Origin of the sequence: Spirochaeta cellobiosiphila DSM 17781 (assembly GCF_000426705.1) — a bacterium.
GTDB classification, from domain to species: Bacteria; Spirochaetota; Spirochaetia; order DSM-17781; family DSM-17781; genus Spirochaeta_E; species Spirochaeta_E cellobiosiphila.
Genome location: NZ_AUFW01000017.1, coordinates 1 through 57671, shown reverse-complemented (window position 1 = coordinate 57671; position 57671 = coordinate 1). Strand labels below are relative to the sequence as shown.

The window sequence follows — 57671 nt, the reverse complement described above, 5'->3', positions numbered from 1 at the left end:
AGGCGAGCTTGATTCTTATGGTCTTGTTTCTGAAGGTTCCTATCCAACAGTAACGACCTCAAAGAATGGTGATCCTGTCTATATCGTTCAAGCTTGGGAATATGGTAAAATGTTAGGAGCTCTTGATGTGACTTTTGAAGGTGACATTGTAACTTCTGCTTCTGGTCATCCTTATATACCAGTCAGTGCTGAATTAAAGGTTGATTCTGGTAATAATGATGATAAAGGGAACCCTCAATTCGTAGAGGTAAATGGTGATGAACTGGCGAAATTACAGGAAACAGTAGAGGCTTCAGGTATATTCACCATTGTATCTCCTGATCCTAGTATTGAAGGTATTATCAAAGGATACAATGATATGAAAGGGGAAGCTGAAATGGAAGTGATAGCTTCAGTTAGTGAGAACCTTGGTCATAATCGTATACCTGGCGATGGACGAGATGGTTATGTCTTACCTTTGGGATCTGATATTGCTCCTATCGTAGCCAAAGCTTTCTATGAGATAGACCCCAAAGCAGATCTGTCCATTCAGAATGGTGGTGGTGTACGGATCAGTATTCCTGCTGGTGATTTAACGATGAAGGAAGCATATGAATTACTACCTTTCTCTAATACTATGTATGAGATAAATATGACCGGTGCCGAAATCGTTCAAGTCATGGAAGATGCTCTATCCAATGCTTTGGATAATGGGTCAACAGGAAGTTTCCCTTATGCTTATGGTATTCGCTATGATGTTGATGCTACTAAGGACGCGTATAGTCGAATCAATAATATGGAAATCTTGGACAGAAAAACTGGCGTTTGGAGTCCTATAGAAATGGACAGCTTTTATGTTGTTTTGACAAATGATTATATCGCAAGTGGTAAAGACGGTTATGTTACATTCAAGACTGTTCAAGATGAACGTGGTAATGGATACGATACTATGACTGATTATGCTTTAAGCTTTATCAAATATGCCAGGGAACTAGAAAGTGCAGGTAATGATTTATCTAAGCTATCCAAGGAGGAGTTCCCTATGAAGTCTTATATTCCTAATAAGTAATTAAGTGGAATAAAATCCTTAAAATAAAAACCCATTAGGTAGCAGCCTAATGGGTTTTCCTTATATAAAATTAAGAATATTAAGTCAGTTTATTCATCCTACCCACTTATAGTAGACAGAATCCTTCTCATCGCAAGAAGATCCACAATTACAGCTTTTACAGGGAAGGGGAACTTTATATTCCTCAACAAGATGGCGTTGTTGTAGTAAATGAAGGGATAATCTAACCATCTCTTTATCTTCTTTCAGCATTCCCACGATTTGTAATAGAGAGGCTTCTTTATGATCTCTTAGGAAACTTCTTACTTCTTTCACTAACATAATTATTCTCCTTATTGGACTAAGGCTTTGTTCTCTTTTCTTCCTAGAATATACAAACCAACTATGATGAAGGCCAATAGCAGCATGGCAACGCCAATCATTATAAGATTATGTCCTACTGTGACTTGGTAGTATGTGACTGAGACTATCCAACCTAATAGGGTTAAATATGCAGCGTTTAACGAACCAAGGAAGGGGCCTGCTTCTTTCCATACAGCACCAAAGGCCGCAACACAAGGGAAGTAGAGTAAAATAAACAAAAGGTAAGCATAAGCTTGATTTGGACCTTTTGAAAAATACTTTTGCATTTGCTGGAATAACCCAGAATCTGCACCAATCTCATTAGCAAGCGCTGTTTCGTCTGATTCTGAAAGAACACCTAATCCTAGAGGATCTGCAATGGCTGTCCATATACCGGATAGTGCATCAGGTATGGACAAGAAGGCATCACTGATTCCCGCCCAGAAGTCAAACTCCTCTTCTTCTTCACCAGATTCGATGGCTGCTAGCTGTCCATATAGAGAGTTCAATGTTCCTACTACTGCTTCTTTAGCAAATAGTCCTGTAAAAAGTCCTACTGTAGCAGGCCAGTTTTCTTTTTCAATTCCCATAGGTGTGAACACAGGTGTGATCGTTTTACCAATGGCAGCCAAAAGCGAGTCTTCACTATCTTCATTACCAAAAGTACCTTTTGTACTAATCGAATTAAGTAAACTCAAGATGGCAACGACGATTATAATGGCTTTTCCAGATCGTAAAACAAAAGATTTTAACCTATCCCAGGTATGAATAATAATATGCTTTAGTCTAGGTGCGTGATAGGGGGGGAGTTCCATAACAAAGTAGGAAGCTTCTCCTCTAAATAAAGTATTCTTCATTAGTAAACCAGTCAGTACAGCAAAGATAATACCTGCTACATAGATAGAGAATACAATTAAACCGCCATTCTTAGGAAAAAAGGCCGCCACGAATAATGCATATACAGGTAACCTGGCACCACAGGACATAAAGGGAGCCATGAAAATCGTTAGTAATCTATCTTTCTTATTTTCCAAAGTTCTTGTTGCCATTACGGCAGGAACAGTACAACCGAAACCAACCAATAAAGGAACAAAGGACTTACCTGGTAAGCCAATAAATCGCATGAATCTATCCATAACAAAGGCTGCTCGTGCCATATAACCACTATCTTCAAGCAGAGAAAGCATAAAGAACATCATGAATACTATTGGAATAAAGGTTGATACTGTTTGAATACCTCCACCAATACCATTAGCTAATAAAACAACGAGCCATTCAGGTGAACCTATATTGGTAAGTAAAGTGCCAAAGCCATCAACAAAAATAGTTCCAAAAAAGATATCAAAGAAGTCAATGAAAGCTCCACCTACGGTAATGGTTAACCAGAATATTAAGTACATAGCCCCTAGGAATAAAGGAATTCCAAGGAACTTGTTCAAGACCCACTTATCGATTTTATCTGTTGTGGATTGTCTGTTTTCTAAACGTTTAATACATTGTTTGGCGATACCATGAATGAAGCCGTAGCGGGCATCGGCTGCAATAATGTCTACGGAATCATCTAAAATTGATTCGATTTCATTTTTTTCTTTATCGATAACTTCATGCGTGATCTCTTCATTGGCTATAGTTTTTTCTATTACCCAACTATCATCTTCAAGAATTTTGATGGCCACCCATCGTGTATCAACGCCTAAGTCTTTGGCTGTCTTAGTTAGACCACTTTGTAACTTAGCGATGCTGTCTTCTAGTTCATTTGGATAAGCCACAGAAGAGTTTGAGACTTTTGTGTTTTTAAGTGCCTTGAGTATTTCTTCTTTGACATTTTTTATGTCATTGTTCTGAACCGCAGATATGCCGATCACAGGTATAGAAAGAGTCTTAGAAAGCTCTTTTAAATCTATTTGAATTTTATTCTTTTCAGCCATATCCATCATGTTAAGCACAAGGAATACTGGCACATTCATTTCAATAAGTTGTGTTGTGAGGTAGAGATTCCTTTCCAGGTTTGTGGCATCAATGATGTTCACTATCATAGAAGGTTCGCCACTAAGCGCATAATCTCTCGCTGCTTTTTCATCTTCAGACTGGGCAGAGAAGGAATAGATTCCCGGAAGATCCACTACAGTTACTTTATCTTCACCATAAGTAAAATGTCCTTCTCTTTTCTCGACGGTAACACCAGGCCAGTTTCCTGTTCGTATTTTACCACCAGTTAAACCGTTGAATAAGGTCGTTTTACCACAGTTCGGATTGCCAACTAGTGCGATTGTCTTACTCATGGCTGACCTCTTCAAATTTGAGTATTTGTGCTTCTTCCTTACGAAGTGATAATTTAAACCCTCTCACGAGAATTTCTACTGGATCACCCATAGGGGCTACCTTTGTCAGTTCTACCTCTGTTCCACGTGTTAAGCCCATGGATAATAATTTTTGGCGATAAGTGGGGTTATCTTTTTCATAGCCGCTTATCACGACTTTATCTCCTACGTGGAGATCTTGAATGGTCGCCATTCCCTGCCTCCTGAATTGATGGTTCTGTGTGAGTAATAAAAAATTTATTCAGTAGTATTATGTTAGTTAGGCTGAACCATGATACGATTCAACATTCCGTGGCTAATCATAACCCTAGTATTGTTGACCATTACAAGACAGGGACCTTCTCCTGCCTTTCGTATCATTTTTATTGTCTGACCGGGAATCAATGCTTGGCTAATACATTTTTCTTTAAATTCTCCACCACCTCTTAGATTACTGATGATTAATTCATCATTATCCTGGGCAAATAGTAATGGAAATTCTGGTGCTTTTGTATTGTTCATAATAGATCTCCTTGAAGTAGTAATCCTTTACTTACTTAGATCTTCCTAATATTAGTAGTTACAGACCTTTTATCTTAAGTCATATTAATCCTTATAATATTAGAAGATCAATACGTTCTCACATGCTATTAGTCAAGTATCAAATAACGGTTATTGCCTGACGATAATTAGTTATTAACTAACATTAACACTGTCCTCCCATAGTAGATAGCCTTAAAGATATTAGTCAAGGCTAATTTTCATTTATATGGATAAATTAAGCGCAAACTTCCTCTTTTGTTGTACTACGTTTTAGATAACGTTTGCACTGTTCCATTCTGCTATATCCTAAGAGTGTCCCCAGAATAAAGTCCTCTTCATTTGTGAACTCGTTTAGTGGTTTGTGGATGAATTGACTGATAAGTTCAACACATTCCGATTCTCCAAAAAAGAGATTATATCTAGAGGGAGTAACTTCCTGTATGACATAAGCCATATGTGAGTTCTCCAACTTTTGAATAGATTTCTCCAATTCTTTTTTGTGAATTGTATGAAGGACGAGATTACGTAGACCTTTTTGAAGTTCATAAATGTGGTGACATAGTATTTTCATCTTCATCTCCTAGAGGGAAGGGCCTACAGGTGGACAAACCTGCAGGCCCGTATAAAACAATAGAAAAGTGTGTGTGACTACATTTGGGCTTTAAGGGAACCCACCCATTCTTCTACTCGTTCTTGTGTCTTGTCTGATTGATTGTCCTCATCTATAGGAAGACCGATAAACTTGCCATCAACCAGAGCTTTAGACTCATCAAAATTGTATCCTTCAGGACCCACCATTCCTAGGAAAGAAGCTCCCGTAGATTGGATAGCTTCATATATAATTCCAAGAGAATCTACAAAGGTGTCTGGATAGCCTTCTTGATCACCCGTTCCGAAGAAAGCTATTTTCTTTCCTGTTAAATCTAGTTTTGCTAGTTCATTTATTTTTATTTCCCAATCATCTTGTAGATCACCCATTCCCCAAGTTGAGGATCCCAGGAGAAGGATGTCATAATCTAAAAAGTCTTTAACACTTGCATCACTAATGTCCTGCAAGTCAGCTTCTGCTAAAAGTTCTTTTATTTTTTCTGCAACTGTTTCTGTATTTCCTGTTGTAGAACCATAAAAAATCCCAATCTTTGCCATTACTTATATCCTTTTGGTTAATACCAGTTAACTTGTTCTCTCATTATTAGATATATAGATCACAATTGTCAAGATTAATTAGGGTTAACAATGTTCATTATTTTTGTTTTGCTGGAACGAGGTAATAAAGTAAGACGGCTCCACCACTAATCAGTATACCTACTATACTTAATAAACTAGGTTCTTCTTCGGGGAGAATCACCCAAGAAAGCAAAGCACCAAACACTGGAATAATAAATTTCCAAAAACTAAGTTGGGATACTTTGACGTCTTTATCAGCCAATAGGTAATACCATAGGCTAAACGCGCCTGTTGAGAGGAATATTAGCCAACCTAAAGCAGCCCAGAATATTGTATTATGGGGCAAAACAAAACTGTTATGATTCGTTAGGACTGTCAGCAGAATGAGAAACGACCCTCCCAACATGAACTGCAAGGAATTAAGCGCAAAGGGATTCAAGTTCTTATCACGTTTCTTGGCCACTAAAATACTGGCAAATGAGGATGATAATACAGAGATCAATAGTAATAGAAGACCTAATAGGTAAAACATGTCTCTATTGGCGGAGAATCCTTTGGGTATTGCTAATATTACCACACCAAATATTCCAGCTCCAATGGTCAAGGCTTTGGCTTTGTTCATTTTGTCATCGTGAAAATAAAAATGACTTAATACCGCCGCGGCCAAAGGACCAATCCCGACCACAATGGCTCCCGATGCTCCATCAACTAGGTTCATTCCAAAAGTAAAGGCTCCATATTGTAATGCTGTTTGGATAAACCCTAAAGGAATTGCAATCTTAAATAGTTCTTTGATTTTTTTTTCCTTAAGGATAAAAGGTGATAGAACCAACCCCGCAGAAAAGAAGCGGACACCAGCTAATGGTAAGGGTTGCCAATAAGCAAGGGCATATTTAATAACTGCAAATGCTGAAGACCACAAAAGGCAAGCGAGGATGGCTAATAAGTGTTGTTTTATTTTCATCCGTGCATATTACACAGGAAAGACGCCTGTAGATAAGTATTTATCACCTCTATCTGGAAGAATTATAACAAGTGTTTGTCCTGTAACCTGGCTGTCTACCTTGAGTGCTGCTGCTACATTACCACCTGCACTGATTCCGCAGAAGATTCCTTCCTGAGAAGCCATCTTTCTGGTTATATCTTCTGCTTCTTCCTGGGATACATACTGTATTGAGTCTATTTGATCACCTGAATAGATTTTAGGTAAATATTCTTTTGCCCATTTTCGTATCCCTGGTATATTAGCACCTTCTAAAGGTTGTACTCCTATGGATATTAGGGAGGGCTTTTTTTCTTTTAGATATCGTGTTGTTCCTACTAAGGTTCCTGTTGTTCCCATGGTAGCAAAGAAGTGGGATACTTCTCCATTAGTCTGTTTCCATATCTCTGGTCCAGTACTCAGGTAGTGAGCCTCTGGATTGTGATAATTGCCAAACTGATCAAGCTTGATTGCCTGCTTACGAGATGCCATTTCATCTGCTAGATCTATGGCTCCCTCCATACCTTTTGATGCCGGTGTCAGAATGACTTCTGCTCCATAGGCTTTCATGATGGCGATTCGTTCTTTACTTGAGTTTTCAGGCATTATAAGCTTGTACTTGTAACCTTTTATAGCTGCAGCCATAGCTAGGGCTATGCCTGTATTTCCACTAGTGGCTTCAACTAAAGTGTCTCCAGGTTGTATAAGTTTTTCTTCTTCTGCTTTAACAATCATGTTGTAAGCCGGGCGATCTTTAACTGATCCGGCAGGGTTGTTTCCTTCGAGTTTGACTAAAAGAGTGTTTTTACCTGAACCCAGTTTTTGTAATTTAATTAGGGGTGTATTCCCGATTATATCTTTAACCGTCAAGTAATTCATGTTATTCTCCAGTTTATCTATCAGAATGATAGAGTAAGTCTTGTCTTAAAAATAAGGGGGAATCAATGAAAAAGCAACGGTTTCAAACTAAAGCTGTAAGAACAAAAGTCGAAAGTAGTCAGTATGGAGAGTTCTCTTCCCCTATCTATATGACTTCTGGCTACCAATTTGAAGATGCGGAAGATGCACGTGCTAGATTTACAGGGGAGAAGGATGACAACATATATTCTCGTTACTCAAATCCTTCCGTGTCTGAGTTCATCCTCAAGTTGGCGAGTTTGGAAGGTGCTGAAGACGGTATTGGTACCTCTTCAGGTATGGCGGCTGTCTTCGGAACCTTTGCTGGTTTATTAAATGCAGGTGATCATTTTATTGCTTCCCGAAGTTTGTTTGGTTCTACTGTTTCTGTGATTAATCAGATACTTCCGAGATGGAACATAACCGCATCTCTAGTGGATCCTTCCAACCCTGATTCCTGGACCAGTCAAATCACCACAAGGACGAAACTCTTCTATCTGGAAACACCAACAAATCCAGTATTAGATTTAATAGATTTAGAATTAGTATCTGAATTTTGTAAGAAAAATAAATTGATTATGGTTGTTGATAATTGTTTCGCTAGTCCCTATGTTCAGCAACCACTTATCTGGGGTGCTGATATTGTCCTTCATTCTGCAACTAAATATATCGATGGACAGGGGCGATCTATGGGAGGAGCTATACTTGGCAAGTCAGAACTTCTAGAACCTATTCGCTTTTTTTGTCGTCAGACAGGACCTGCTTTAAGTCCCTTCAATGCCTGGGTATTAAGCAAAAGTCTAGAAACCCTTCCTGTCCGAATGAGGGCTCACAGTGAAAATGCATTAGAGATCGCCAAAAGACTTGAAGTACATCCTCTAGTGAACTGGGTTAAGTACCCGCACCTTCCCTCCCATCCTGCTTACTCTGTTGGGGTTAAGCAAATGAAAACAGGAGGGGGTATGGTGGCCTTTGAGATAAAGGGAGGTGTCGAACAGGGCCGCAAGTTTTTAGACCATTTGAAAATGTTCAGTCTGGTAGCTAATCTTGGTGATTCTAGATCTATTGCGACTCATCCTGCTTCCACAACTCATTCTAAACTATCAGAACAGGAACGCTTAGCAGCGAATATAACAAATGGATCCATACGATTAAGTATAGGATTAGAGGATGTGGAAGACATATGGGAAGATCTTCAACAAGCTCTTCAACAAAAATAGAATAACTAGATTAAGGAAAGGCTCTCTTTGTATGCTTTTCCTGCTTCCAGACCAATACTATAACCAGCTTCCAGTTTATTGATATCAATGGTCATGCGGGACACATCAAAATCATCGGAAGGGGCAATAGTGTGTATTGTACAATCTGATGGAGGATTGTTAATGAAATCTAAAGATTCATTGTACACTTCATCTCGTATGTTCATAGCATTCCTAATCCCCTCGCTTCTATAGATGATTTTGGATAATGGTTTGGAAAGCTTTGATTTTTTCTTGCGATAACCTGCTTTTTGGGAAAGGACAACTGTAATGTTTCTCGCTCCCATTTCGTAGGCTTTTTTAACTGGTATGGGATCAGCGACTCCTCCATCAAACATTCTTCTGTTATTGTAGAGCGCTTGTCCTCTATAAGCTAAGGGCAGGGCACAAGAACCTTTTAATAGCTGGATCAAATTATCTTTATCCGCTCGAATGTATTCTGCAATACCCGTATCTTCCGGTGTTACAACAATATAAAAAGTACATTCTTGTTTTGAAAAGGTATCAAAGTCATAGGGGATCTCTTTAAGAGTGATATCCCATAACCAATCAAGATCCATCATACTTCCGCCAGTGAAAGCACGCTTTTTATTAATAAAATCTGGGCGACAGGAGTAATCAACAATTACTCGATAACTTCGCTTAAGTTGGTTAGACATCCAGCTCGATAGGTTCGTCGATCCAGCAGACACTCCTAAGCAAAAATCAAAGTCCTTAAGATTATTGAGAAGAAAAGAATCCAAGACTCCAGCGGCAAATACACCACGCATTCCTCCACCTTCGACAACCAAAGCTTTTTGTTTCATATCCTGCCTCCATCTAAGGAATAACATAAAATACACATAATGTGAATTGCTACACTAGGAGTGTTAATGATAGTTTGTTGATAAAAAAACTCAACAAATAGGGAAATTGATCTCTCTTCCCTCTATTCAATGATTGGTATTCTCTGGCATAATTCTCGCGCTATGAAGAAGATAGGTTTTCAAACATTAGGCTGTCGCCTAAACCAATACGAAACAGATTCACTTGTCACCAGCTTTACAAAGGCTGGATATGATGTTGTTCCTTTTGAAGAAGAAGCTGATGCTTATATTATTAATACCTGCACAGTTACCAATAAGAGTGATAGAAAAAGCAGAAATACTGTAAATAAAGCCAAGAACAGAACTGAGAACCCAGTGGTTGTTGTTACTGGATGTTATGTCGATTCTGATAGAGAGGCTTTAGAAGCAGCAGAAGGCATAACCTATGTCGTTGATAATGATAGAAAAAGTGAAATATTCTCCATTGTGGATGCTCACTTTAAAGGCGAGTTTATTCAGCCTACGAATTTAGTGGGTGATCGTTTTGCATATAATACCGCTGTAGATGGTTTCCATACGAGAGGAATGATAAAGATCCAAGATGGTTGTGATAATTTTTGTACCTTCTGTATTATCCCTCATGTTCGCGGACGGGCCGTAAGTCGTCCTGTAGATAAAATCCTTGATAATGTTAAAAAAGCTGTAGCCCAAGGTTTTAAAGAAGTTGTCATAACTGGTGTTAATATCAGTAGATACAATTATGAAGGCGTTAGTTTTGAAGATCTCATTGAACAGATACTTAATCTGGATCTGGATTTTCGATTAAGAATCTCAAGCATGGAACCAGAAATGATAGGGGATAAGTTTTACAAATTACTAAATCACCCCAAAATGACTCCCCATTTACATTTATGTTTACAGAGTGGAAGTGAAAAGACTTTGTTAAAAATGCGTCGTCAATATACCTATCAACAATATAAGGATATTGTGACCAAAGTCAGATCTACAAATGATAACTTTCATATAACAACAGATTTAATAGTCGGATTTCCTGGTGAATCTGACGAAGATTTTAATGAAACGATTAGTGCTATTCGAGAAATAGGCTTTGGACATGTTCATACTTTTCCTTATAGTCGTAGGAAAAACACTAGAGCAGATAGAATGATTGATCAGATTCCCGAATCTGTAAAAAAAGATAGAGCAGAGCAAATCAGGAATGCTTCAGAAGAGTGTAAAAGAATATATGGTCAAAGCTTAATAGGACAAACAGAAAGAGTTTTGATTGAAAAAGTGATTGATGGTATGGCCCAAGGTTACGGTCAGCATTATGTTCCCATACAATTTCCCTGGGATGGAAGCAATAATGAGTTCGTGAATGTAAATATCCTTGGGCTTAGTGAGGGGGATGATCCGCATTTAATAGGTGCAACTTGCTAATCGAATAATCCTTAACTAGAATGGTAGAGAGGAGTTCATGAACAAGTACATTATTCTTGCTATTTTCTTTCTGCCATTTAACCTCTTTTCCCAAAGTCAGAATGGGGATGAATGGAATTTAGGATTGACAACGGGTGTTATTATTCCTTTTGGAATCCTGGCTGATGTTACTGATAGTTTTATGGTGCTTGGTGGCTTTCAACTTAACTCTCCCAAGAAAAATATTCTTTATTTTAGTTATCAACAGGATTTTTCTGGTGTATCAGCTTCTGCTGAATCTGAATTGAATGAGTTATTCTACTTGCAATCAAGGTTAATGTTGGGATTAAGTTTTCACCTCCAGGGTGATCTGTATCTGATTCCCCTGGCCGGTCCTAGTTGGCTTTGGTTGAAAGGATCGATTAAAGATACGGAGGGCCATCTGGAGGCTCAAAAGAAGGACTCCTTTTGTATGTCCTATGAGGTTCGTCTTCCTTTTTTGTTGGGAGATTTCTATTTTTTAGAACCATATTGGGGAGTAGATGTCGCATCGGATGAAGAAAATAGTACTTACATTCGTGCAGGTCTTTCTATTACTTATTAAATAAACTGTTCCATTTTTGTGGTACAGGACTTACCAATTCTATTCTAGTTCCATCGTGCGTTGAGAAAGACAAATAAGCACTATGTAAGGCTTGGCCTGGTAATATAAGATCTGTTTTATCTTTATCTGTTAATTCATCATTCATCAACTTTATGAAATACTGCTCATCTAAACCATACACTTTGTCTCCCACAACTGGATATCCTAGGGAAAATAAGGTACTTCTAATTTGATGCATTCGTCCTGTGTGAAGTGTGGCTTCCAATAAACTAAAATCCTTATTTTGTTGAATGGTTTTAAACTCTGTACGAACTTTCTGACCTTGTGTGCTTAAAGAGTCCGCATCTGAAATAAACTTTCTCTTCTTACGAATACTACTCTTTTCATCTTTTATAAGAAAACCAGAGGCATCTAAGTATTCGGGAAATGTCCCATGTACCAGCACTTTATACTTTTTGGTGATTCCTTTATTGATGCCTAAATTGTAATAGTATTTGCCATTGCTGTCATTTATTACAACTATCATAAGACCAGATGTTTCTCTATCTAGTCGGCTTAACATATGAACATTGGGATAGGTATCTTTGAGTAAATACCATAGGGTATTTTTATAATATATACCCCCAGGGTGACAGGGAAGATTATAAGGTTTATCAATTATTAGTATATCTCTACTGTTATGGACTATACTGTAATTAGTATTGACTTCAGGTTCAACTAAGTTTTCCGGTTCATAGCTAATAACATCATTCTGATTTAAAACATAATCAAGATGAGTTATCTGACTATTAACTTTCACTCTATGGTGGACAATGTTGCTAGTCCACTCAGTTCTTGAATGGTAGGTAAAACGGTTGGTAAGCCAGTCTAGAAGATTTATGCCCCTTTCTGACTTAGTTATTTGGACTTTTCTAGACATGTGATTACCTTATAGAGAATCTTTTTTTTACACAAGGATGAAAATATGGAGTGGTCAGAATTATATCCCCAATTATATATCTTGCCAGTGAAGCGATCAGTGATTTATCCTTCCATGGCTAATACGATTCAAGTTTCAAAAGAATTGGGATACCATTTATATGAAAAGAGCTCAAAAAATGACAACTTTATTTTAGCTTTTACTTCCAAGGATGATGACACTCCTGACGAAGGATGGTCTCCTGATGATCTGTATGAGGTTGGTATCTTAGCAAAGATAGACTTTATAGATGAGAAAGGATCTTATGTTGAGTTAAAAGTCAGGAATCTTCATAGAATAAAACGGCTGAATTGGGAACAAGAGGATAATTTATATAGTTGTTCTTTCGAAGTTCATAACGATATCAATGATTTAGACGAAGAGGGGCAAAGCGTTTATATGGCCTCTATAAAGGCTATAAGTGCGGATATTCTAGGTATGCTTGATGGAATGGATCATCTTGATCAACGAATTCAAGAACAAACAGAATTAGGCACCTTATTGCATTATGTATCACAACACTTAAATCTAAGCCGTAAGGAAAAGCAGCAAATTCTAGAAATGCGTTCACTGAAAGCCAGAACTCTTCATGTTCTGGATGAGATGGTTAGGCATAAAGAAAGTATAAAGCTTCAAGTGGAATTGGCAGATCGTGTTTCTGAACAGGCAAGCAAAATCCATAGAGAGAATCTTCTCAAAGAGCAAATGCGTGCCATTCAAGAGGAATTAGGTGATAAGGGTGATGGTAAAAGTTATGATGAACGTATAGAGAAAGCTCATCTACCAGAACATGCCCTTAAAAGAGCTAGAGAAGAAATAAGGAAATTAAATTCCACTAGTCCCGGGTCACCAGATGCACATATCATACAGAACTATCTTGATTTAATTCTTACTTTATCCTGGGAGACTCCTGAGCCTGTGGATTTTGAATTGGATAGAGCAAGGGCCATATTAGATGAAGACCATTTTGGGTTAGAGAAAGTAAAAAAGCGAATCATCCAGCACTTAGCTGTTATGAAACGAAAGAAAGATAAAATGGGTAGTATCTTACTATTGGTTGGTCCTCCTGGTGTTGGAAAAACTAGTCTTGGTAAGAGTATTGCTAAGGCTCTCAGTCGTCCCTTTGTTCGTGTTAGTTTAGGAGGGGTCAAGGATGAATCAGAAATTCGTGGCCATAGACGTACCTATGTGGGCGCATTGCCAGGACGTATCATAGAAGGGATGAAAAAAGCAGGGGCAAGTAATCCTGTCTTTGTACTAGATGAAATCGATAAATTAGCACAATCCTACAACGGCGATCCTGCTAGTGCATTATTAGAGGTCTTAGATCCAGAGCAAAACGACACTTTCTCTGATCACTTTTTGGAAATTACCTATGATTTATCAAAGGTGTTTTTCATTGCCACAGCTAATAATCTATCCTCCATTCCCGGTCCTTTGTTAGATCGGATGGAGTTGATTCAGTTATCCGGTTATACAGACTTGGAAAAAGAAAGTATTGCTGAAAAGCATCTTATCAAATCTGTATGGACTGAGCATGGCTTGAGGGATGATGAGATTGATTTACCAGAATCAGTCTTAAAAGAAATCATTCAAAAATACACTCGTGAGGCAGGGGTCCGAGACCTAAAGAGGAAGTTAGAAGGTCTTAGCCGATATGCTTTGGAAAAAATCTTATCCCATGAGGAAGGTACCCCTTTCAAAGTTACAGTGGATCATCTACCTAAAGCTTTAGGTAGAGAAGTGTACATCCCGAATGTATCAGGATTAAACAATCCTGCTGGAGTGGTAACAGGGTTAGCATGGACTCCCGTTGGGGGAGATATCCTTTTTATTGAAGCTAATGCTTCATTAGGTAAAGGGGGAATGACTATCACAGGTCAGCTTGGGGATGTTATGAAAGAATCTGCTCAGATAGCTCTATCTGTAGCTAGAAGTGGACCTTTGGCAGAATCAATGAATCTATATTTGGACAAGAATATTCATTTGCATGTTCCTAATGGTTCTGTTCCCAAAGATGGTCCTAGTGCTGGTATTGCTATGTTCTCAGCTTTTGTTTCATTATTCTTGAATAAGAAGGTTGATCCCAAACTAGCCATGACAGGGGAAGTAACATTGAGTGGCAGAGTCTTACCTATTGGAGGGGTTAAAGAAAAACTCATTGCCGCCCATAGGAGTGGAATACAAAGAATCATTCTCCCTGCAAAAAACAAAAAAGACCTAAAAGATCTTCCAAGTGAAGTTCTGAATGCTTTAAAGATTAGTTTTGCAGAAAATACAAAGGATGTATTAAAAATAGTCTTTGGTATTGAAAATAATGGGGTTGAGCTTCCTCTCTTTATGAGAGGAGATGATTACCCAAAACGATCTGATATTGTATAGAAAGACATGGCTGTTGCAAAAATCTATTGCAACAGCCTTTTTATTTAGAAATCAACTAATTCACATTCAAATACTAGATAAGCATTAGGTGGAATTACCCCTCCTGCTCCCTGTGCTCCATAGGCCATATTAGGAGGTAGGATAATAGTTCTCTTCTCTCCCTTTGTCATATCCATGACCATAATGTCCCAGCCAGGAATAACTCTACCTGTACCAACAGGAAACTCAATAGGTTCTCCTCTTCTAATGGAAGAATCAAATACTTGTCCATTTAGGAAAGTCCCCTCATAGTGAACTTTAACTATTGCACCTTTTTGTGGTTTTGTTCCTTGTCCAGCTTGTCGGATAATGTATCTAATACCATCTTCTGTAACTGTGGCATTGGGCCATTTTTTTTCTATTACTTCAATTTTTGCTTTATTAGCCTCTTCTGCGGCTTTAGCTGTTCTCTCTTTGGCTGTAGAAATTAGCTCTTTAAACGCTTTTGTATCAGTTTTGAAAGCTTGTGCCTTATCTCCAACCCGAAGAATTTCCACTTTCTCAATAACATCACCTTGTTTTACAGATTTTACCACATCCAAACCTTCTACAACATGTCCAAAGACGGAGTGTTTGTCATCTAAGTTTGGAGTCGGTGCCAAGGTAATGAAGAATTGACTTCCGTTAGTATTGGGACCAGCATTAGCCATAGAAATAATACCAGCTTTGTCATGTCTCAATGCTGGGTTGAATTCATCAGGAAAGTTATATCCTGGGCCTCCACGTCCTGTTCCTTCTGGGTCTCCACCCTGAATGACAAAATTATCCACAACTCTATGAAAGGTAAGTCCATCGTAATAATGATCACCAGGTGGTACTGCTTCATTATCAATAGTTCCTTCTGCTAAACCAACAAAATTGGCTACAGTTAAGGGAGCTTTCTCAAAGTCCAGAAATAATACTATTTCCCCCTTTGAGGTTTTCATCTTGGCATAAAGGCCATCTTGCATTTGTCCATCCTTGTTAGGTTCACTACTGACTAGTGCTGGAAATAGAAACAATAAGCTAATTACCAGCCATATGTGTTGTCTCATGCTATGTCTCATGTGATCCTCTTTTGATTGTTTATTTTGGGGTAAAAGCTAACATGGTAAGAGGAAATTGGCAAGTTAACCCTTATGTTATGACTTTAAATAAGTTTTCAGTTTTTCTAGGGTTTGTGTAAATATAATCTCTATTATTTTTGCTTCCCGATTTGCGTTATCAAGATCTTTTTGCAGTAAATGCGTTCTTAGCAGTTCTAAATGCTTAAGGAGCTTCTCTCCAGAGACAGCTGTTGTTGCTCCTGTTATAGAGTGATTTATTTTGCGGGATCCCTCTATATCACCTGAATTGATTTTATCTATAAGATTGTATAGTTGTTGAGGAATATCTTCTATATAAGTTTCAACAACAGATTGTAATATATGATTATCATTCCCTAATCGTTCTAAAGCTTTAGTTTGATTAAATAGGGGATACTGGTCAATGTTTGATGGATAATCGCTATCTTTTTTGTGTATTTCCGTAAAAGATGTCCACTTCGATAACATTGCTTTAAAATCATCCATTTTTATTGGTTTTACTAATAGATCATTCATACCGGCAGCTAAGAACCTTTCTTTATCATCAGCCGAGCCATAACCTGTTAAGGCAATGATAGGAGTTTTCTGATTGTTTTTTTGCTGTCTCATTAACTTCGTAGCTTCAACTCCATCCATCTCTGGCATCTGGCAATCCATAAAGATTAAGTTAAACTCGGTACCTGATGAGACTTCAACAGCTTCTCTCCCATTGTCCGCGACCTGGACTTGGCAGCCTAACTTTTGCAACATGCGAAGCTGTACATTTTGATTTACTTTGTTATCCTCTGCTAATAAAACAAATAATGATGGAGCAGTCTGAGAATCCATGCCTTCTCCTTGCGGATAGTATATTTAATCGAATAAATCAAATTGATTTATAGATTTAATGCCCCTGTCTTCTTCTGTAAGAATTCAACTTAATAATTCAATTTTATAGGTAAAATTATAAAGGAATATTTTAGCAATAGCAATAAGAAAGATTAGGACTGGTATTCCTCAAAAAATACCAGTCCAATGGTTTATGAGAATTTAATAACTCTTACCATAGTGATCCCTGCTATAGATTTAAGTTTATCAATAACAGAATCAGTAACATCAGTAGATAATTCAATAATATTGTAAGCCAGTTCGCCTCTATGTTTGTTTAAAAGGTCATCGATATTGATATTGGCTTCTGCTAAAATTGTTGTTATCTGACCAACCATATTCGGAACATTCTTGTTTGCAATTAGTATTCGGCTTTTACCTGTTATAGGCAATTCACATTCAGGAAAGTTTACAGAGTTCTTTATATTTCCAGTTTCAAGAAAGTCTTTTAATTGTGTGGCAGCCATAACAGCACAGTTTTCTTCTGCTTCGGGGGTGCTGGCGCCAAGGTGAGGGATAGCAATAACATTCTCGGTTGCTATTAGTTCTTCATCTGGAAAGTCTGTAACGTAAGCAGCAACTTTACCGGATTTGAGACCTGCAATAATATCTTTATTATTAACTAATCCTCCTCGGGCGAAGTTTACGATGCGCACGCCATCTTTCATCTTATTTATTTTTTCTAAATTGATCATGCCCTTTGTGTTGTCGTTAAGAGGAACATTGACAGAAATATAATCTACCTCTGAAATAAGACTATCCAGGTCTCTTGCTTGTTGAACTTCTTTTTGAAGGCCCCATGCTGCATTAACAGAAATAAAGGGGTCATAACCAACGACTTCCATTCCAAGGGCATACGCCGCATTAGCGACCATGACTCCAATGGCCCCTAAACCAATAACCCCTAGTTTTTTTCCCATTAACTCTGGACCAACATAATTACTTTTACCTTTTTCAATAAGGGCAGGGACTTCGTCTCCCTGACCATTCAAGGTCTGAGCCCAAGTTATTCCTTGGGCTATCTTACGTGAAGATAGTAATAAACCTGTGAGAACAAGCTCTTTAACCGCATTAGCATTTGCTCCTGGTGTATTAAATACAACAATACCTTTTTCAGAACACTTATCAATAGGAATATTGTTTGTTCCTGCACCAGCCCTCGCTACAGCCTTTAAAGACTCTGGCAAATCCATATCATGCATCTTAAAACTTCTTAGAATAATACCATCTGGTTTGGAGAACTCAGAGGCGATTTCGTAATTATCCAATGGTAGTTTGGATAATCCTTTTGTGCTTATTTTGTTTAAGGTTTGAATCTTATACATTACTTGTTCTCCTGTTCAAATTTCTTCATAAAGTCAATCAGGGTTGTAACCCCTTTTAGAGGCATAGCATTATAGATGCTGGCTCGCATACCACCAACAGTTCGGTGTCCTTTTAGGTTTTCCATGCCTAGAGCTGTTGCTTCTTTTACGAACTTGGCGTTGAGTTCATCAGATGGTGATAAAAAGGGAACATTCATTAAGGATCTGTCTTTCTTTACAACAGTACCTTTAAAGAAGTCAGAGTTATCAAGATAGTTGTACAAAAGAGAGGCTTTTTCTTCATTAGCCTTATAGATAGCTTCCGGTCCTCCTTCTTCTTTTATCCATTTTTGAACAAGACCTAAAACATAGATACTGTAGCAAGGAGGAGTGTTAAATAAGCTACCTGCATCACTATGTGTTTTATAATTGAGAAAGGTCGGTGTCTTGTCTAAAGCATTACCAATTAAGTCCTCTCTGATAATCACAACGGCGACACCAGCTGGACCTAAGTTCTTTTGAGCTCCTGCATAGATTAATCCAAATTGGCTCACATCAAGTGGTGCACTTAATATGCCACTAGAAGTATCTGCCACTAGGGGAATATCCTTTGTTTGAGGAATGTTCTTGTATACCGTTCCATATATGGTGTTGTTGTAGGTAATATGAACATAGTCAAGGTCAGATGGTATGGCAGGGATTTCTGGAATGTAGTTGTACACCTTGTCTTCACTAGACGCTAACTCAATAACTTCACCGAATATCTTTGCTTCCTTCATGGCTTTCTTAGACCAAGCACCGGTATTGATATAACCAGCCTTTTTGTTCTTACCAAATAGGTTTTGAGGAATCATGGTGAACTGTAAGGAGGCTCCCCCTTGTAAGAAGAGAACCTTATAATTATCTGGGATATTCATATTATCCCTATAGAGTTGTTCTGTTTCTTTAATTATATCATCGAACCATTTGGATCGGTGACTCATCTCCATAACAGACATACCGCTACCTTTGTAATTTAGCATCTGCTCTGATGCTTTTTGAAGAACCCTTTCTGGTAAACAGGAAGGGCCTGCAGAAAAGTTGAATACTCGATCCATAATGATCTCCTTGTGAAATAATTCACAGGTACTATAAGATCACTTTTATATGCTGTCAATTGGTTGTTGTGAAATATTTCACAATTAAGTAGAATTTTTGATTAAACCTTCCAAAAGGTTTAGTTCTCCTGATAAAAATATGTTTCGTATTTGTACGGATTCTATTTGTTCTGGGAGAATTATGGGGCTTAGATTTAGTATCCCCTTGATTCCACCTTCAATCATTCTTTGAAGAGATTTATCTACATAAGCTGTATCTACCGCTAATATTCCCAAAAGAATCTGTTTTTGAGCTACCACTTCTGGTAATTCATAGGCTGGAAAAAGAGGTAAGGGGGTTTTGAGAATTTCCAGTCGATTAATGTTCGTATCAAATCCAGCGACTAAATTATAATTATCCCCTAGTAACACAGGGTAGTTCATTATCGCCTGTCCAAGTTCTCCCAGACCAACAATACAGGTCTTGGATTTACTGGTTAATCCGAGGGCTGCACCTATGACATCCCTTAATTCACTGAGGTTATAAGTTCCTGTACTGATAGGTTTGTCTTTGAGATAGGAAAAATCCTTGCGTATAGTGTGGGCAGGAGCTCCTACTAAGGTTCCCAACTCTTGACTGGATAGACTTTTTTGTCCTTCTTCCAATAATTTTGATAACATAGGGTATAAAGACGCCAAACGTTTAATAGCAGGTTTAGGGATGTTTTGAGACATGGGCTTAATATTAGTTTTTTTAGGTTCTCTGTCAAGAAAAGCCGTTGATTACACCCCATGTAATCGCGATTTGACCTAAGGCGTAGGTTGCCATGATTCCTATCTCTCCTTTATCGAGTTTTTTACAAAACAGATTAAAACCGATAATCATATCTGATATGTACAGGCCGGCACTTCCTACGAATATAAGAGCCGTCGATAAAGAGGGAGAACTCAAAAGCAGTCGAAAGGCCGCAGTTATTAATAAAATCCCTTGAAGACAGTATAAGATAACCGGAACTCTTGTAACTTTGTCTAGTAATTTGAATTGCCTATAACAAGCAAAAGTTAGGAATGTCATCCCTATTAGGAAGACTAGAGAAAAGATGACTTCCTCGCCCCTTGCAAGAAAGGTAATTCCATAACACAGATAGCCTATGAGAAACAGAAGTATTCCAATACCCATTAATACAAGAGAAGGAGTGGTATCGTCCTCTACATGATTATTCACTGCTAATACTGCATCTCCGAGTAGAGCAAACACAGCCCCAATAAACACAGCTTGAATGGACGGGGATAGGTTTGTTCCTAAAAGGAACACAATGATCGCCGTTGCCAGTACTTTAAACAAGACTTCAAATAAAGATTTTTTGTGATTACATACAGCTCCTAATAAGTACAATAGAGCGGATAATGATAGTAATACAAACTTATCCATAGACTACCTCTGTGTAAAAAAAGCCTCATGAATGGCTTTTACTGCATTTATTTTGTCTTCATTATCGATAACCAGATAGGACGCTACGTCGCTTGCCCCCAAGGCTATGTTTTTAATATTAATGTTCTGATCCGATAAGGCGGCTATCATGGTCATTGCTATGCCAGGCTTGTCTTTGATACCGTGTCCGACTACAGCTACCAATGTTTGTTTGTCCTCTCCAGTGATCTTTGTAATTGCTGAATTCTTTAACTTACCAAGGATCTCCAAGGCCTGATCTAAATCACCAGATTCTAAATAGATATTAATAACTGTTTGGCTTGTGACGACTGATTTGATATTGATCTTGTTATCATTAAGTAAGCCAGTAACATCAGCTAATATCCCGTGTTTGACACCTACACCCGGCCCTTCTAATCTAAGGATGGCAAAATCATTAGAGTAGGTCACTGATTTTATAACTCTGTCATTAATAATTCTATGATCCGTTATTTGTGATTTTGGGGATAATCCCTCTTCTTCTATATTGAATATACGAATAGGAATGGATGTTTCCAGCAACGGTTCTACTGTTCTGGGATGAAGGATTTTGGCCCCAAAATAGCTTAACTCTGCAGCTTCCTGATAGCTGAGCTCTGCTATCCCTAATGATGAGGGGACAATTTTAGGATCAGCCGTTCGGTAGCCAGAGACATCTTTCCAGATATCCAGAGAGGGAGCTCCCATCATCTTAGCCAACCCTGCTGCTGAGTAATCTGATCCCCCGCGGCCAAGTAAAGTTACCTTATTGCTTTGGGACATGCCGTAAAATCCTGGAATGATATAGACCTTGTCTTCTTTTAATGATTCTCGAACCAGAGGAGTGCTTATCTCAAAATCAATAGTAGCATTCCCATGCTCTCCATCGGTATAGAAACCAATATCCTCTGGCAATGCTTCCTGAGCCTCTATACCCATGGATTGCAGTATTTGTGTAAGTAAGAGTGAGCTAAGTCTTTCCCCATAACTAAGAACTTTATCAGAAATAAAATCAGGTATGTCCCCAATGTAATTGATGCCTTTAAGAAACTTTTCCAACTCACCAAGTCTGATATCAAGTAAAGCTTTTACTTTTAGATTATCTTCGTTCTCTTGTATGAAGTAATCAATTGTTTTGTGTTTTTTATTTCTAATTCGGGAGAGAATTGCTTGAATCTCTTCACTGTTTTGCAGGACCTTTTCAATGCCATCAGTGAGAAAGTTTGTTATACCAAAAAAAGCTGAAACAACGATGATAAGAGGGCTGTTATATTCTTTAACTCTTTGGGTGATCCATGTTATGCCCTGTTCATCTTTAAGATTGGATCCCCCAAATTTAACGACTATCTTGTTCATATTACAATTATGACATAGACAGCCCTGCCAGGATATCCCGGCAGGGAAAAATATTAATTATTCTTTATCTTCTGGTAAGTTCAGAACCAGATGGAGATCCTTCATCTGTTGATCATCAACGACTGCAGGTGCATCATCCATAGGGCTAACTCCAACAGAGTTTTTGGGGAAGGGAATCACCTCTCTAATACTGTCCTCTCCGCACATTATCATTACAAGACGATCCAATCCTGGTGCGATACCTCCATGTGGTGGAGGTCCGTATTGGAATGAATCAAGTAGGAATCCAAAACGTTCTTTGGCCTCTTCAGGATCAAAACCAACAATATCAAAGATCCTTTTTTGCACATTTGAATCATGACATCTGATAGAGCCTGAAGCCAGTTCATAACCATTTAATACGAGGTCGTATAAATCCCCTTTTACTTCACCTGGGTCTTGTTCCATCGTTTCAAGATACTGACTTTGAGGCATAGTAAACATATGGTGACAAGGATCCCATTTGTTCTCCTCTTCATTCCATTCAAACAGCGGGAAGTCTACTATCCAACAAAATTCAAACTTATTAGGATCACAAAGGTTCAAATCCTTACCCAACTGGCTTCTTACTGCCCCCAGACTGGTACAGGCTGTAGACCAGGGTCCCGCCCCAAATAGGATAAGATCTCCCTCTTGTGCTTCAAGATAGCTAATAATTTGCTGGCTTTGTTCTGTAAAGAACTTACTCACACCGCCTTCCAGTCCTTCAGCTGTTACCTTCATCCATGCCATACCTTTGGCACCATAGTGTTTAGCTATGTTTTCCAAATCAGTAATCATCTTACGGCTATAATGAGCACAACCGGGAACTTTAAGGGCTTTAACGGCTCCTCCTTCATCCAATACTGATTTGAAAACGCCAAATTCCGAACCTGGAACAAACTCGGCAAAATCTTTAAAAGGCATATCAAAGCGAAGTTCTGGTTTATCACTACCATAAGTATTCATGGCATCGTGGTAGGACAAGCGTTTGAAAGGTAGATTGAGATCCACGTTTAATGTTGTTTTGAAGATATGTTTCATCATACCCTCTGTCATGCTGTATACATCTTCAGCACTAACAAAGCTCATTTCCATATCGATTTGTGTAAATTCGAGCTGTCTATCACCTCTAGCATCTTCATCTCTATAACATCTTGCTATTTGAAAATACTTATCAAATCCTGAAACCATCAAAAGCTGTTTATATAATTGAGGACTTTGGGGCAAGGCATAGAACTTACCAGCTTGAAGTCTTGAGGGAACAAGAAAATCTCTAGCTCCTTCAGGAGTGGACTTAATAAGGGTAGGTGTTTCTAATTCCAGGAATCCCTGTTGTGTAAGGTATTCTCTGGTTCGATAAGACACATCAGCCCGTAACTTAATATTACGCTGCATCTCTTCCCTTCGTAAGTCTAGGTATCTGTATTTTAATCGTAGGTTTTCATTGGCTTCTGAGTCACCGTCAATCATGAAGGGAAGAACCTCTGAAGTGCTTAACACTTCTAATTCTTTAACTACTACTTCTATGGATCCGGTGGACATGTCCTTGTTGACCATTTCATCTGGACGTTTTTGTACAATCCCTTTAATGGCCACACAGTATTCCATTTTTAAAGCTTCAGCTTTAGCCATCAGTTCTGCAGGTGCATCCTGATCAACAACGGTTTGTGTAATTCCATATCGATCTCGAAGGTTAATAAAAAGGATACCGCCATGATCCCTATGCCGGTGTACCCAGCCGTTAAGGACGACTTCTTGTCCTGCGTTGGCGGCGGATAACTCACCGCAGGTAACTGTTCGCTTCATTTCATTCATAGCTAGCAATCTACCATTCTGGCTTGTCTTTTATCAAGACTATTGTCTTGCTTTACACGGGGTAGGCTGCCTGCTTTAGGAGATCACGAAGCCCTTTTGTCTCAATATATTCTTTTTGTTGTTCGTTGGTGACAAAAAGACTTCCACAAAAGGCCAGGGAATTAATAGATATTCCTTCAACCTGGGAACTATGTCTAGGGATCAAAGCCATCCCTTTATGGGTTAGTAGAAGATTATAATGTTCTGATTGCTTGCACTGGGATTTTAAACGAGAGAGAAGGTTTTGATAGATTTCATATAGTTCTTTGGCTGTGGGAAGTGTCGTAAATTCTTTTATTCCCACTATAAGATGTGTATCCAGATACTGTTTAACAAAAATAATAGGGTCTGTATTTAGTTCATCAAACAAGGGCAGAGGCAGCCATTGCAGATGTCTATGCTGTTGACTAGCTCCTGCAATAGAAGAAGAATTATAAAACACCAAAGCTTTAGATCCTTGCAAGCTTAACCAGGCGGCTTCAAAGTCTTTCCATTCTAAGGGCGTGTTCTGGTATTCAAATTCTTTGGTAACTAAAAGTATATGATTCTCACAAACATTATATTTGTTGAGGATAATATTGTATTCTTCATTCAGGGAACCAATAAACAAATCATCCTCTGGAGGGATGAAAGGGCTTTCCGGAGGGGTATAGCTTCTTTTCTTCCTATGCAGTCTGTTAGAGTCCAGTGATTTATCCATCATCCTAATGAGAATAATGGATTCTTCAATTTTCAAATAATATCTAGTAGTATGAAAGGATTGTAAGGACTGATTGGCCAGGGCTTTATCTTGCTTGTCTATTACAAATGCTCTGAAGCGGGAACTATCAAACCTCATAATCAACGACTCTACGGTCACTCGTAACAGAACCTATAAAGGATCCTACTTTCTTATGTTCTTCATGATTTTGGTAGATATCAAGGTCTTCCCTGTTAGCAAAAGTTGATACCAAAATGATATCATAAGCGGAGGCAGAAGTATTAATATTAACTCCTACCTCAAGGGATTGAATCTGTCTTATCAAGGGGATGAGGCTTTCTAGTGATTCTTTAATCTTATGAATGGCTTGTAATTTGTTCTCATTTTGAACCTTCCACATTACCATATGCTTAATCACTTTAATCTCCTCTTACGTTGTCTTCTTAGCGCAAACACCGATCCACTGGGAATCTTCTCTCCATGTTTGGCCTGTAAGGTCATTATAAATTTGGTAGTCTATAAACTTATTTTTTTCTAAAAGCACTTCTGTATCAAGTCTTGTATAAGAAGTATGCCACATATGATAGGGAGTTATATGACCATCTTTATCAATAACGATATATCGATCCAGACGAATCTTGCCACCACTATAGCTGACCTTGTCTTCCATAACGATATGTTCTCCTTCCCGCCAGAATCCATCCTTAGCTCGGTAATACCAATCCTTATCTAAGGGAATATCCAGGTACTTAGGTGTAAAAAGGTCAAAGAAAAATAATCCCCCCGGTTTTAACCACTTATAGATGTTATTCAATAAAGCATCTCTTTGGGAAGGAACTAATGTGCATATGTTCCCATAAATCAAGAGAACCGCATCAAAACTATTCTCTTCAAAATCTATTTGAGTATAGTCCTCTTCTCTATAATCAATATAGACTGAGGCTTGTGCTGCTTGTTCTTTAGCATAACTAATACTGGAGGGCCCAAAATCTATACCTGTTACATGATGTCCTTCTGAAGCAAGGGGTAAGGCATATAATCCAGGACCACATCCCAAATCAAGAATGTGGGTAGAGCCTTGCCCTAAGCGATTTAGAAGGAACTTGATAGTGTCCTCTATCGTCTGTCGATTATGACTGGCATCATCTGTTTCTTCATCTAGGTGGGCGTCCAGAACATGGGAAGATATATAGGGGGTATTCCAGAATGTATCTGGCGTTTGATCATATAAAGCGGGACGCCGCATAATATGAGCCAATTCTGGAAATTCTATTCCCATTACACTTCATCCTTTAATTTAATGTGTTCATTCATGTAAGCTCTGGCTTGTTCATTATTGGCATATATTACGTGGTATTGAGTTCTCCATCTCTTAGGACTATCCACATCAAGGACAAAGTCTTTTGGTTCTAATAACAGGTCTGTTTCTTCTCCATTATAGAAATAGGCTTTAACACCTGCTGTCCTAAGAATGGGCCATCCTGCACCAATATCCCATACTTTTGCCCGTGAGAAATAGGAAGAGTATCTGCCCAGTAATAGTTGCAACATGGAATACACACAAGAACCGGTTACTTGAACTGGTGTGTCACCAGTAAAGACACCCCACTTGGTTACATCTTGAGGGATGCATAACATTCTTCCTTCGTTAAAATCTGAAGTGCTAACTGTTAGAGGCCGAGGTTCTTGATCCCCTTCTATAATATAGGTTGTCCCTTCATTTGTATAAACTGTTAGATCTAAGCCGGGAAAGGCTATGGCCCCTTCAGTAAGTTTACCTTCTTCCATGAATCCCAAACTCACACCCCATGTTGGCAGGCCATTGGCAAAGGGCGCTGTTCCGTCAACAGGGTCAAGAATCCAGGTAGGTCCCTTAATGGCATTTTGAATATCTTCTTCCGAATCGGTAAGGATGGTCTCCTCTCCGATGAAGTATGCTCCTTCACTGATAAAGCGTTTTCTAGCCATATCTTCGATGGTTTTATCTGCTTCTGTAACGAGGGAGTGATCCTCTTTAAAATCCCATTCATCACGTTTTTGAATATCTAAAGCAATATTACCTGCTTCTTTGAGAAATTTAAGTATTTCTTTTATATTCCAATTTGTCATTTTGACTCCTTACGACATTTAGGGCATCCCAGTACATGAACATGAGTTTTGTGTGGTTTGTTAAAAACACGTGCATAAACAGGGATACCTGACTTTAGTTTTTCTTTGCAAACAGGACAATAACGATCCTGCCACTGTCCCTTAGCTAAATGGGACTGTTTATGGTTAGGATAGCAAAAGGGACATCCGTATATATGCATCATTTGATCCGTTGAATCTATCTCTCTGTAAACTGTTGAGTGTACGCGCCAACCTGATTGTAAGACGGATCCGCATAAGGGGCATGTCCTTTGGTCCTTCTCTGGAATAATGGAAAGGCCTTCTTCTTTGACTTTATCCTTTTTTGTGAGGAGAGATAAGGCAATAAGGATTAAAATTACAATAAATACAGCTGCTACAAAGTATTCCATCAAGTCATCCTATCCAAGAGGTTGAGTATAGGCAAGAGGTTATAAAAAGGCTATTTTATTACTATGTCTATATTATATGTAGTAGGAACGCCTATAGGTAATATGAAAGATATTACTTACAGAGCAGTAGAAGTATTGAAAGAAGTTGATATTGTTGCCTGTGAAGACACACGACAAAGTAGAAAGCTGTTGGACCATTATGGTATCGAGAAAAGAACCCTAAGTTGCAGGGCCCGTAATGAAGAAAACTCCGCCAAGGGAATCGTGAAGCTAATGGATGAAGGGGCTGATGTAGCCTATTTAACCGATGCAGGTACCCCTGGGATTAGTGATCCTGGATCTGTTTTAGTGAGTCATGTACGAAATGCTGGTCATGATATATATCCACTTCCGGGGCCTTCTGCTTTTGCCTCCCTAATTAGTATTGCTGGAATTGGAGGAAAGACCTATTTATTTGAAGGATTTCTCCCTCAAAAGCCTGGTAAACGCAGGAAACGCCTGGTAGAGCTTATGGAAAGGGAAGAAAGCTTCGTTTTATATGAAAGTCCCTTTAGAATTATAAAGCTTTTAACTGAATTGTCCGAGATTGACAATGACAGGGTTGTTGTAGTTGGACGTGAGATGACAAAAGCTTTTGAAGAATATAAGTCTGCTACACCAAAAGAGTTAATTTTTTTACTGGAAAAGGAGAATTCTGTAAAGGGAGAGTTCTCAGTACTTGTTTCTGGTAAGAAAAAGACTTAACATAAAGAGTACGGTTACCGATAATTGAGGTGTGGAAGGTAGGAATCATTATGAAGATAGATAGAGTAGGATCAGTTGATCCATTACGAAATTACAACAAAACATCCAAAACCCAGAAGAATGCTTCTACTAACGGTGGTGATTCCATAAATGTGTCTGCTGAAGCAAAAACTCGTGCGGAGTTGTTCAAAGCAACGGAGATTGCAAAAAGCGCACCGGAAGTTCGAATGGACCGTGTTGAAGAAGTAAAGAGAAAGTTAGAAGATCCTTCCTATATCGATGATACTGTACTTGATTCTGTAGCTGACAATCTAATGGATCTTTTCGGCTTATAATTTAATATGTAGAAGCATGTGAAGAAGACAGAGCAGAGGCTCTGTCTTTTTTTTGTAGGAGTTGTAAAAATGTATTTTGGATATCCTCGAGACATATATATAGGTTCACTGGACAAGCTAGGTGTTGTTGCTAAAGGCTTAGGAGCTAAAGCTCTGGTGGTCAGAGACTCTGCTTTTAGAACTGAAAAAGACCATGGTGAGATAGAGGACTACCTAAAAGAAAAAGGCTTATCTGTCATGATCTTCGATGATTTGCGGATCGGTGATACCCTATCCAGCTTGGAAGGGGCCCAGCAAATGATCGAAGCAGGACATTGCGATCTTGTTATAGGAGTTGGCGGCGTTATTACCTTAAGCTTTGCTCGATATCTGGCCCATTTGGGACGTAAACTATCCTACGATGATCCAGAAAATACCAAATTACCCTATATTAGTATTCCCTCTACAGACCGTAATCCTTTTTTATTTAGGGATATGGTTCTTCTTACTGGAGGAAAGTCTCACCGGCTTAAATTCATTAAAATTAATAGTCAGCCCCTGGAAGCTTTGTTTTATAATCCTTCATTTACCTCTGGTAATACAGAAATATATGCCATAAGTTCTCTACTGGAGATGCTTCTCAATGGTATTGAAACGTTCCTGAAGACTGACAATGATCTTTTTGTGCAGAGCATGCTCTATGGGGTCATTGCGAAGATCTATGAAATGATTGATAACGCTTATCATCGACAAGAGAATTGGTTAGTTAAAAAAAGCATTAGTGAAGCTGGTTTCGTTATATCTCTGGCTTTAGGTCAGGCCTCCCTGGGAACAGCCTCTCTCTTTGCTTATACATTGGATGGGATGATAAGCTCACCACGAAGCATTGTTTCCAGTATCTTACTCCCTTCTGTTATTGAAACTGGGGCCAGGAAAAATCCAGAAGGATTGATGAAACTGGGTTTGATTTTTCGTGAAGACATTGACTTACTCCCGGTTGAGTCCATAAAGAAGGGAATGGTTGGTAGTATAAAGCGCCTTATGACCCGTTATAATATTCCCATGCGTATTAGTAATATTGAAATTCCAAGGGATGTTATTGATAATGCGGTTGAGCGTTTAGAAGGTGAACTCAAGCATGAGATTAAACATGCTCTACTAACAACGGGAGAACTCCGTAGTATAATAAATGATTACTATTAAAAAACTAAAAACCTTAAAAGAGACAACCCGAATACGTAAGTATGGGGTGATTCTTCAAAGTCTTGAACAGGACTTAATTAATGGTCGAATCATAGATAAGGTCTATCTTCTTGAGCTAAGTGACTTAATTAAGCAAGAAGTTGTTTTGCCTCTTCGCATCAGAAATTTTGATATTAATAGAACAGATGCGAGACAACTCTTGTTCAGTGTTAATAAATTACGCCATCTTATCCTTCAATATTTAGGAGCAGAACCGGCTGATTGGGATATGCCCATAGAGAAGGGTGAAGATACAGAAGGTAAAAACTATCCTTTTAAGGTGCATCTTGATGGTATTCGATCACCCTTCAATATTGGTTCCATCATGCGAACCCTGGAAGCTTATGGAGGTTCTGAGTTTAGCCTCAGCCCATATACAACTTCTCCCGAACATCCCAGAGCAATAAGAAGTTCCATGGGCTGTGACAAGAAGTTGTCCTGGAAGTATACCAATGTAGGTGATATTCCAGGACCTGTTTTTGCATTAGAGCTTGGTGGTACTTCCATTAATCAGTTTGATTTTCCTTCCTCTGGAACAGTCATCCTTGGATCTGAAGAGTTGGGAATTAGTCCGGAAGCCAGGAAGAAAACTGAAGCTAGTGCAGGTATTGTTTCCATCCCTTTAGTTGGCTCTAAAGCCTCGCTAAATGTAGGAGTCGCTTTTGGAATCCTAATGTCCTGGTGGTATCAGAACGTTAGTTAACGTTTGAGTGCTTTTTCTACTCGCCCTTTATCAAAGCCAACAAGTATCTGACCATTTATATCCAATACAGGAACTCCCATTTGTCCGCTTTTACGAATCATCTCATCAGCTTTAGTTTGATCTCGGGAAACGTCATAATCGGTGAAAGAAATCTTATTTTCCTTAAAATACCTCTTAGCCATGACGCAGTAGGGACAACTTGGTGTGGAATATACAGTAACAGACATAATAACTCTCCTTATATATAGAATATAATATATAAGGTTTTTACAGGCAATTTGATCTAAATAATATCTTCGTTGAAATCTGATTTTAATTGATCAAGGATGTTATAGAGTTCCATCTCTGTAGCTATATTAAAATACTTAAGCACACGAGGCTCTAATTGTTCAAAGCCTAGCTCTTTTGCTTCATAATGAGTTAGCACATTGGCCAGATAAACAATATATACATGGTCCCTATGTTCGGGGGAACATTTATCTGGTTCATGATGATAACGTATAGCTTCTACCAATATACTAGGGAAATTCCATTTCTCAGCTATGCGGGCCCCTATTTCCTGGTGATTTAAGCCAGCGGTTAGTTCTTCAATCGCATTGAAGGGCAGTTGCCGTTCGTCGTTGAATTGCTGGATTTTTTCTAAGAGTTGAGGGTGTACATTACTAAATACAATTTTCCCCATATCATGGAGAATTCCTCCTACATACACATCATCCATAAGATCACGTTTTCTCTTGAAGTACTTGGCTAGCAAATAAGCGAAGGTCGCAGTACGATAGCAATGTTCCCATAGGGCTTCTTGTTCTGGCGTATCTTTGCCTAGAACAAGTTGAGTTCCATAGGAGTAGAGCAGATTTTTAAGACCTTTTAACCCAACAATTTTAACCGCTTCCATGATGTTTTCGACTTTTTTGGCTAAAACATACTGCGCAGAATTAACGAGACGCAATAAGTCAGCTGTTAAACTAGGATCTACACTTATATGTTTGGCAATCGTATTAATTTTTGATTCAGGATCAGCAATTAGTTTTTGGATTTCGAGAATGTTAGCAGGAAAGGGAGGAAGATTGTGTATCTCATCTACTATTGTCTGGGATAGGGAATCAAGATCTTCCAATCGAACTTCATTGAAAGGAATATGAAGGGTGGCTATGGTCTCGCCATTAATCGCTGCAATCGCAAAAGCATCTTCATTGAGGCCCATCTTTTTAAGCATAAGAATCATGATAACAATTCCTAATCCGGCCCCTTCAGAATCATCCAGGATTTCTGTGAAGGCATCTTCCATGGAATCATAACTACGTGATTTAGCAATTCGTTCCTTTATCCGATTCTCTTCTTTTCTGTTGATAGCAACATTATTCTTTATTGCGATACGCAAGGCATCTGTCTGATGATGAAATTGGACTTTAATATAGTAGCCCGCTTTTTTTTGTTTCTCTAACCAATAACTGATATTGGAAAGGGTCTCATCTTTAAATCCTTTAATTCCCTTTTCATAACTGGCAGGATCTTCGATGTTGAAGCCTTTTTCCTCAAAGTAAACCCGTTTTGTATTGGCCTTCTTCGCATTGACGGTTAGTTCTCTGAGGCAATAGCTTAGATGGTCAATGAGATGATCCTGACCTACTTCAGCAAGGAAAAAACGAAGAACTTCTTCGAGTTGCATCTCTGTCTCGCGGGGAAGCGTATAGGTCTTGATAGTAATAGGAATATTTGACCGGGCCGCTTTCAGAATCTTTGCTTTCTGACTTTCAAAATCCATATTTTTGTTATTTCCTTTATGATGTTGGTCAAGGGTCCATCTTATTGGATTATATTATAGCTCATTGGTCTGTCAAGAAAAAAGCAGTTGTCGATAAAGTTCTGCCCCCTCTATAGGATCCCCTTGAGATAAATATAAACCTAATCTCTCAAATCCTCCAAGGGGTTGAACCATGGGAAACAGTTCAAAATATATACTACCATACCCGGAATTATGACAAATTAGGTTATATGCTTTGTCTTTTCCCAGATGTTTGAAGAGAGACGTTTGGAGCTGAAAGCTTTTTTGCAGCAAGAAAGTAAGGTCTCTAACACTGGTCTCAGATAAGCTATTAAGATGAACATTACTTCGATTTGGTGTATAGATCATAAGTTCATAGGGTCTTTTTATATAAGGGGGAACAACCAACTGCCATTCTCCCTGACTTAACACTATTAATTCTGTTGATATCTCCTCATGAAGAATTTGTGTAGGACCCACGCCATGTTTCTCATAAAAATTCCGATCTTCTCTAAAGCTGAGAGGCTCCTGGTTGGAATAAAGCATTTGGAAGTGATCATGATAGACAGAACCTCCTACACTCTGGCCTTCATTACGGATAAAAGCGAAATAACCCTTATCCAATAGAGAACTATTAAGAAGTATTTTTTCAAGGAGAATGACTCTGGACAATACTTTATGAGCGATATTGATCTCCATGTTTTCAAATCGCCTTTCATGAATATTACTGGGCCATAATAAAAAATGGAGTCCCCAATTGTTGTTTTTTTCATGGGCTATCCCTTGGGGTACACTTATGGGATAGAGATTTTTATTGATAAACGCATATTCCTCACCTGACAAATGACATAGATCAATTATTCCAGTTAAGTTTCCCTCACAGATAGGACAACTACGATCTTCCTTTGCAATGAAAGGTCTATTTTGCCTTCCGGGAGAATAAAAAATGGGTAGTTGATTACGCGGATCATGTACCACCTTAGAACTAGGCAGATGGGGTAACTTAGGGATTTCTTCTCTAAAAAAATCTCGCATTGCTTCTGCTGATAGAGAAGCCATATCCTCAACTTCTGCCAGTTCCAGTAAAATATCTTTAGTTAATTTAATAGGGGTGTCCATACTTGGTTGAAAGCTCCCAGTAGTGTTTCAGTCTCAAATGAGCTTTATCCAGTATATCTTGATAATCTAGACCTGTTAATAGTCGTAAACCTTCACTGATATGTCTAATAGGATATATATGAAAACGTTTTTCTTTGATGGCTTCCAAAATATCCTGACGTAGGATGATATTTTTTACATTTTGATAGGGGAGTATCACCCCTTGAGTTCCGGTTAAACCCAGTTGATAACACACATCATAGAATCCTTCGATCTTTTCTGTAGCTCCTCCTATGGGCTGTAGCTGACCTCTTTGATTAATGGAACCGGTAACAGCCAATTCCTGACGAAGGGGAATCTGTGAGAGGGCAGACATCAAGGCATATGCTTCTGTACTGGAAGCAGAATCTCCGTCTACCATATTATAGCTTTGGTCAAAACTAAGTCCAGCCCAAAGGCTTAGGGGATATTCCTGTGCTACATAGCTTCGCAAATAACTTTCCAGAATCAAGACTCCCTTGTCATGGATTTCGCCGCTAAGACCTGCTTCACGTTCTATATTCACTATTCCTGACTTACCGGGGGCTACTTCCGCTGAGATTCTCATAGGACGACCAAAGGTGTAATAACCTCTATCAAAAACAGCCAAACCGTTAACCTGACCAATACAGGTTCCAGAAGTGTCCAGTAAAATAGTCCCGTCCATAATCTGGTTATCGAATTTCTCTTCCATGAGTGAGAACTGCTGTCTTTTATTAAGAAGTGCTTTATAGACATCCTCTTGATCGCAGAGGGTTTTGTTCTCTTTTTTGGCCCAATAGTCCGTCTCATTGATAATATCATTCATCATACTGAACCTGGTGGATAGCTTTGACCTATCCTCTGCCATTCTAATGGATTGAATCAATAAGGCTTTGATCCCGTTGGGGCTGAAGGGAAGAAGCTTCTTTTGTTCAATGTTGGATTCCAGAAACCTGAGAAATAATTGGGTATTCTCCACTGTTCGTGTCATGGTTGAATCAAACTCGGCGGATACCTTAAAGAGTTTTTTTACATCCAGATCAGTATTATATATAAGATCATAGAAGTGCTCACTTCCGATGATGATTACTTTTACCTTGATGGCAATTGGTTCCGGTTTTAATAGGGGGCCAATGGGGGTGAAGGGTGTTGTGGTCATTTGGATCTCAGCAAAGCTAGTTTGGAGAGCTCTTTTTAATCCCATCCAACTACCTTCTTCTTCGAAAATATCCTCTGCTCTTATAACCAGATAGCCTCCTGATGCTTGAATTAGACTGCCCCCTCTGATCATCATGAAGTTGGTCCTTCCTTCCCCTTTTCCATCCATACGTGTTTCAATAGAACCAAAGAGATTGGCTACGGTTGGGTGATTTTCGAAGATTACAGGGGCGGTTTTGGAATCTTTGTGATTTACCAAAATATGAACACCATAGCGAATAAAAGAAGGATTCCCATAATCATCTTCAAAGGTTTCTTCAGTTGTAAACATATAAAGGTGATTCAGAATATCATCAGTAAAACTCGTTAAATATTGTTTTGCCCCGTCAAAGGCAAAGGCTTCCTCTACTTCTTTTATTTTTTGATTTACATAATGGCGAACCGTATCGATTTGGAGCTTGTGAAGGTCTTTTTCCATTTGTTCTCGAGATTGTCTGAGGGTGGTAAAGAGGGTCTTCATCTGATCCATATAACGATAATATTGTTCACGGATCTGATTCCAGGCTTCCTGGGTCATCTTGCCCGTATTAACAAGTTGTTGGAGTTCCTCAAAACTTATGGTTTTCCCTTTGTATATGGGGGCGATATCTGTGGCACTGCTATCTTCCTCAGTGATTTGAACGATCTTGAAACCGGCTTGCTTTAGGGTTATCTCAAAGTTATGTAATTGGTGATTTTCCTCCTGCTCCTGGAGGGATATGGTATGGTCCCTTTTGGTTTTAAAGCTATCGTTATTGAGACAGCGGGGTATTCCTTTTTTAAAGTCTTCAATAAGGCTATGGAGCTTCTTCTTGAATTGGATACCCTTGCCCGGAGGAGTGTAGATTACTCTGGGCGTCTCTGGTTTATCAAAATTATAGACAAGAACAATATCTCTTATTAAGGATGTGTCTTTACTGACTTCACTTAATAGTTTTCTGACTGCTGTCGTACGTCCTGTCCCATAAGGTCCGGAAACAAAGATATTATAGCCTTTTGACCGCATTTCTGTTCCCATTTTAAGAGCCTCCCAGGCTCTTTTTTGACCAATAATCACATGATCAGATATATCTTCAAGGGAAGCATGAAAGTCAATTTGTTCAAATTCCAGATTCAATTCGTCATAGGATAGTTCTGTTATCATTGCCTTTAATTATGCAGCTCCATAAGATTCTATGCAAATAGAAAAAACCTGACTATACTAGTTCCATGTTATTAAAAGAATTAGACAAATGGATTCAGGACCAGTTTCCAGGATCGGCCTCTCTTAAAGACATGGCCATTAATGGCTTACAGGTAGATCGACAGAATCAGGACATTAATAAAATCGCCTTTGCGGTGGATGCCTGTATGGAGACCTTTGAACGGGCCCATCAGCAAGGTGCTGATATGTTGTTTGTTCATCATGGTCTGTACTGGGGATTCCCTATGGCCATTACAGGTCGTCATTATAAACGAATACAGTACTTAATAGATAAAGAACTGGCTTTATACGCTATGCATCTGCCATTAGATGTTCACCCCGAATTAGGCAATAATGCCGTTATAACCAAAGTTCTCGGTTTAACAAATGTGCAATCCTTTGGTTATTACAAGGGTCAAGCTATTGGTCTTCAAGGTGAGTTTCCCCATGAAAGAACTTTGGATGAGATTGTGGAATCCCTATTCGGTGGTTATGACAACACTATTAAGGTTCTTCCTTTTGGTAAAAAGAATATCAAAACCATGGCTGTCGTAACAGGAAGTGGTGGATCAGAAGCAAGGGAAGCATTAAGTAAGAACTTAGACCTTTATATTACTGGTGATGCGTCTCATATCCTCTATCATGATTGTCAGGAAGGGGGAATGAATGTTATCTTCGGAGGACATTATGCAACAGAAATCTGGGGCGTTCAGTTCGTAGCAAAGAAAATAGCAACAGAATTGGGTCTGGCGACAGTATATATTGATGTGCCCACAGGTTTGTAAATGAGGAATGACATGTTAAAAAAGAAATTATTTCCCTTTAGTCTGACACTGTTAATAATCGTTATGGATCAGATTACCAAAGCCTTGATTGTTAAATATGTTCCTGTTAATACCATAGCCACTACCTGGGGAGGAGATTTTTTCCGATTGGTTCATGTGAGAAACCTTGGTGTGGCTTTTAGTATGGGGGATGGACTTCCCCATTTATTCAGAGCGTTTATTTTCATTTTGTTTCCCTTAGCTGTTCTGGTTATTGTTGCTGTGTATTACTTCTGGGATAATAACCTCACTAAACTCCAACAATGGTGTTTAGCGGGTATTCTCGGTGGTGGTCTAGGGAATGTGATAGACCGTATTTTTAGACCTCAAGGTGTTGTGGATTTTTTAGATTTTAAATTCTACGGCTTGTTTGGTTTAGAACGATGGCCTGTTTTTAATGTGGCTGATAGCGCTGTTGTTGTTTGTGGTGTTCTTATAGCCATTAGTTTTATTTTATTGGAGGTGAAGAATGGCAAGCAAGAAAGTTAATTCTATACTATTTATGATAGGAGCTAGTGTTTTTAATATCCTAACTCTTACTATTCTATGTCTTGTATTTTTGGTTATCTTTGTTCTCCTCTTGAGAGGATGGGCTGAGTCTGAAGTCGTCCAGATTGTGGTTAGCTTAGCCTTCCTGGGAAGCCTGGTTCTTAGCTTTGTGATATACCAATGGGCCCTTAATCTATTTTCCAAAAAGGTAGATATGGATAAATACTTTCTTCCCTGGGTTATCCCAAAGAAGAAATAATTTTAATAACCGTCTGAAGACAGGCGGTTCATATCTTTCTTATACAATTCATTGTATATGAATCCCCTATTTCTCAGGTTGTCTTTGACTTCCTGAGGGAAGGGCATATAACGCCAGAATATAGCCCGGACTTCTTTGTCCAGCTTCTGGGTTCCCTGGCTTTCCTTCGTGATCCAGAGGATATAGTCTTCTATAAACTGAAGTCTTACATCTCCTCGTAACTTTCTATCCTCGAATCTCTGATAGTACCATCCGGTTAAGCCTTCTTCCATCCAATAGTGTTGAGCCTTTTCTTTGGCGACTTGCCAACGTAAATCTGCTAAAGCCGACAGTATGGCAATCTTCATGTCTCTGGGAAACATAGGAATTCCAATACGTCCTCGACTGGTTGCTCTATTATAACGTTCAAAAGGTTCCCAACATAACCCCCGGTTTCCATAGGAAGCTACCAAAATCACATGGGGTACGATCCGATGGGTCTGTTGTCTGAAGGTCCTTTTGAAAAGTCCGGGATCTAACTCTTCTACAAGACGCATTTGCTCAAGGACATTTTCACGAGTACAATAATTGTCTCCTCTTTCAAAGAAGAAGTTCTTCATCAGTAAAGGCAGGTGGTTTCCCTGTCGTCCTCCGCAAAGCTTATGAATCTGACGAACGGAGATCATTTCATTTATGGCGACGCTTCCATCAACATTAGATCCTTCTCCCAATTCTCCTGCCTGTTGTTCCAGTTTGGATAGCTCTATATCCAATCGCTCTAACTCATGGTAAATCCGTGATACTTCTTTGTCTGTCGTAAGGACCTGTTTGATAGCATCATGGAGATCATTTAACGCTTGCCTCTGGCCGGCTCCATAGGTATCGTTCAGATCAGGATATTTCTGATGTTTTTGATGATGCCGGATAAGCTTGAGGGCTTCCACCATTCTCAATTCTTGTTGATCAATATAGGTTAATTTGGTTTTAAGAACCGCCAGCTGAGAGTGTCTATGGCCTATTGTCTTGTCTAGCTGACCTGTGACTTTTGATTGAGGTGTTCTTTTGGATATAGGTTCTTCATCTGAAGCCAAAGGATTGATTCGTCCTCTGGCCACTTGTTCTAACCATTCATCAACGTAATGAACAGGTTCTCCCGTATTGTTTTCATAGATAATACTGGCAATAGATTGTCTTTGTGCATCAGTAATCAGAGTAGGAAGAAGAACGCCATATCTGAGGAATAACCTTTTGGGTAGGGGCTGTGTGCTTCCTATTTTGGCAGCAATGCTTTGGGCAATGTCCCAAAAAGAATTAGTGATTCTTGCTCTATAATAGGAACGTTCCTTCTTATCCTGTGTATGGAGATACTTGGTGAGCCCCGCATGCATTAATTTGGAGGCTTCTCCTTCCCCGGTTAAAATCGTTTTATAAAAGTTTTTATCTGCAAAATAAGGTTTAGGATCCTCTGTAAAACGAGTGATTGGTTTAATACTTTCTTTAGCTAAGTCGGGAATATCCTTTTCTTCAGTCCCTTGAGGGTTCTCTTCATCAAAAAGGTCAGAAAAATCAGGAGCCTTATCCTGGTTTTCCTGGTTCTCTATTCCTATCAGTTCAGCTATCTCAGGATCGATATCTGACATGTGTGGTACTCCAACTCCTTAGATATAACTATGTAGTCCTTTCAGCAGATAATTTACACCAAAAAAAGTAAACATCGTACACAAAAAGCCAACAATAGATATCCAGGCTAGTTTGTTGGGCTCTTTAGATCGCATTCGGTAGTGCAAATAGAACGAGTAGATAAGCCAGGTAATAAGAGCCCAAGTCTCTTTAGGATCCCATGACCAATAGCTTCCCCATGCTTGTTCTGCCCAAATAGAACCAAATATTAAAGCACCTACAGTAAAAAATGAATACCCTAGGATAGTAAATACATAAGCAAAATGGTCGAATTCTTTTTTTTTCTTATCCTCCACAGATCTAAGAACCAGTAGGGATGCTACAAAGGATAAAACGTAGAAGGATTCTCCTACAAAGGAGAAGAAGACATGAAGGATAAGCCAGGTTGATTTAAGAGCCGGTACAGGAGGAGTTATATTTTTATCTGTTATGGGGCTGGAAGCCATCAATAGTAACACTAATGCCACAAAGGTTGTAAAAAAGAACAGTCTCTGGTTAAAAGGCCATCCTTTCTGGAACTGGTACCAAATCATGATTAACAACACGAGACAACTATAGATCAATAGGGATTCAAAGGTATTGGTCAAAGCAGGAAAATTCATTTGAATTGATCGATAGATGATCGCTGCAAGCAGAACAAGAGCTGTTAGTATGGTAGTGATGCGCTGAAGTTGTTTGACCCAGGCAGATTGTTTGAATAGACCAATTGCTGCCAGAAGTACTGTCATAGCACAAAGGGCATAACTAAGGGGATTTAGAAACATTTCGTATCCTTTTATAATAGCTTGTGAAGATGCCTATTATGATAATGATAAAAGCGGGAAAGATGATGTTCTTCCCTGTATCCCTTACCACTAATAGGCCTGTATGATATTGGCCATCCTGGTCTTTATTATAACTATATTGATAAATGGTTATCCCATGATAACGATAGGGATTATTCACACTGGTCATAAAATCTGAAATCTTATGACCTTCACGATCTGTCATTATCCCTGTGGAAATCCACTGCTTCGGATATCCCTTCTCATCTTTTTGAAACTCAAAATCTGTAATTCCAATCACCAAATTACTTCCTATTTGCAAGGCTTGCCCGGGCTTTAAATAAAATTGAAGACGTTCGGCGGTCATTGCTGAGGTAACACCCCCAACAATGACTAGGAGAATTCCTATATGAATGATGTCCGGACCAAAATCCTTCCTTTTTGATTTGATCGATTTGGATAGCCGCACTAGAGTACAGCCGGCTAAGTTGAGGCCGAATAAGAGAACCACTGTTATAAATAAAGGGGAGGAGAAAAACAGATTGTACTGTAAGACGGTTATTAGGCGACCAACAACAAAGCCGTACTGATTGATGTAATAACTAGGTGCATGTCCCTGGGATAGGAATCCTGCAGGTATCATGATCAAGATAAGTACTCCAAGAAGGGACAGTCCAAATCGTAATGTAAAGATAAAATAAAATACTTTTTTAAACTTGATCATAGGTTCAATCATAAATAGTAAATGAGCAGTTTTCAAAGAAAACTTTTACCATGCTTTATTTTCTTGACAATGTCACAGCACACTAATAGTCTATAAGTAGACTATTATACATGAGGACTAAAATGTCGCTAAAGTACGGACTACTGGGGCTTCTGGGCTACTCTGATGCCACTGGCTATGAATTGAAAAAAATATTTGATGAATCACTGAACTTCTTCTGGCAGGCACAGAAGAGCCAGATCTATAAAGAACTTGTAAACCTGGAAAAACAAGGTTGGCTAAGTGTCTCTCTGGTATTACAAGAAGATAAACCTAATAAAAAGGTGTATTCCTTAACACCAGAAGGACGAGAAGCTTTTCTCAAGTGGCTCAAAGAGGACCGTGATAATAGTGATCTCCCTATTAGGAGTAGCTTTCTAATGAAGGTTTTTTTCCTTGGGGAATTATCAAAAGAGAGGGCTATAGAAAAGTTGGAAGCTTTTTTGGAAGAACAAAAAAAGGAAGGGCAAGAACATGATCATATCAATGAGTACATTGGAAATTACTCAGATATAAGCTCGCCAGAGCAGGCTGTGTTCTGGAAGATTACTGCCCGCTCGGGGGTTCTTCATCATGAAGCTAATATTCGCTGGGCTGAAGAAGCCTTACAACTCTTAAAAGAGGTTTAAAATGAAATCCATTCTGGTTCTTAACGGTTCTCCCAGGGGGGAGAAGAGTAATACCCTTATACTAACAAAAGCTTTTTGTAAGGGCTTAGAGTCTTCAGGGCTTTATCGCACTGAATTTCTTAACATCAAAGATTTACAGATTAAACCCTGCCTTGGCTGCTTTCATTGTTGGACAAAAAGTCCCGGTCAATGTGTGATAAAGGATGATATGAGTTTTGTTCTTGAGAAGTACATAGCGGCTGATCTAGTGATATGGTCCTTTCCGCTTTATTACTTTGGAATGCCTTCTCCGGCAAAGGCTGTAATGGATAGGTTACTGCCTATGAACCTGCCTGATATTGTATCAGATCCTCAGGTAAGAGCGACCCATCCTTCTCGTTATGATATGTCCCATCAAAATACGATCCTCATATCCACCTGCGGATTCTATAGTAAGGATAGTAATTATGATGCTTTGTTAAAACAGTTCGAACGCTTTAGGGTCGATCAGTCTCATCCCTATACTATCTTATGTCCTGAAGGTGAACTTTTTTCTGTACCCCAATTACAAGGAAGAACTTCAGAGTATCTCCAGTCTGTTACAACAGCTGGTCAGGAATATGCCCATACAGGTACTGTCTCTCTTGAGGTTGAATCAAAATTAAATGAGCTTCTCTATCCACCGGAAGTCTTCTGTGAGATGGCTAATTCCCATTGGGTTATTAATGAACAGAGAGAAGGAGCGAAGGCGCTCCCTTTTATCAAACAGATGGCTGCTGTGTATAATCCTAAAAGTTATTATAAAGATTTGAAGATCCGAATGGATTTTACAGATGTAGAAGAATCTTATGCCTTCCATATCACCCGGACAGGCTGCGAGGTCATTAAGGCTCCCAACAGAGCAGATAAGGCTGATACGATTATCGAGACAAGCTTTACCCTGTGGAAGCAGATATCAGAAGGGAGCATTGCCGGTGCACAGGCTATGATGGATGGGGGGCTTAAGGTCCGGGGAGAGTTCGATACAATGAATCATATGGACCAGATGTTTGGCAGTGAGTCACCTCATAAAGACCTCCATCAAGAGGGATGTCAAAGCAAAAAATCTCCTTCTATGATTCTTTTACTTCTGCCCTGGTTGGCTTTGTGGATCTTTACACCTATTGAAGGTATTGCTCTATTAGGAGGGATATTAGCCATTGTCTTATCCAGTTTGATTACTTTACTGGGGCATCGTTTTGAGTTAACACCCTATGATAGGCTTACCCTGTCTGTTGCTCCCTTATTAGGTTTGATCAGTTTTTATCTGGAAGATAAATCGATATTGATAGTACTATCCTATATTGTCTTTGGCCTTTTGTGGGTAGGTTCCCTTTTTAGCAAAGTACCTTTAACGGCTTATTACTCTTCAAGATCCTATGGGGGGAGCTCTGCCTTCTCTAATCCTTTGTTTATGAAAACCAACAAGATCATTACTTCCTGGTGGGGATATTATTATATTGTCATTGGTATTGTGTCTTACTTTTTATTGGCTACAAGTATTAAACCTTACTTAGGATTGGTGACTCAGATTGGGCCTCTTGTTCTGGGTATGCTGACTATATGGTTTCAGAAATGGTATCCTGGGAAGGTGGCCCATTGAAGTCTTGTTTTAATGGGAAGGACAAACCGAAGTAAGATACTTAGTCCTATATTATCCCAAATTACATAGTTCAAAAGAGTAGTAAGTAACTCTCACAAGTAATCAAACCTCTTTAAAAAAAAAGACTTTCTTTATTATCTGAAGTCACCTACAGTAATTATGGTTTCAAATTCCGAACAGCTGAAGTTATCGGAGTAAAAGGACGTATATGAGATTCTTCCAGAAAAAAACATTTTTGCTTTTCCTTCTCCTATCTCTAACATTTATTCTCCCTTCCTGTAAGAGCGGAAGGTTATCCGTACTGGAATCAGGAAGCGATTCAATAGTTACGAGCGCTCAATTTACCTTGGAGTGGGATAAAGTGTCCATGGCTGGAAATTACTTAGTTCAGGCATCGGCTTATGCCGACTTTGCCCAGATAGAGCATCAATGGGAGACTGAGCAAAAAAGTCTGAAGTTAGGGGATGAATCTCAGGGGACAAGCTTGGTTAACGGTTTGTATTTCTTTCGGGTAAAACCTATTTTTCTGGGAATAATCTCCGGTTCCTGGTCAACTCCTGTTTCTATAGTCTATAAAGGGTCAGGACAGTCCGATGTAGAGCTCAAGGTATCTGCAGAAACATTTACTTATGAAGAGGATCTCTCCATTGAAGTTGAATGGACTCAACAGCGAAAGATTAGGGGGACTGGTTTTGTTCAAGTATCAACAGATAAAGATTTCAGTAATATTATAAGTGAGATTAATCTTGGAAAAGGTCAAAGCGGTTACTTAATCGGCCTGCTTCCGGGGGCTTACCATGTCAGAGCTCTTTTTACCTATGAAAGTTCTCAAGAACAAATAATCTCTGATACAAAGCCTCTGAGTGTGGTTTACCCGTTTCTCTGGTGGAAAGACCGACATTCCTATATTGAAAGAGGATTAGAGGTTATTGATACTGTCAGTCGGCAGACGCTTTTCTCTTTAGATGGGGATAAAGGCTGTTTTTTTACCGATGGGGAGAATCTTCCCTCTGGTGATATAGCTATTCTGGGCAAAAATATTGGCTCTCAAAGGGCGGAAAGCCGTTGGGTGATATCCATTTATAATCGACAGGGGAATATTCTAAAACAAATAAATATTCCCGAAGCCGATGAATGGGGGCGTTTAGGGCTCGCTCTTGTTGGATCTAATCTCTATTTGATCGGTGGAACAGATGAAGCCTATGCTGATGCAAAAGATATATTTCCATTGATTCTTCCTATTAATATAGAAGATGGTGTGAGTTCTGAAATTATAGACATTGGAAAGTATGGGAAAGAGAAACTTCTAGCTCCGCCCTCCAAGGTTATACCTGAAGAATCAGAATTCCCTTTTTCCCGTGAATGGGTTAGGGACATTATAAAGTCCGGTGATAAATATTATATATTCTCTGAAGGAAACTTGAGTAAAGACAAAAATGACTATTCTCAGGCCATATTCTTGACGGTTTGTGATGGGAATTTTAACATATTAGAAAAGGAAACTTATAATCCAAAAGATAACTATACGTATTATAGTGCATTAAAAATTTGGGATGTAAGTGATGATAAAGTTATTTGCTATAACACTCAGGAGCCTTCTCCGGTTGAAAGTGTTCCATACATCATGACCTTTGATCTCCAAAAAGAGACTGTCACCAATACACCCTTATTAGATGTCGGTATTACTCTAAATTTCCAAACATATAGATCCTGCATCTATAATGATGGAACGATTTTGTTGGGATATCGAGATGGGCTATATTTCTTTGAGTACGATGAGTACAGAAGTTCCTCAAAGCCTGTCTCCACCTTTTTTGTTCAAGCTCCTTCTATTAGCACTTACAATGAATGGGGACTAAATCCTGTTAGTTTCAAGATTAATGATGTTCAAGCCATATCTAATACGATCTATATGGTTAGTGGTATTTTCTATTCTGATGAGAAAAAACCCCTTGTTAATACCATCTTTATTGTAAATAGAGATGGAGATATCCTTTGGCAAAATCAGGAGCTTTATAAGAATGGGCAAGATGTTCTTCCCTTTTCTCTAGAAAGTGGTGATCGCTTGCTGGATGCTCTTGAGGTTATTCTTTCAGATGTGCCGAATTTGTACACTTTGGTGAATACAATATATTGATTAGGTGACTAGATAATGAACAGTAAACAATTTGCCGTTCTTATCCCACTATGCTCCAACAATATTATGGTGAAACAAGTGGTAGCAGATAACCTGCTTCCTCACTGTGTTTCATTTTTAGTGAGCACCTCAACTCAGATCGAAGCTCTTGTTTTAAGTGTAGTCCTATTTTGTTTCTGCTCTGCCTATTTCTTCATTACCAGCAAATGGAAGAAGTCAGAAATTACTGCCTCCCTATGATGGTAATCACGGAATATTAATGTTGATGAAAATCCCACTTCTTTGGCCATCTCTTGGATATTGTTACTTAAAAAGGGAGTATGGTCATGTCTATCTTCCAGGATCTCCCCATTTATCTTACTCTTTATAATGGTCTTAAATCCTAGTTTTGTGAGATCCTTGCTTGTTTCATATATCCTTGTAAATTCCATATTTTCTGTCTCTATTGTAGGAAAGGTGAACCCTGGAGAGAGAGAAGGATTCCTGTAATTAAGAATCTGAAGGATTAAGGTTCCTTCCTTTACCAGTGTCTTTTGAGTCGCTTTTAAAAAATCAAATAATACCGATTCATCAGGGAGGTAGACCAATGTATTCCCCAGACAAGTTATCAGATTATATTTATCTGATTCTGATCCAGACAAGAAGGAAAGCATATCCGATTGAACAAACTGGAGCTGCCCTTTTATAGATAAGGGGATTTGTTTCTTTGCTTCCGTTATCATACTCTCATCTAGATCTATTCCTGTTAGTTCTCTATTCTCCGTAGATAACTGTGTGAGAAGTTCTCCAGTGGCACAGCCTATATCCAGTATTACCTGATTGTGTTCTGGATCCAAATAGCTTTCAACAAATCTAAGCTTATCCTTGGTACAAGGAAATATATCTTTATATTCCCTGGCAAGTGTTTTATATAATTCCATAATCACTATTATAAAAATAAAAAAAGTTAATTCTGTAACATAGGTTACGGAATCGTAATGCCCCCTCTACTAGACTCAAGAAAAATAAGAAAAGGAGTCTAACATGTTTTGTTATCAATGCCAGGAAGCTGCTAAAGGAACAGGCTGTGAAATCAAGGGTGTCTGTGGTAAATCTGAAACAACAGCTAACCTACAGGATCTATTGATTTATTCCCTCAAAGGTCTATCTGGACTAGTTATCAATGCTCAAGATAAGAACGCCATAACTAAGGAAGAAAGGGTAAGTGTGGCAAAGTTCATTGCTCGAGCTTTATTCGCAACCATTACTAATGCCAATTTTGATGATGATCGTATTAAAGAGTTAATCAGGGAGACCATTGTCATTCGCAGGGAATTACTTTCAAAGGGAGCTTCATTTGAGCATGATTCTGCTAATTGGGATCTACCTGAATCTGGCTGGGCTGCCAAAGCTACAAGTATTGGAGTGAGATTAGAAAATAATGAAGACATTAGAAGCCTCAAGGAATTGATCACTTACGGTTTAAAAGGATTAGCTGCTTATACTACGCATGCAGAGGTACTAGGTTATGATGATGAGAAACTTTGGGATTTTCATCTTCAGACAATGAAAAGTTTAATATCCGAATCTGATGTGGATAAATTAATCGCTTTGACTCTTAAAACAGGAGAAGCCGCTGTCACAGCTATGGCGACTTTAGATACAGCCAATACAGAAACTTATGGAAATCCGGAAATCACAGAAGTAAATATTGGTGCGGGCTCAAGACCTGGAATATTGGTGTCAGGACATGACCTGAAGGATTTTGAACAACTACTGGAACAAAGCAAAGACTCAGGCGTCGATATATACACGCATTCAGAAATGCTTCCTGCCCATTATTATCCTAAGTTTAAAAAGTATAAACATTTTGTAGGTAACTACGGTAATGCCTGGTGGAAACAGGATTCAGAATTCGCTTCCTTTAATGGAGCCATTTTAATGACCACAAACTGTATTGTTCCTGTAAAGGATAGTTATAAAGATAGAATCTATACGACAGGTATGGCTGGTTATCCAGGTGTTGTTCATATAGAAGAAAAAGATGGTAAAAAAGATTTTACTGCCATCATTGAAAAGGCCAAGACTTGTAATCCTCCTACTAATATTGAAACCGGTTCTATTGTAGGAGGCTTTGCTCATGAACAGGTTTTTGCCTTGGCAGATAAAGTCGTTGAAGCGGTCAAATCAGGAGCTGTTAAACGTTTTATTGTCATGGGTGGTTGTGATGGACGACATAAGACTCGATCTTATTTTACAGAAGTCGCTGAAGAGCTTCCCCAAGATGCTATTATTTTGACCGCTGGTTGTGCTAAGTATCGTTATAATAAATTAAACTTAGGGGACATAAATGGTATTCCCAGAGTTTTGGATGCCGGTCAGTGTAATGACTCTTATTCTCTGGCTTTAATAGCATTGAAGCTAAAGGAAGTCTTTGAATTAGAGGATATCAATGATTTGCCCATATCCTATGATATCGCCTGGTACGAACAAAAGGCTGTTGCCGTTCTATTAGCGTTACTATCTCTTGGTGTTAAAGGAATTCGTTTAGGCCCTACACTTCCTGCCTTTCTTTCTCCTAATGTTGTTAAAGTCCTTGTTGAGAATTTTGACATCAAGCCTACTGGTGACGTTGGGACAGACGTTGAAGCTATGATGGCCGGAAGGTAATATTTTATCTTGAACAGGGTGGGGGCGTTCCCCTGCCTTGTGTGACAAGGGCGTATCTGGTGAAGTTACATTTGATCTATATCCTTGGATGAAGTAGTATCAAAAGAGAAATATTTTTAACTTACTTTTGAACAAGGAAAAATATGAATTATAAAAAGACTATAACTATTTTGATAATGCTCCTTTTTGTGATTTATAACTCAGTAGCCAATGGTATAGATATTTATTATGGTACTTGTAATGATGAACGTGTTAGGTTGCGATCAGAACCAAGTCTTGATTCCTCTATATTTGGGTTATTGAACAAAGAAGATCCCTTTATCATTTTTAGTCGTAGCCCTGAAAAGAGTAGCATTCAAAACTTATCCGGATATTGGTTATATATTGAAACGGAGGAGCAGAGAGGTTGGATTTATTCTCCCTTTGTTTCAACGATTATTCCTATCTCTGATTTACCCCTTTACTCATCTATTAACTTAGATACTATCGATATCATAAATATTAATATTAATGGTATTAAAGTTTCTGTAAGTAGGACATTGAAAGGTGACATTAGCTTCTATGAATTGGTTGCTTTTTATAGGGATATTTGTGGTGTCTATACATCACTGGAAAATAGTTATAGGGACGATATCTTTCATTTCAAACGAAAAGCCTCATATTCGTGGGGAGAAGATTATAATCCCACTTTTTACTTCTCAGCAGACTTTGAACAAGATTGGAAAAGACAAGAGTCTCTATCAATGAGGGAGACCTATGAAGGGATGGGTTTAACTACCATTAATAAGACGGATTATGGTTATTTATTGAATTCTAATTATGAAGTACCAGGAGTTGATCCTGTTGTTTACTTCAACGTCAAGATCATCACCTATCCTAACAGTGTGATCCAAGTTAAAGGGTATGATTTTAGTGATGAAAAATATAAAAGACTTAGTGGGCCTCTTAATTATCAGGAGGTCTATAAAGAACAAAGACGAACTCATCAGCAAATTGTGCAAAGTCAAATCGATGATTATCTCATTGATGATAAATCAAAAAATAATTTGATAAGTGCTGTTAATAAAGTCTACAAAGAAATCAAATCCAATCAACCACGTTATGAAGGTAAGTATTCTTCCGTAGAAGTAGGAGAGTTATATCAAGTTTTGCTTAGTCATGATGATACAAAAATAGGACAGGGGCGTAAGGCTATACAAGAAGCGTTTGGTTATTCTGATAGTCCGTATTCCATAAGAGAGCCAGAGGAATACTATGTTAATAGCTTCGAACGTTGTACTCCTAATGAAATTGAAAATCGTTTTGGCAAAGATTGTGCTCTTGTTGAGGTGAAGCACTCAGATGCTTCTTGGGTGTTGTTTGTTTTTAGGAAGAAGGGACGACAGTATGAGTTGTTGGCTGTTGTGATGGATGTGTATTTAATATAGGGATCTAAAAGGTAAGACCGAGAACAAATAAAGAAGAAAATCAATAATAATTGGGAAAAGGGCTAATGAGCAGAGTTCTGATATTGCGTCATTCCCAGAGCTGAAAAGTGTCGGATATAATATATTCTATAACTATTGATGAATTGAAGAAAGTTCAATTGAAACTCTTTCAAAAGAATTAACACGGTAATTAGAATTAGTAGGAATAATAACTGTTAATTATCCCAAAGGAAAACCTGATTGTAATGCCCATTCTTTCGCATTTGAATAAGTCCTAATTGAAGCTTATGAATTAAAAAGTAAGACTGTGTTTATTTTAAATAGTGCCTTAACAAAAATCCCAACAACAATCTTTTTAATCCTTCTGGATCGATAAAGTCGATTAGTATTGCTTAAAAAAGTTTTACAAAAATATTAGATCATTGGAACATTCATGGTTTTGGCCAATGGAAAATAGTCACTAAAGGAGCTGACATTATTGGTATTGGTGGATTAAGTTATAAAATGTTTGGAAATGAAGAAAAATTAAATTTAGGTTACCGTATCGATGAAAAGTTTTGGGGTAAAGGATATGCTACAAAAATTGCACATTTTGCAATCCACTATGGAGTCTCGATTCTGAATAAAAAGAGATTTATGGATTAGTAAGACCGGACCACAAAGCATTGATTTATGGTAAAAGTTGGAGAACTAGATGATGTTCCTGGTCAGGAGAATAGCTTCGTTTTCATTTATAGAAAATAAAGATCTAGATGTCTGATTTTAATGGTGGATACTTCTCTTATTCGTAGCCCACTACCATAAAGAATTCTCTCCAACAATGAAAGTATTTCTTTTCTGGATTATGATATCAGGTAGGCGTTTACAAAGAACTGGGATTAAAAGATTTCCCAATTTTCGAAAAATGGGACTAGCGTATGTTACAGCCTGTGCCTACATTGAGGAGTGTACAAAGAAAGGCTTTGTCCCTGTCTTGTTTTGTTAAAGTGATAAATAAGTATCAATTAAATTAGCTGAAAAATTGTATACTTAATAAAAGCCTCTCATTCTATTTATTTTGCTAAGGTTGGTGTTTGAAAAAGAGGTATACTTCGACATCCATAGCTCAATATTGGTTTGCCCAATGGTGCTTATGGTCTATAATAGAAAATAGACATTTCAGTACTCCACCTATTCCAGAAACGTTAGGTGTAATTTTTAATAAGGTTTATATGTTACCAGAATTAGAATATAATCAATCCGTATTTATTGAAATAACAAACCCTATTCATGGTGGTCCTGGATGGGATTTTGGCACTTGCTTATGGAGCCCTGTACAGGATAAAGGTGGCCGTAATCGATGGCAAATTCTAGGAGATGTTAAACAAAATGATTTTGTTATACATTTATTAAAAGATCCGGACTATAAATGGGTGGGAATTTCAAAAGTTGAGTCAAAAGTAAAATCTCTTAAATCTTCACCGCCAAACCCAACAGACTGGGCTGACATGGCACCGTATCAAAGAATTGATTTATATCAATATAACCCTTTATCTGAATCAGCTTATGTGAATAATATATTTAATTCATATACTGAAAGATTAGTAGAAGAGTATAAAAAAGATAAAAGTCAGTTCTATACTCTTTATGGGGAAGAAAAAGAGTTAAGAATTCAGCAACGTTATCTAGCACCATGTAATAATGAAATCTACGCTATATTTAATGAGGTTTCTAAGTCTATTAGTTTTTCACCTTCATTTTCTGAAAATATTATTCATGTCCCTACAGTAAATGAACCATCGTATGCAGACTATAGTGCTCCTTCTCGCAAAGATGTTAATGTTTCTAGAATTATAAGAGATACAAAATTATCACGTAAAGTAAAAGAAACTTACAATTGGAAATGTCAAATATGTGGTATGCAAATAGTATTACCTACTTATGATTTTTATGCTGAAGCACATCACTTGATACCTCTTGGAGGCAATTATAATGGACCTGATGTTCTCGGTAATTTAATAATTTTATGTCCAAATCATCATACAGAATTTGACTATGGATCAATTGCTATAAATCCTAAAACTATGTTGATAGAACATACTGATAAAAGAAATATATTTCATAACAAAAACTTAAATTATTCACGTAAAGATCTAGATCTTTCAAGTCTCAAGTATCACTATGAAAATATATTCAAAAAATAAAACCAATAATCTAATAAAGGCTAAGCTAAATGATTGATGAAGAAAAATTAATCCCAGAGTTAAAAAGCTGGAAAAAAGAAAATGGTGATGACTTTGATATTTCTGATTGGACAAGATGTGAAGGAAATATCCAGTTAGCAATAGGATATTCGTTTATGTTCTGGCCTAATTTTATAGAACATGAGGGTTGTGTATTTATAGAATCACGTTTTTCAGTAGATAGTTTTGAAACTTGGAAAAAAATAGAATCTATTGAATATTATTCACAAATTGAAAGCGTTCTTAACCACTTTCATATATTGGATTTATTTGTCTGGGAACAACAAAATGAAAGCAGTAAGAATCAAGTCTTATATTTAGGAAAGAAGCTGTTGGAAATTTACAAAACGAAATTAAAAGCAGATTTTCCAAACTATTTGTTTGATATTTCCTTTAATGATAATATCGAAACAAATGAATTAATTGATTATCAGCTCGTATTCCATCGCATTGAAAATGAACAACGTAAGATCAGATAAAAAGTGTTTGAGGATTCCATGCTAGAGGGTTCAGCACTTAAGATAATTTGTTTAAACTACTATCATAACATGTTGTACATAAGTAATTATATATGAGTGAAAATAAAACCATATATGATCAAAAACTCTCGAAGATAAAATCACTAGATACTCAACGATTAACACTTCGGTGGTTTGAATTATCTGATATTAAAGATGTTTTTGAATATGCTTCCCATGAAGAAGTCGTTACATATTTAACATGGCCTCCTCATTCTGATATTGAATACACAAAAAAAAGGTTTCCCGATTTGTTTCTTCATAAACCAGGAATGTTTGCGATTGAATTAAAATTACAGAAGAAATGCATAGGATGTATAGAATTAAGAATTGATGCTCCAAATGATAAGGGCTCATTTGGATATGTTTTAAATCAAAATTATTGGAATAAAGGATATATGACCGAAGCCTTGGCCAGAATTATCGATGCTTCATTTACTGATCTAGAATTAAATAGAGTAGAAGCTATACATTATGTTGGAAACGAAAAATCTGGAAAAGTTATGAAAAAGGTTGGAATGAAAAAAGAAGGTGTGGCATTGAAAGAAGTAAAAATAAAAGGTGAATATAGGGATGTCGTTCATTTTGGGCTACTTAAAGAGCATTGGATAAAATTATAGTAGACGGAGTTATAGTCTGCATAATTTATCTAGTGAAGAATTTAAAGAGTTAACGATAATTTGTAATCAATTTTAATATCAATTGTAATTTTGTCGGAGATCCTTGTGAAAAGAATAATCGAAACGAAAAGACTTTATCTTAGAGAATTAATTAAAAGTGATAAAGAAGAGTTATCTAAAATACTAACTGATCCAGAGTCAATGAAATTTTATCCTACAACATTCAATGATAAAAAAGTTGAGGATTGGATAAAATGGAATATAGATAATTACAAAAAATACAGGCACGGACTCTGGGCTGTTATTTTAAAGGAAGGAAATATTTTTCTTGGAGATTGCGGAATAACCATACAAGACATAGAAGGTGAACCATTACCTGAACTCGGATATCATATCAAAAAGGAATATTGTAATAAAGGATTCGCCACAGAAGCAGCAATAGCTTGTATGGAATATGCATTTAAGATCTTTGATTATCCTGTAGTATATACATATACAAAATATGATAATAAACCTTCACTACGGGTTGCTGAAAAAAATGGAATGAAATTTGTGAGATATTTTGATAAAGAAGTAATGGGTGAAAATGTTAGGGAAGTACTCTATTGCAAACACCGAGTAACCAGTATATTTTAATATTGAAGCAGAAAAGTGATAATTACTACTCTCAATTTTTGGATGGATTCCGTTTAAAGTTTGTCTTTGAATGGGGTTGTCCTGCAGGTAATCATCACAGAAAGAACTCCTGACGAGGTATATTTTTCAGAAAAGCATTGAGATAAAGATGAACAGGCTCGTTTTAGTTTGTTTCTCGCTTCACTACTTAATTCCCTAAAAAAACTTGATAACATAAAATTATTCAATGTTGCATTACCATACACCACATCATTCATTTTAAAACTATTTTCTTTCATCTCTGTTTTCGCTCTCTTATTATCTTAACCCTTTTCAGGATTTAAAACTCTTAGTTCTCTAACGTCTTTTTTAACCTCTTCGTCATATTTCTTTATTAAACCTTTGGCCATCAAAATGTCTAGAAGTCTTCTATTTGACTCTGAGAAAGTTATAGTTGGACGTCTGTGGTCTCTCAAACCTATCTTCTCATATTCTGATCCGAGATTATGAAAACACTCCAAAAAATCACTAGGATTTATATTATCTTCCTGAATTATTAGCAACTCTATACGTTTATCTCGATCCGAAATTCCTTCCCATAATCTATTAAAACTATATATAATACCATCATATCTAAGCTTCAAGATAGTATCCAGCACATAGTCAAAATCATTCTCGTCAATTAGAGTCTCAATGGTATTTTCAAACATCGTAACTTTATATGTTGTATCGATCTTATCGTCGTTTATATACAATCTGACAACATCACTATCAATATCTATCTTGTCTATATTTTTTATGTACTTATTTAAGTATAATATGACTAGAGTTTTATCATCATGATCAGCAAGTTCTTTATAGTTCTCTTGCGAGAGAGAAATCAAATCATTTTCCAAGAGAAAACTAAATTTATTACTATTTACAGAACTCCATTCGATATCAAATTCTCTACCAAAAGCAATAATCTCTGATTTAAATATTTCAAAACTGAAGTCTTCATTCGTAATTACTTCAATAAATACCTTTTCTATAGTTTCCAAATATGGCGACTCATTTTCTTCTGACTGTATACTTTTACAGAATATGCTTGACGCTTCAACATTCTTTAATTGATCTATTACTTTATTTTCGATATCTCCTGATAAAATTAGTTTATGTATATTGCCTATTGTAGGATTAATAGAATTAACCCGTATTAAATCAAGATAATATTCACTTGAAATATCACCAATATCTGTAAAGTAATATTTTGGAAGTCGATTGATTATTTCTTTTATACTTTCTTCATTTTCCTTATCCTGATCTAATACTTCAATAAGAAAATGTAAATATTTCTCGTCCTCGTTAATATTATTTTTTTCTAATAAGATCCCAACAATGATTTCAATATTTTCCTTATAGCAATCTATTAACCTCTGATCATTAGTTCTAAATATGGAAGTAATAATATCATTTCTCTTTATATTTATTTCAGACTGTTCTAACACAGCTAAAAACAAACAGATCATTGATCTATTAAGTTCAAATAGCTTGCAATCTAAAATCCATTCCACATTATTTTTACTAGTAGTATCACTAACAGACTTGAATATTATATTATTTCTTTCAAAGAAGTCTTTAATAGACTCTAACTTATCCGTTTTTCTAAAATGATCTAATAGATTTAAATCTACTTTTTGTCCTATCCATGTTCTTATTGATTCAATATTTTCATCAAAAATCTTTATATCATCAGATAAATCGGAACAGAATATGATTAAATCATAGATTACTTCCTCTTGAGTATGTTCATAATATTCTATTAAATCATGCGAAAATTGAGAATAATTCAATAATAACCATGTAAAAGATTTTTCTCGTATATCTTTAGTTGTTAAAAAAAATGAAAATAGCTCATCGCATTTATGATTTACAATTTGCTCTAATATTAACTCACTTTTTTCCTTGTTATGCTCTAAAGTGTGATCATATAGTTTTTTATTAATAATTGACTTTTGTCGCCATTCATATGGATTTATTCTTTGGTAGACATTATTAATGTTATCAATATTATAGTCTGAGGACAAAGGCTCCCCACTCTTTACAGCTATTAAAAAGTCTCTATCTCTCTGTGTGATGGCACCTTCATGATAATGAGAAATATAGAACCTGTAATTTTCATCAATGTATCCATTCTTAATTAGGTATATCGCTAGATCCAAATTATATTTCATAGAGTCTTCTAGATCCTTATACTTCTTCCGTAAAGCATCTATATCATTACTTATAATATCTTTTAATGCTGATGATCTTAGATTAGCTCTTTTGGACTTTAAAACTTCAATCTCTTTCTTCGCTTTTAATATTTTACTTTTAGAATCTATTATTCTTTTACGATCTTCATATTCCTTCTTCAAATCCCGCATATTTATTTGATGAAGATTGGATAGGTCAGAGAATATGTTATTAAAATTGCTTTCATCATGAATAGAGCTGAAATAATTTCGAATATTAAAGATACGTCCATATTCATCAGCTATTTTAAATAGAATAATACGTCTTAAGTCCTCAACATCCTCTAAATGCTCCTTTTCTAGTGGCTCCAGCTTTTGTTGTATTTTTCTGATATTCTCATCAAGATCTGAAATCTTCCTATTTAAGTATCCTTCTTTAAAGCTATGAAAGACATCATATAACGTACCCATATTTCTATGCAAATCATCAAAATCCTGTGGAAAGAAATTCTTGTATACAACTATGGCAAATATCTTCTTAACATCAAGATCAGGGGATTTTTTCTTGGTGTCCTCCTTGAGGTCTTCATTTCGTCTTAATTTAGTATAATAGATAAAATAGTCATTCATTATTGTGAAAATTGTTCTCGCATCCGTCACATACATACAAATATCTTCTAGGTAGTTTTGATTACAAGTTTGAAATAAATCGTTATCTACCTTTTCTCTATACTCCTTAACTAGGAAATCGTATGAGCTAGTAGGATTGATAATTGGAATTATGGGAATCATAAAATCAAAAAATTTTGTTCGCTCCTCACCATCTAGATAATCATCCTTTACAGCATATAGGAAGATTATTTTGCGCTGAATCTCTTTAGAGTTATTGAGTAAAAGATTCATCTCCCGTAGCTTTAGCATTAAGCTTATGCCACCTTCTTCCTTCAACCTATCTACATCCTCAATAATTACATAACTATATTTTTTATTTTCCCTAAAAAAATTTATTATCCGATCCATATTTTGATCTATAACGGATATCTCTTCAGTTCTTCTAATTTCTATTTCCCCCACTGGAGTATTTACTTTTGAGATTAATCTAAAGCTTCTTTTGCCTAGTAGTAGTAGAACATTGATAATATAGGCGAGAAATAAATATCCTGGTATTTGAAGAAGATCAATCAGCCAATCAGGTAGAACTACATCAAACAATTGGCTAGGGTAGAGAGAATAGCAAGTAGTTAAGAAGTTCCAATAATCATGAAAAGGTAAATAGGATAAGAATAAAAAAGGTATTGATATTCGAAAGAGCTTTATACTCCATGCTTGTTTGAACTCTAATTTAAATATTTGCTTTGATTCTTCACTTGTCTCCACTTTTTCTTTATAGAGGAGTTGTTGTAGAATATTGTACTGTATATCTCCCTTAGATCTCCTATCATTTTCTGTGCCAAAGTAAGCAACTGAAACTTCAATAGGCTCATCCTCTCCCTTCTTCTCATACTTTTTAAAGTACGATCGTAAAAAAGTACTCTTACCCGATCCATAAGGACCTGTTATTCCTATATTGAGTACATTATCTGCATTTATTGCATCGCTAAGAACAGAGAACAACGGATCCTCATCTTCGTTTATAGCAGGGGCTGTATATTTATATATTGCTGTTTTCTTCTCTTCCTCTGTATTTTTTTTCTTAACCACTTTTTCCTCTCTAATTTTAAAATATATAATCTTAATTATAGAGGTGTTAGGAGTCTTACATAAAGTACTTTTTCTACACAAAAAAATCCCCCCATCCAAAGACAGGGGGACAAAATATTCTTAGATAATTCCTTTCGGTTATTTACTTCCTATCCCTAACCCCCTTCAAATTCAAAGCAATCTTCTCACCACTACGTCCCACAACATAACCGCCAACCCCAATGGATAGAAGGTTAAACAATTCCGGTGGCATTTCCATTTTCGGAGCCTTCCCTAATACCAGACTCAGATAAGGAAGTAACACATAGTTATTCCCTATAATGGCAATGATCACCATCATCAAACAGGGACGCCAATTCCTCTGTATCCAACTCTGCCCTTGAGCTTCAGCTACAAGCACATCCCTCTGAGCCTTTAAGACTTCAGCCTCATAACTAAGCATCTGGGACTGGATACCCATCTTAATGGATTCCAACTTATTCTGAAGAGTCAGCTTCTCCTCTCCCGAAGTATGTATATCATCTATTAGGTCACAGGCCGGTTGGAACAAGCCACCTATCGCGTCTAACACATTCATAATGAGTCTCCTTATTGTCAATTTCTCGTGCTCAAAACAAGGATTTTGCCTACTAGGTTTTGCCCGTTTGCTTACTTAGTTTCATTCCTTTGCCTGTTAGGTTTTGACCATTTGCTTACTAGCTTTGGTCAAAACTCAGTAAGCAAAATCACCATTTCCTCCTAGGCAAAATCTGATGTTTGAGCCTTAAAAAATCCCGAAAGCCTATAGCCTTCGGGATGGATCTAGTAAGTTACGCTCTAGCTGATACTCATCATCGTTTTATAGGTACCACGGAGCGCTCCGTCTCCTGTTCCCACAACTACGATCATGGTGTATTCCCCGGCTTCCAAAGTATCAGGTAACTGACAGAGAATACTGGAAGGAGTGATCTTAAGAAGATGTACCCCTCCGACAGATTCTCCAGAGAAGTCACTAACTAAAAGGATTTCCAGTTCTTCATCTAAGGTGAAGTTCTTACCCTTTACTTCGATGATGCCCCCAATAGGATAGTGGGGACCATAAGTTCCATAGCGGATGTCATAGACCAAGCTCACCTTGGGAACCTTCTGACCAGGGTCGACCTTGCTGACTCCCGCTTTGGAGACAATGTCCTTTCTAAGCTTAGCCGAGGCCGTAAAGTTAGGCTTTACATAATGTACATTGCTATCATAATCAGTGGAGTCTGTAGCAAATCCCCCTTTGATACTTACACTGGCTTGGAACAAATCCGTAATGATTCTGTTCCCTGATAATAATTCATCCCTCACCACTTCAGTTA

General features: G+C 37.6%; 57 protein-coding genes (1 of these 57 running past the window's edge). 22 read left to right on the top strand and 35 right to left on the bottom strand.

The features are described from left to right. Positions 1 to 1048, top strand: the 3' portion of a protein-coding gene (gene nadN, locus K345_RS0103080) for an NAD nucleotidase (RefSeq protein WP_028972931.1). 755 nt of this gene lie to the left of the window's left edge; the window shows 1048 of its 1803 coding nt (coding positions 756-1803); the start codon falls outside the window, past its left edge; it ends in the stop codon at positions 1046 to 1048. A 93-nt stretch (positions 1049 to 1141) separates the two neighbouring features. Here the strand turns inward: nadN and K345_RS0103075 are convergent, their stop codons facing one another. From K345_RS0103075 to cysM, 8 genes are all read right to left on the bottom strand, one after another. Continuing rightward, a complete protein-coding gene (locus tag K345_RS0103075) occupies positions 1142 to 1369 on the bottom strand; it encodes a FeoC-like transcriptional regulator (protein ID WP_028972930.1) in 228 nt (75 codons plus the stop codon). 11 nt (positions 1370 to 1380) lie between these two features. Continuing rightward, a complete protein-coding gene (gene feoB, locus K345_RS0103070) occupies positions 1381 to 3672 on the bottom strand; it encodes a Fe(2+) transporter permease subunit FeoB (protein ID WP_028972929.1) in 2292 nt (763 codons plus the stop codon). After that, positions 3665 to 3904: a FeoA family protein gene (locus K345_RS0103065; protein ID WP_028972928.1), complete on the bottom strand. Its 240-nt coding sequence runs from the start codon at positions 3902 to 3904 to the stop codon at positions 3665 to 3667. Before K345_RS0103065 ends, feoB begins: the two co-directional genes overlap by 8 nt. A 62-nt stretch (positions 3905 to 3966) precedes the next feature. Next, entirely contained in the window at positions 3967 to 4212 is a 246-nt protein-coding gene (locus K345_RS0103060) for a FeoA family protein (RefSeq protein WP_028972927.1), read from the bottom strand. Positions 4213 to 4468: 256 nt separating this feature from the next. Continuing rightward, the gene (locus K345_RS0103055) at positions 4469 to 4804 is read right to left on the bottom strand and encodes a DUF2023 family protein (protein WP_028972926.1); all 336 of its coding nucleotides are present in this window, start codon (positions 4802 to 4804) and stop codon (positions 4469 to 4471) included. A 77-nt stretch (positions 4805 to 4881) separates the two neighbouring features. Continuing rightward, entirely contained in the window at positions 4882 to 5379 is a 498-nt protein-coding gene (gene fldA / locus K345_RS0103050) for a flavodoxin FldA (protein WP_028972925.1), read from the bottom strand. 97 nt (positions 5380 to 5476) lie between these two features. Beyond that, the gene (locus tag K345_RS0103045; RefSeq protein ID WP_053228020.1) at positions 5477 to 6364 is read right to left on the bottom strand and encodes a DMT family transporter; all 888 of its coding nucleotides are present in this window, start codon (positions 6362 to 6364) and stop codon (positions 5477 to 5479) included. Between the two features lie 9 nt (positions 6365 to 6373). After that, positions 6374 to 7261: a cysteine synthase CysM gene (gene cysM, locus K345_RS0103040; protein ID WP_028972923.1), complete on the bottom strand. Its 888-nt coding sequence runs from the start codon at positions 7259 to 7261 to the stop codon at positions 6374 to 6376. A 65-nt stretch (positions 7262 to 7326) separates the two neighbouring features. Here cysM and K345_RS0103035 point away from each other — a divergent pair, with 65 nt between their 5' ends. Then, a complete protein-coding gene (locus tag K345_RS0103035) occupies positions 7327 to 8499 on the top strand; it encodes a trans-sulfuration enzyme family protein (RefSeq protein WP_028972922.1) in 1173 nt (390 codons plus the stop codon). A gap of 5 nt (positions 8500 to 8504) precedes the next feature. On the opposite strand, the gene K345_RS0103030 is transcribed toward K345_RS0103035, so the two are convergent. Then, complete coding sequence (locus K345_RS0103030; protein WP_028972921.1) at positions 8505 to 9344, bottom strand: patatin-like phospholipase family protein; 840 nt, start codon at positions 9342 to 9344, stop codon at positions 8505 to 8507. A gap of 162 nt (positions 9345 to 9506) precedes the next feature. On the opposite strand from K345_RS0103030, the gene mtaB reads away from it, so the two are divergent. Then, on the top strand, positions 9507 to 10784 hold the full coding sequence (gene mtaB, locus K345_RS19460; protein WP_169714756.1) for a tRNA (N(6)-L-threonylcarbamoyladenosine(37)-C(2))-methylthiotransferase MtaB: 1278 nt from the start codon (positions 9507 to 9509) through the stop codon (positions 10782 to 10784). A gap of 37 nt (positions 10785 to 10821) precedes the next feature. Next, positions 10822 to 11367: a DUF2715 domain-containing protein gene (locus K345_RS0103020; protein WP_028972920.1), complete on the top strand. Its 546-nt coding sequence runs from the start codon at positions 10822 to 10824 to the stop codon at positions 11365 to 11367. Here the strand turns inward: K345_RS0103020 and K345_RS0103015 are convergent. Further along, entirely contained in the window at positions 11357 to 12286 is a 930-nt protein-coding gene (locus tag K345_RS0103015) for an RluA family pseudouridine synthase (protein WP_028972919.1), read from the bottom strand. The genes K345_RS0103020 and K345_RS0103015 overlap by 11 nt on opposite strands. A 45-nt stretch (positions 12287 to 12331) precedes the next feature. On the opposite strand from K345_RS0103015, the gene lon reads away from it, so the two are divergent. Then, on the top strand, positions 12332 to 14707 hold the full coding sequence (lon, locus tag K345_RS19455) for an endopeptidase La (RefSeq protein WP_053228017.1): 2376 nt from the start codon (positions 12332 to 12334) through the stop codon (positions 14705 to 14707). Between the two features lie 44 nt (positions 14708 to 14751). Here the strand turns inward: lon and K345_RS0103005 are convergent, their stop codons facing one another. From K345_RS0103005 to K345_RS19450, 13 genes are all read right to left on the bottom strand, one after another. Beyond that, positions 14752 to 15792 (bottom strand): peptidylprolyl isomerase, encoded by a 1041-nt coding sequence (locus tag K345_RS0103005; RefSeq protein ID WP_211227822.1) that lies wholly within the window; start codon positions 15790 to 15792, stop codon positions 14752 to 14754. 75 nt (positions 15793 to 15867) lie between these two features. Further along, complete coding sequence (locus K345_RS0103000; RefSeq protein ID WP_028972917.1) at positions 15868 to 16638, bottom strand: response regulator; 771 nt, start codon at positions 16636 to 16638, stop codon at positions 15868 to 15870. A 191-nt stretch (positions 16639 to 16829) separates the two neighbouring features. Then, positions 16830 to 18002: a phosphoglycerate dehydrogenase gene (locus tag K345_RS0102995; RefSeq protein WP_028972916.1), complete on the bottom strand. Its 1173-nt coding sequence runs from the start codon at positions 18000 to 18002 to the stop codon at positions 16830 to 16832. Further along, on the bottom strand, positions 18002 to 19078 hold the full coding sequence (gene serC / locus K345_RS0102990) for a 3-phosphoserine/phosphohydroxythreonine transaminase (RefSeq protein WP_028972915.1): 1077 nt from the start codon (positions 19076 to 19078) through the stop codon (positions 18002 to 18004). Before serC ends, K345_RS0102995 begins: the two co-directional genes overlap by 1 nt. 84 nt (positions 19079 to 19162) lie before the next feature. After that, positions 19163 to 19792, bottom strand: coding sequence for a redox-sensing transcriptional repressor Rex (locus K345_RS0102985; protein WP_037571072.1), 630 nt, complete (start codon positions 19790 to 19792; stop codon positions 19163 to 19165). Between the two features lie 31 nt (positions 19793 to 19823). Further along, on the bottom strand, positions 19824 to 20489 hold the full coding sequence (locus K345_RS0102980) for a lysoplasmalogenase family protein (RefSeq protein WP_028972913.1): 666 nt from the start codon (positions 20487 to 20489) through the stop codon (positions 19824 to 19826). A gap of 3 nt (positions 20490 to 20492) precedes the next feature. After that, a complete protein-coding gene (locus tag K345_RS0102975; RefSeq protein WP_028972912.1) occupies positions 20493 to 21863 on the bottom strand; it encodes an aspartate kinase in 1371 nt (456 codons plus the stop codon). A gap of 57 nt (positions 21864 to 21920) precedes the next feature. Then, the gene (aspS, locus tag K345_RS0102970; protein ID WP_028972911.1) at positions 21921 to 23690 is read right to left on the bottom strand and encodes an aspartate--tRNA ligase; all 1770 of its coding nucleotides are present in this window, start codon (positions 23688 to 23690) and stop codon (positions 21921 to 21923) included. A 61-nt stretch (positions 23691 to 23751) separates the two neighbouring features. Beyond that, positions 23752 to 24576 carry an ATP adenylyltransferase family protein gene (locus tag K345_RS0102965; RefSeq protein ID WP_028972910.1) on the bottom strand — a complete coding sequence of 275 codons (825 nt, stop codon included), beginning with the start codon at positions 24574 to 24576 and terminating at the stop codon, positions 23752 to 23754. After that, positions 24566 to 24856, bottom strand: coding sequence for a Dabb family protein (locus tag K345_RS0102960; protein WP_028972909.1), 291 nt, complete (start codon positions 24854 to 24856; stop codon positions 24566 to 24568). The genes K345_RS0102965 and K345_RS0102960 overlap by 11 nt, the downstream gene beginning before the upstream one ends. A gap of 12 nt (positions 24857 to 24868) precedes the next feature. Continuing rightward, positions 24869 to 25717, bottom strand: coding sequence for a class I SAM-dependent methyltransferase (locus tag K345_RS0102955; protein ID WP_028972908.1), 849 nt, complete (start codon positions 25715 to 25717; stop codon positions 24869 to 24871). Beyond that, positions 25717 to 26547, bottom strand: a complete 831-nt coding sequence (locus tag K345_RS0102950; protein ID WP_028972907.1) for an inositol monophosphatase family protein — start codon at positions 26545 to 26547, stop codon at positions 25717 to 25719. The genes K345_RS0102955 and K345_RS0102950 overlap by 1 nt, the downstream gene beginning before the upstream one ends. Beyond that, positions 26544 to 26957 (bottom strand): hypothetical protein, encoded by a 414-nt coding sequence (locus tag K345_RS19450; RefSeq protein WP_053228016.1) that lies wholly within the window; start codon positions 26955 to 26957, stop codon positions 26544 to 26546. Before K345_RS19450 ends, K345_RS0102950 begins: the two co-directional genes overlap by 4 nt. A gap of 63 nt (positions 26958 to 27020) precedes the next feature. Between K345_RS19450 and rsmI the strand changes: the two genes are divergently transcribed. The 4 genes from rsmI (at position 27021) to K345_RS0102925 (ending at position 29960) form a co-directional block, all read left to right on the top strand. After that, positions 27021 to 27701 carry a 16S rRNA (cytidine(1402)-2'-O)-methyltransferase gene (gene rsmI / locus K345_RS0102940; RefSeq protein ID WP_028972906.1) on the top strand — a complete coding sequence of 227 codons (681 nt, stop codon included), beginning with the start codon at positions 27021 to 27023 and terminating at the stop codon, positions 27699 to 27701. Between the two features lie 50 nt (positions 27702 to 27751). After that, on the top strand, positions 27752 to 28036 hold the full coding sequence (locus K345_RS0102935; RefSeq protein ID WP_028972905.1) for a flagellar biosynthesis anti-sigma factor FlgM: 285 nt from the start codon (positions 27752 to 27754) through the stop codon (positions 28034 to 28036). Positions 28037 to 28105: 69 nt separating this feature from the next. Then, entirely contained in the window at positions 28106 to 29218 is a 1113-nt protein-coding gene (locus K345_RS0102930) for an iron-containing alcohol dehydrogenase (RefSeq protein WP_028972904.1), read from the top strand. After that, a complete protein-coding gene (locus K345_RS0102925; RefSeq protein WP_028972903.1) occupies positions 29205 to 29960 on the top strand; it encodes a TrmH family RNA methyltransferase in 756 nt (251 codons plus the stop codon). The genes K345_RS0102930 and K345_RS0102925 overlap by 14 nt, the downstream gene beginning before the upstream one ends. Here the strand turns inward: K345_RS0102925 and K345_RS0102920 are convergent. The 4 genes from K345_RS0102920 to K345_RS19445 all read right to left on the bottom strand — a co-directional run bounded on the left by K345_RS0102920 (position 29957) and on the right by K345_RS19445 (position 35185). Then, entirely contained in the window at positions 29957 to 30187 is a 231-nt protein-coding gene (locus K345_RS0102920; RefSeq protein WP_028972902.1) for a glutaredoxin family protein, read from the bottom strand. The genes K345_RS0102925 and K345_RS0102920 overlap by 4 nt on opposite strands. 56 nt (positions 30188 to 30243) lie before the next feature. Continuing rightward, positions 30244 to 31725: an HDOD domain-containing protein gene (locus tag K345_RS0102915; RefSeq protein ID WP_028972901.1), complete on the bottom strand. Its 1482-nt coding sequence runs from the start codon at positions 31723 to 31725 to the stop codon at positions 30244 to 30246. A gap of 72 nt (positions 31726 to 31797) precedes the next feature. Then, the gene (locus tag K345_RS0102910; RefSeq protein WP_028972900.1) at positions 31798 to 32844 is read right to left on the bottom strand and encodes an HIT family protein; all 1047 of its coding nucleotides are present in this window, start codon (positions 32842 to 32844) and stop codon (positions 31798 to 31800) included. Then, a complete protein-coding gene (locus tag K345_RS19445) occupies positions 32828 to 35185 on the bottom strand; it encodes an ATP-binding protein (protein WP_053228015.1) in 2358 nt (785 codons plus the stop codon). Before K345_RS19445 ends, K345_RS0102910 begins: the two co-directional genes overlap by 17 nt. Positions 35186 to 35250: 65 nt before the next feature. Between K345_RS19445 and K345_RS0102900 the strand changes: the two genes are divergently transcribed. From K345_RS0102900 to K345_RS0102890, 3 genes are read left to right on the top strand one after another with little or no spacing between them, the layout of a single operon-like run. After that, on the top strand, positions 35251 to 36009 hold the full coding sequence (locus K345_RS0102900; RefSeq protein WP_028972899.1) for a Nif3-like dinuclear metal center hexameric protein: 759 nt from the start codon (positions 35251 to 35253) through the stop codon (positions 36007 to 36009). A gap of 12 nt (positions 36010 to 36021) precedes the next feature. Further along, complete coding sequence (lspA, locus tag K345_RS0102895; RefSeq protein WP_037571067.1) at positions 36022 to 36537, top strand: signal peptidase II; 516 nt, start codon at positions 36022 to 36024, stop codon at positions 36535 to 36537. Next, positions 36518 to 36796 carry a hypothetical protein gene (locus K345_RS0102890; protein ID WP_028972897.1) on the top strand — a complete coding sequence of 93 codons (279 nt, stop codon included), beginning with the start codon at positions 36518 to 36520 and terminating at the stop codon, positions 36794 to 36796. The genes lspA and K345_RS0102890 overlap by 20 nt, the downstream gene beginning before the upstream one ends. A gap of 2 nt (positions 36797 to 36798) precedes the next feature. Here K345_RS0102890 and K345_RS0102885 read toward each other — a convergent pair whose 3' ends face one another. Genes K345_RS0102885 through K345_RS0102875 form a run of 3 tightly spaced genes read right to left on the bottom strand, consistent with a single transcriptional unit; the run spans position 36799 to position 39943 of the window. Then, positions 36799 to 38415 carry a hypothetical protein gene (locus K345_RS0102885; RefSeq protein WP_028972896.1) on the bottom strand — a complete coding sequence of 539 codons (1617 nt, stop codon included), beginning with the start codon at positions 38413 to 38415 and terminating at the stop codon, positions 36799 to 36801. Positions 38416 to 38433: 18 nt separating this feature from the next. Further along, positions 38434 to 39219 carry a cytochrome c biogenesis protein CcsA gene (ccsA, locus tag K345_RS19440; RefSeq protein WP_053228014.1) on the bottom strand — a complete coding sequence of 262 codons (786 nt, stop codon included), beginning with the start codon at positions 39217 to 39219 and terminating at the stop codon, positions 38434 to 38436. After that, positions 39200 to 39943, bottom strand: a complete 744-nt coding sequence (locus K345_RS0102875) for a cytochrome c biogenesis ResB family protein (protein ID WP_028972895.1) — start codon at positions 39941 to 39943, stop codon at positions 39200 to 39202. The genes ccsA and K345_RS0102875 overlap by 20 nt, the downstream gene beginning before the upstream one ends. Before the next feature lie 122 nt (positions 39944 to 40065). Between K345_RS0102875 and K345_RS0102870 the strand changes: the two genes are divergently transcribed. The 3 genes from K345_RS0102870 (at position 40066) to K345_RS0102860 (ending at position 44369) form a co-directional block, all read left to right on the top strand. After that, a complete protein-coding gene (locus tag K345_RS0102870) occupies positions 40066 to 40611 on the top strand; it encodes a PadR family transcriptional regulator (protein ID WP_028972894.1) in 546 nt (181 codons plus the stop codon). Position 40612: 1 nt separating this feature from the next. Next, positions 40613 to 42232, top strand: a complete 1620-nt coding sequence (locus K345_RS0102865; protein WP_028972893.1) for an NAD(P)H-dependent oxidoreductase — start codon at positions 40613 to 40615, stop codon at positions 42230 to 42232. Between the two features lie 367 nt (positions 42233 to 42599). Then, complete coding sequence (locus K345_RS0102860) at positions 42600 to 44369, top strand: hypothetical protein (RefSeq protein WP_156888280.1); 1770 nt, start codon at positions 42600 to 42602, stop codon at positions 44367 to 44369. Between the two features lie 185 nt (positions 44370 to 44554). Here the strand turns inward: K345_RS0102860 and K345_RS0102855 are convergent, their stop codons facing one another. Further along, the gene (locus tag K345_RS0102855) at positions 44555 to 45289 is read right to left on the bottom strand and encodes a class I SAM-dependent methyltransferase (RefSeq protein WP_028972891.1); all 735 of its coding nucleotides are present in this window, start codon (positions 45287 to 45289) and stop codon (positions 44555 to 44557) included. A gap of 103 nt (positions 45290 to 45392) precedes the next feature. Here K345_RS0102855 and hcp point away from each other — a divergent pair, with 103 nt between their 5' ends. The 7 genes from hcp (at position 45393) to K345_RS0102820 (ending at position 52441) form a co-directional block, all read left to right on the top strand. Beyond that, positions 45393 to 47018 carry a hydroxylamine reductase gene (gene hcp, locus K345_RS0102850; protein WP_028972890.1) on the top strand — a complete coding sequence of 542 codons (1626 nt, stop codon included), beginning with the start codon at positions 45393 to 45395 and terminating at the stop codon, positions 47016 to 47018. A gap of 143 nt (positions 47019 to 47161) precedes the next feature. Beyond that, on the top strand, positions 47162 to 48445 hold the full coding sequence (locus K345_RS0102845) for an SH3 domain-containing protein (RefSeq protein WP_028972889.1): 1284 nt from the start codon (positions 47162 to 47164) through the stop codon (positions 48443 to 48445). 411 nt (positions 48446 to 48856) lie between these two features. Then, positions 48857 to 49090 carry a GNAT family N-acetyltransferase gene (locus K345_RS22760; protein ID WP_083963600.1) on the top strand — a complete coding sequence of 78 codons (234 nt, stop codon included), beginning with the start codon at positions 48857 to 48859 and terminating at the stop codon, positions 49088 to 49090. Positions 49091 to 49518: 428 nt separating this feature from the next. Next, positions 49519 to 50628 (top strand): HNH endonuclease, encoded by a 1110-nt coding sequence (locus K345_RS22085; protein WP_156888279.1) that lies wholly within the window; start codon positions 49519 to 49521, stop codon positions 50626 to 50628. Positions 50629 to 50657: 29 nt separating this feature from the next. Then, complete coding sequence (locus tag K345_RS0102830; protein ID WP_028972888.1) at positions 50658 to 51146, top strand: hypothetical protein; 489 nt, start codon at positions 50658 to 50660, stop codon at positions 51144 to 51146. Between the two features lie 92 nt (positions 51147 to 51238). Further along, positions 51239 to 51805: a GNAT family N-acetyltransferase gene (locus K345_RS0102825; protein WP_053228012.1), complete on the top strand. Its 567-nt coding sequence runs from the start codon at positions 51239 to 51241 to the stop codon at positions 51803 to 51805. Between the two features lie 105 nt (positions 51806 to 51910). Then, entirely contained in the window at positions 51911 to 52441 is a 531-nt protein-coding gene (locus K345_RS0102820) for a GNAT family N-acetyltransferase (RefSeq protein WP_028972886.1), read from the top strand. Positions 52442 to 52494: 53 nt separating this feature from the next. On the opposite strand, the gene K345_RS23420 is transcribed toward K345_RS0102820, so the two are convergent. The 4 genes from K345_RS23420 to K345_RS19420 form a co-directional block, all read right to left on the bottom strand. Next, positions 52495 to 52719 (bottom strand): hypothetical protein, encoded by a 225-nt coding sequence (locus K345_RS23420; RefSeq protein ID WP_211227821.1) that lies wholly within the window; start codon positions 52717 to 52719, stop codon positions 52495 to 52497. A gap of 24 nt (positions 52720 to 52743) precedes the next feature. Further along, on the bottom strand, positions 52744 to 56334 hold the full coding sequence (locus tag K345_RS0102815) for a YobI family P-loop NTPase (RefSeq protein WP_156888278.1): 3591 nt from the start codon (positions 56332 to 56334) through the stop codon (positions 52744 to 52746). A 142-nt stretch (positions 56335 to 56476) separates the two neighbouring features. Beyond that, complete coding sequence (locus K345_RS19425; protein ID WP_053228011.1) at positions 56477 to 56911, bottom strand: 3TM-type holin; 435 nt, start codon at positions 56909 to 56911, stop codon at positions 56477 to 56479. Positions 56912 to 57150: 239 nt separating this feature from the next. Then, positions 57151 to 57671, bottom strand: a 521-nt coding sequence (locus tag K345_RS19420; protein WP_037571063.1) for a DNA-binding domain-containing protein, incomplete at its 5' end; no start/stop codon positions are given.

Coding starts and splice junctions, on each gene's coding strand:
- K345_RS0103075 (WP_028972930.1), bottom strand. CDS start 1,369: ATGTTAGTGAAAGAAGTAAGAAGTTTCCTAAGAGATCATAAAGAAGCC.
- feoB (WP_028972929.1), bottom strand. CDS start 3,672: ATGAGTAAGACAATCGCACTAGTTGGCAATCCGAACTGTGGTAAAACG.
- K345_RS0103065 (WP_028972928.1), bottom strand. CDS start 3,904: ATGGCGACCATTCAAGATCTCCACGTAGGAGATAAAGTCGTGATAAGC.
- K345_RS0103060 (WP_028972927.1), bottom strand. CDS start 4,212: ATGAACAATACAAAAGCACCAGAATTTCCATTACTATTTGCCCAGGAT.
- K345_RS0103055 (WP_028972926.1), bottom strand. CDS start 4,804: ATGAAAATACTATGTCACCACATTTATGAACTTCAAAAAGGTCTACGT.
- fldA (WP_028972925.1), bottom strand. CDS start 5,379: ATGGCAAAGATTGGGATTTTTTATGGTTCTACAACAGGAAATACAGAA.
- K345_RS0103045 (WP_053228020.1), bottom strand. CDS start 6,364: ATGAAAATAAAACAACACTTATTAGCCATCCTCGCTTGCCTTTTGTGG.
- cysM (WP_028972923.1), bottom strand. CDS start 7,261: ATGAATTACTTGACGGTTAAAGATATAATCGGGAATACACCCCTAATT.
- K345_RS0103035 (WP_028972922.1), top strand. CDS start 7,327: ATGAAAAAGCAACGGTTTCAAACTAAAGCTGTAAGAACAAAAGTCGAA.
- K345_RS0103030 (WP_028972921.1), bottom strand. CDS start 9,344: ATGAAACAAAAAGCTTTGGTTGTCGAAGGTGGAGGAATGCGTGGTGTA.
- mtaB (WP_169714756.1), top strand. CDS start 9,507: ATGAAGAAGATAGGTTTTCAAACATTAGGCTGTCGCCTAAACCAATAC.
- K345_RS0103020 (WP_028972920.1), top strand. CDS start 10,822: ATGAACAAGTACATTATTCTTGCTATTTTCTTTCTGCCATTTAACCTC.
- K345_RS0103015 (WP_028972919.1), bottom strand. CDS start 12,286: ATGTCTAGAAAAGTCCAAATAACTAAGTCAGAAAGGGGCATAAATCTT.
- lon (WP_053228017.1), top strand. CDS start 12,332: ATGGAGTGGTCAGAATTATATCCCCAATTATATATCTTGCCAGTGAAG.
- K345_RS0103005 (WP_211227822.1), bottom strand. CDS start 15,792: ATGAGACATAGCATGAGACAACACATATGGCTGGTAATTAGCTTATTG.
- K345_RS0103000 (WP_028972917.1), bottom strand. CDS start 16,638: ATGGATTCTCAGACTGCTCCATCATTATTTGTTTTATTAGCAGAGGAT.
- K345_RS0102995 (WP_028972916.1), bottom strand. CDS start 18,002: ATGTATAAGATTCAAACCTTAAACAAAATAAGCACAAAAGGATTATCC.
- serC (WP_028972915.1), bottom strand. CDS start 19,078: ATGGATCGAGTATTCAACTTTTCTGCAGGCCCTTCCTGTTTACCAGAA.
- K345_RS0102985 (WP_037571072.1), bottom strand. CDS start 19,792: ATGTCTCAAAACATCCCTAAACCTGCTATTAAACGTTTGGCGTCTTTA.
- K345_RS0102980 (WP_028972913.1), bottom strand. CDS start 20,489: ATGGATAAGTTTGTATTACTATCATTATCCGCTCTATTGTACTTATTA.
- K345_RS0102975 (WP_028972912.1), bottom strand. CDS start 21,863: ATGAACAAGATAGTCGTTAAATTTGGGGGATCCAATCTTAAAGATGAA.
- aspS (WP_028972911.1), bottom strand. CDS start 23,690: ATGAAGCGAACAGTTACCTGCGGTGAGTTATCCGCCGCCAACGCAGGA.
- K345_RS0102965 (WP_028972910.1), bottom strand. CDS start 24,576: ATGAGGTTTGATAGTTCCCGCTTCAGAGCATTTGTAATAGACAAGCAA.
- K345_RS0102955 (WP_028972908.1), bottom strand. CDS start 25,717: ATGGGAATAGAATTTCCAGAATTGGCTCATATTATGCGGCGTCCCGCT.
- K345_RS0102950 (WP_028972907.1), bottom strand. CDS start 26,547: ATGACAAATTGGAATATAAAAGAAATACTTAAATTTCTCAAAGAAGCA.
- K345_RS19450 (WP_053228016.1), bottom strand. CDS start 26,957: ATGGAATACTTTGTAGCAGCTGTATTTATTGTAATTTTAATCCTTATT.
- rsmI (WP_028972906.1), top strand. CDS start 27,021: ATGTCTATATTATATGTAGTAGGAACGCCTATAGGTAATATGAAAGAT.
- K345_RS0102935 (WP_028972905.1), top strand. CDS start 27,752: ATGAAGATAGATAGAGTAGGATCAGTTGATCCATTACGAAATTACAAC.
- K345_RS0102930 (WP_028972904.1), top strand. CDS start 28,106: ATGTATTTTGGATATCCTCGAGACATATATATAGGTTCACTGGACAAG.
- K345_RS0102925 (WP_028972903.1), top strand. CDS start 29,205: ATGATTACTATTAAAAAACTAAAAACCTTAAAAGAGACAACCCGAATA.
- K345_RS0102920 (WP_028972902.1), bottom strand. CDS start 30,187: ATGTCTGTTACTGTATATTCCACACCAAGTTGTCCCTACTGCGTCATG.
- K345_RS0102915 (WP_028972901.1), bottom strand. CDS start 31,725: ATGGATTTTGAAAGTCAGAAAGCAAAGATTCTGAAAGCGGCCCGGTCA.
- K345_RS0102910 (WP_028972900.1), bottom strand. CDS start 32,844: ATGGACACCCCTATTAAATTAACTAAAGATATTTTACTGGAACTGGCA.
- K345_RS19445 (WP_053228015.1), bottom strand. CDS start 35,185: ATGATAACAGAACTATCCTATGACGAATTGAATCTGGAATTTGAACAA.
- K345_RS0102900 (WP_028972899.1), top strand. CDS start 35,251: ATGTTATTAAAAGAATTAGACAAATGGATTCAGGACCAGTTTCCAGGA.
- lspA (WP_037571067.1), top strand. CDS start 36,022: ATGTTAAAAAAGAAATTATTTCCCTTTAGTCTGACACTGTTAATAATC.
- K345_RS0102890 (WP_028972897.1), top strand. CDS start 36,518: ATGGCAAGCAAGAAAGTTAATTCTATACTATTTATGATAGGAGCTAGT.
- K345_RS0102885 (WP_028972896.1), bottom strand. CDS start 38,415: ATGTCAGATATCGATCCTGAGATAGCTGAACTGATAGGAATAGAGAAC.
- ccsA (WP_053228014.1), bottom strand. CDS start 39,219: ATGTTTCTAAATCCCCTTAGTTATGCCCTTTGTGCTATGACAGTACTT.
- K345_RS0102875 (WP_028972895.1), bottom strand. CDS start 39,943: ATGATCAAGTTTAAAAAAGTATTTTATTTTATCTTTACATTACGATTT.
- K345_RS0102870 (WP_028972894.1), top strand. CDS start 40,066: ATGTCGCTAAAGTACGGACTACTGGGGCTTCTGGGCTACTCTGATGCC.
- K345_RS0102865 (WP_028972893.1), top strand. CDS start 40,613: ATGAAATCCATTCTGGTTCTTAACGGTTCTCCCAGGGGGGAGAAGAGT.
- K345_RS0102860 (WP_156888280.1), top strand. CDS start 42,600: ATGGCTGGAAATTACTTAGTTCAGGCATCGGCTTATGCCGACTTTGCC.
- K345_RS0102855 (WP_028972891.1), bottom strand. CDS start 45,289: ATGGAATTATATAAAACACTTGCCAGGGAATATAAAGATATATTTCCT.
- hcp (WP_028972890.1), top strand. CDS start 45,393: ATGTTTTGTTATCAATGCCAGGAAGCTGCTAAAGGAACAGGCTGTGAA.
- K345_RS0102845 (WP_028972889.1), top strand. CDS start 47,162: ATGAATTATAAAAAGACTATAACTATTTTGATAATGCTCCTTTTTGTG.
- K345_RS0102830 (WP_028972888.1), top strand. CDS start 50,658: ATGATTGATGAAGAAAAATTAATCCCAGAGTTAAAAAGCTGGAAAAAA.
- K345_RS0102825 (WP_053228012.1), top strand. CDS start 51,239: ATGAGTGAAAATAAAACCATATATGATCAAAAACTCTCGAAGATAAAA.
- K345_RS23420 (WP_211227821.1), bottom strand. CDS start 52,719: ATGAAAGAAAATAGTTTTAAAATGAATGATGTGGTGTATGGTAATGCA.
- K345_RS19425 (WP_053228011.1), bottom strand. CDS start 56,911: ATGAATGTGTTAGACGCGATAGGTGGCTTGTTCCAACCGGCCTGTGAC.